Origin of the sequence: Achromobacter sp. (assembly GCF_032113835.1) — a bacterium.
Taxonomy (GTDB): domain Bacteria; phylum Pseudomonadota; class Gammaproteobacteria; order Burkholderiales; family Burkholderiaceae_B; genus Achromobacter.
On the sequence record NZ_DAMCTG010000032.1, the window covers coordinates 1 to 51,159 of the forward strand.

At 64.0% G+C, this 51,159-nt stretch carries 46 protein-coding genes and 4 tRNA genes; 26 read left to right on the forward strand and 24 right to left on the reverse strand.

All coding sequences use genetic code 11. The features are described 5' to 3' along the window. The 3 genes from RT697_RS13280 to RT697_RS13290 all read left to right on the forward strand — a co-directional run. Positions 1-648: cation transporting ATPase C-terminal domain-containing protein (locus tag RT697_RS13280; RefSeq protein WP_313699456.1), on the forward strand; the 648-nt coding region annotated here is incomplete at its 5' end. Positions 649-699: 51 nt separating this feature from the next. Further along, entirely contained in the window at positions 700-1,803 is a 1,104-nt protein-coding gene (locus RT697_RS13285; protein WP_313699458.1) for a porin, read from the forward strand. A gap of 108 nt (positions 1,804-1,911) precedes the next feature. Beyond that, on the forward strand, positions 1,912-2,784 hold the full coding sequence (locus tag RT697_RS13290) for a cytochrome c oxidase assembly protein (RefSeq protein WP_313699460.1): 873 nt from the start codon (positions 1,912-1,914) through the stop codon (positions 2,782-2,784). Between the two features lie 52 nt (positions 2,785-2,836). Here the strand turns inward: RT697_RS13290 and galU are convergent, their stop codons facing one another. Further along, the gene (galU, locus tag RT697_RS13295; RefSeq protein WP_313699461.1) at positions 2,837-3,688 is read right to left on the reverse strand and encodes a UTP--glucose-1-phosphate uridylyltransferase GalU; all 852 of its coding nucleotides are present in this window, start codon (positions 3,686-3,688) and stop codon (positions 2,837-2,839) included. A 56-nt stretch (positions 3,689-3,744) separates the two neighbouring features. On the opposite strand from galU, the gene RT697_RS13300 reads away from it, so the two are divergent. Beyond that, the gene (locus tag RT697_RS13300) at positions 3,745-5,268 is read left to right on the forward strand and encodes a M48 family metalloprotease (protein ID WP_313699463.1); all 1,524 of its coding nucleotides are present in this window, start codon (positions 3,745-3,747) and stop codon (positions 5,266-5,268) included. 197 nt (positions 5,269-5,465) lie between these two features. On the opposite strand, the gene RT697_RS13305 is transcribed toward RT697_RS13300, so the two are convergent. From RT697_RS13305 to RT697_RS13320, 4 genes are all read right to left on the reverse strand, one after another. Then, positions 5,466-6,566, reverse strand: a complete 1,101-nt coding sequence (locus tag RT697_RS13305) for a YheT family hydrolase (RefSeq protein ID WP_056568815.1) — start codon at positions 6,564-6,566, stop codon at positions 5,466-5,468. A gap of 17 nt (positions 6,567-6,583) precedes the next feature. Further along, entirely contained in the window at positions 6,584-7,006 is a 423-nt protein-coding gene (locus RT697_RS13310; RefSeq protein WP_056568813.1) for a YybH family protein, read from the reverse strand. A gap of 40 nt (positions 7,007-7,046) precedes the next feature. After that, positions 7,047-7,265, reverse strand: coding sequence for a zinc-finger domain-containing protein (locus RT697_RS13315; RefSeq protein WP_056568810.1), 219 nt, complete (start codon positions 7,263-7,265; stop codon positions 7,047-7,049). 83 nt (positions 7,266-7,348) lie between these two features. Continuing rightward, complete coding sequence (locus RT697_RS13320) at positions 7,349-8,269, reverse strand: branched-chain amino acid transaminase (protein WP_313699465.1); 921 nt, start codon at positions 8,267-8,269, stop codon at positions 7,349-7,351. 173 nt (positions 8,270-8,442) lie between these two features. Between RT697_RS13320 and RT697_RS13325 the strand changes: the two genes are divergently transcribed. The 3 genes from RT697_RS13325 to RT697_RS13335 all read left to right on the forward strand — a co-directional run bounded on the left by RT697_RS13325 (position 8,443) and on the right by RT697_RS13335 (position 11,278). After that, positions 8,443-9,192 carry an AzlC family ABC transporter permease gene (locus tag RT697_RS13325; protein WP_199778256.1) on the forward strand — a complete coding sequence of 250 codons (750 nt, stop codon included), beginning with the start codon at positions 8,443-8,445 and terminating at the stop codon, positions 9,190-9,192. Next, positions 9,189-9,524: an AzlD domain-containing protein gene (locus RT697_RS13330; protein WP_175123181.1), complete on the forward strand. Its 336-nt coding sequence runs from the start codon at positions 9,189-9,191 to the stop codon at positions 9,522-9,524. The genes RT697_RS13325 and RT697_RS13330 overlap by 4 nt, the downstream gene beginning before the upstream one ends. A 281-nt stretch (positions 9,525-9,805) precedes the next feature. Continuing rightward, on the forward strand, positions 9,806-11,278 hold the full coding sequence (locus tag RT697_RS13335; protein WP_313699467.1) for a DEAD/DEAH box helicase: 1,473 nt from the start codon (positions 9,806-9,808) through the stop codon (positions 11,276-11,278). A gap of 79 nt (positions 11,279-11,357) precedes the next feature. On the opposite strand, the gene RT697_RS13340 is transcribed toward RT697_RS13335, so the two are convergent. Further along, a complete protein-coding gene (locus tag RT697_RS13340) occupies positions 11,358-11,741 on the reverse strand; it encodes a thioredoxin family protein (RefSeq protein WP_313699468.1) in 384 nt (127 codons plus the stop codon). Between the two features lie 64 nt (positions 11,742-11,805). Here RT697_RS13340 and RT697_RS13345 point away from each other — a divergent pair, with 64 nt between their 5' ends. From RT697_RS13345 to RT697_RS13355, 3 genes are all read left to right on the forward strand, one after another. After that, positions 11,806-12,615 (forward strand): EI24 domain-containing protein, encoded by an 810-nt coding sequence (locus RT697_RS13345; protein ID WP_313699469.1) that lies wholly within the window; start codon positions 11,806-11,808, stop codon positions 12,613-12,615. 31 nt (positions 12,616-12,646) lie between these two features. Beyond that, positions 12,647-13,462, forward strand: coding sequence for a molybdopterin-binding protein (locus tag RT697_RS13350; RefSeq protein WP_313699470.1), 816 nt, complete (start codon positions 12,647-12,649; stop codon positions 13,460-13,462). Between the two features lie 147 nt (positions 13,463-13,609). Continuing rightward, the gene (locus RT697_RS13355; RefSeq protein WP_175123176.1) at positions 13,610-14,473 is read left to right on the forward strand and encodes an IclR family transcriptional regulator; all 864 of its coding nucleotides are present in this window, start codon (positions 13,610-13,612) and stop codon (positions 14,471-14,473) included. Between the two features lie 101 nt (positions 14,474-14,574). Here the strand turns inward: RT697_RS13355 and RT697_RS13360 are convergent, their stop codons facing one another. Then, positions 14,575-15,552 carry a tripartite tricarboxylate transporter substrate binding protein BugD gene (locus RT697_RS13360; RefSeq protein ID WP_312435045.1) on the reverse strand — a complete coding sequence of 326 codons (978 nt, stop codon included), beginning with the start codon at positions 15,550-15,552 and terminating at the stop codon, positions 14,575-14,577. Positions 15,553-15,937: 385 nt separating this feature from the next. Here RT697_RS13360 and phaP point away from each other — a divergent pair, with 385 nt between their 5' ends. After that, entirely contained in the window at positions 15,938-16,516 is a 579-nt protein-coding gene (phaP, locus tag RT697_RS13365) for a TIGR01841 family phasin (RefSeq protein WP_105237564.1), read from the forward strand. 129 nt (positions 16,517-16,645) lie between these two features. Here the strand turns inward: phaP and RT697_RS13370 are convergent, their stop codons facing one another. The 5 genes from RT697_RS13370 to RT697_RS13390 form a co-directional block, all read right to left on the reverse strand. After that, positions 16,646-17,689 (reverse strand): quinone-dependent dihydroorotate dehydrogenase, encoded by a 1,044-nt coding sequence (locus RT697_RS13370; RefSeq protein ID WP_313699472.1) that lies wholly within the window; start codon positions 17,687-17,689, stop codon positions 16,646-16,648. Between the two features lie 62 nt (positions 17,690-17,751). After that, complete coding sequence (locus tag RT697_RS13375) at positions 17,752-18,489, reverse strand: arginyltransferase (protein ID WP_313699474.1); 738 nt, start codon at positions 18,487-18,489, stop codon at positions 17,752-17,754. Positions 18,490-18,573: 84 nt separating this feature from the next. Next, positions 18,574-19,344: a leucyl/phenylalanyl-tRNA--protein transferase gene (gene aat, locus RT697_RS13380; RefSeq protein ID WP_313699476.1), complete on the reverse strand. Its 771-nt coding sequence runs from the start codon at positions 19,342-19,344 to the stop codon at positions 18,574-18,576. Then, a complete protein-coding gene (locus RT697_RS13385; RefSeq protein ID WP_313699478.1) occupies positions 19,341-19,922 on the reverse strand; it encodes an NUDIX hydrolase in 582 nt (193 codons plus the stop codon). The genes aat and RT697_RS13385 overlap by 4 nt, the downstream gene beginning before the upstream one ends. 10 nt (positions 19,923-19,932) lie before the next feature. Next, the gene (locus tag RT697_RS13390) at positions 19,933-20,865 is read right to left on the reverse strand and encodes a LysR family transcriptional regulator (RefSeq protein ID WP_313699480.1); all 933 of its coding nucleotides are present in this window, start codon (positions 20,863-20,865) and stop codon (positions 19,933-19,935) included. Positions 20,866-20,996: 131 nt separating this feature from the next. On the opposite strand from RT697_RS13390, the gene RT697_RS13395 reads away from it, so the two are divergent. Beyond that, the gene (locus RT697_RS13395) at positions 20,997-21,398 is read left to right on the forward strand and encodes a DoxX family protein (protein WP_056569512.1); all 402 of its coding nucleotides are present in this window, start codon (positions 20,997-20,999) and stop codon (positions 21,396-21,398) included. Between the two features lie 164 nt (positions 21,399-21,562). Here RT697_RS13395 and RT697_RS13400 read toward each other — a convergent pair whose 3' ends face one another. The 5 genes from RT697_RS13400 to RT697_RS13420 all read right to left on the reverse strand — a co-directional run bounded on the left by RT697_RS13400 (position 21,563) and on the right by RT697_RS13420 (position 24,162). Continuing rightward, entirely contained in the window at positions 21,563-22,162 is a 600-nt protein-coding gene (locus RT697_RS13400; protein ID WP_313699481.1) for a DUF2946 family protein, read from the reverse strand. A gap of 4 nt (positions 22,163-22,166) precedes the next feature. Continuing rightward, positions 22,167-22,514, reverse strand: coding sequence for a hypothetical protein (locus tag RT697_RS13405; protein ID WP_313699483.1), 348 nt, complete (start codon positions 22,512-22,514; stop codon positions 22,167-22,169). Positions 22,515-22,616: 102 nt separating this feature from the next. Further along, a tRNA-Cys gene (locus tag RT697_RS13410) sits at positions 22,617-22,690 on the reverse strand. Positions 22,691-22,745: 55 nt separating this feature from the next. Beyond that, a tRNA-Gly gene (locus RT697_RS13415) sits at positions 22,746-22,821 on the reverse strand. A gap of 129 nt (positions 22,822-22,950) precedes the next feature. Further along, positions 22,951-24,162 (reverse strand): DUF2167 domain-containing protein, encoded by a 1,212-nt coding sequence (locus tag RT697_RS13420; protein ID WP_313699485.1) that lies wholly within the window; start codon positions 24,160-24,162, stop codon positions 22,951-22,953. Between the two features lie 623 nt (positions 24,163-24,785). On the opposite strand from RT697_RS13420, the gene RT697_RS13425 reads away from it, so the two are divergent. Further along, a complete protein-coding gene (locus RT697_RS13425; protein ID WP_313699487.1) occupies positions 24,786-25,895 on the forward strand; it encodes a hypothetical protein in 1,110 nt (369 codons plus the stop codon). A gap of 111 nt (positions 25,896-26,006) precedes the next feature. Here RT697_RS13425 and RT697_RS13430 read toward each other — a convergent pair. After that, positions 26,007-26,082 (reverse strand) — tRNA-Gly (locus RT697_RS13430). Positions 26,083-26,289: 207 nt separating this feature from the next. Here RT697_RS13430 and RT697_RS13435 point away from each other — a divergent pair. The 4 genes from RT697_RS13435 to RT697_RS13450 are packed head-to-tail and all read left to right on the forward strand — an operon-like array spanning position 26,290 to position 36,351. Further along, a complete protein-coding gene (locus tag RT697_RS13435; RefSeq protein WP_313699488.1) occupies positions 26,290-28,119 on the forward strand; it encodes an AAA family ATPase in 1,830 nt (609 codons plus the stop codon). Next, positions 28,116-28,769, forward strand: coding sequence for a 4Fe-4S cluster-binding domain-containing protein (locus tag RT697_RS13440; protein WP_313699490.1), 654 nt, complete (start codon positions 28,116-28,118; stop codon positions 28,767-28,769). The genes RT697_RS13435 and RT697_RS13440 overlap by 4 nt, the downstream gene beginning before the upstream one ends. Continuing rightward, positions 28,766-35,011 (forward strand): AAA domain-containing protein, encoded by a 6,246-nt coding sequence (locus tag RT697_RS13445; RefSeq protein WP_313699492.1) that lies wholly within the window; start codon positions 28,766-28,768, stop codon positions 35,009-35,011. The genes RT697_RS13440 and RT697_RS13445 overlap by 4 nt, the downstream gene beginning before the upstream one ends. After that, positions 35,008-36,351, forward strand: a complete 1,344-nt coding sequence (locus RT697_RS13450) for a hypothetical protein (protein ID WP_313699493.1) — start codon at positions 35,008-35,010, stop codon at positions 36,349-36,351. Before RT697_RS13445 ends, RT697_RS13450 begins: the two co-directional genes overlap by 4 nt. Positions 36,352-36,450: 99 nt before the next feature. Here the strand turns inward: RT697_RS13450 and RT697_RS13455 are convergent. Next, positions 36,451-36,526: transfer RNA gene (locus RT697_RS13455), tRNA-Gly, on the reverse strand. 215 nt (positions 36,527-36,741) lie between these two features. Here RT697_RS13455 and murB point away from each other — a divergent pair. Continuing rightward, positions 36,742-37,785 carry a UDP-N-acetylmuramate dehydrogenase gene (gene murB, locus RT697_RS13460; RefSeq protein ID WP_313699495.1) on the forward strand — a complete coding sequence of 348 codons (1,044 nt, stop codon included), beginning with the start codon at positions 36,742-36,744 and terminating at the stop codon, positions 37,783-37,785. A 285-nt stretch (positions 37,786-38,070) separates the two neighbouring features. Here murB and dapB read toward each other — a convergent pair whose 3' ends face one another. Further along, the gene (gene dapB, locus RT697_RS13465) at positions 38,071-38,862 is read right to left on the reverse strand and encodes a 4-hydroxy-tetrahydrodipicolinate reductase (protein WP_313699496.1); all 792 of its coding nucleotides are present in this window, start codon (positions 38,860-38,862) and stop codon (positions 38,071-38,073) included. Between the two features lie 16 nt (positions 38,863-38,878). Further along, positions 38,879-39,415 (reverse strand): outer membrane protein assembly factor BamE, encoded by a 537-nt coding sequence (locus RT697_RS13470; RefSeq protein WP_313699498.1) that lies wholly within the window; start codon positions 39,413-39,415, stop codon positions 38,879-38,881. Positions 39,416-39,569: 154 nt separating this feature from the next. Between RT697_RS13470 and fur the strand changes: the two genes are divergently transcribed. Next, the gene (gene fur, locus RT697_RS13475) at positions 39,570-39,989 is read left to right on the forward strand and encodes a ferric iron uptake transcriptional regulator (protein ID WP_175184123.1); all 420 of its coding nucleotides are present in this window, start codon (positions 39,570-39,572) and stop codon (positions 39,987-39,989) included. Positions 39,990-40,129: 140 nt separating this feature from the next. Here the strand turns inward: fur and recN are convergent, their stop codons facing one another. Next, positions 40,130-41,791, reverse strand: coding sequence for a DNA repair protein RecN (recN, locus tag RT697_RS13480; protein WP_313699500.1), 1,662 nt, complete (start codon positions 41,789-41,791; stop codon positions 40,130-40,132). Positions 41,792-41,804: 13 nt separating this feature from the next. Then, positions 41,805-42,704, reverse strand: coding sequence for an NAD kinase (locus tag RT697_RS13485; RefSeq protein ID WP_313699501.1), 900 nt, complete (start codon positions 42,702-42,704; stop codon positions 41,805-41,807). Between the two features lie 141 nt (positions 42,705-42,845). Between RT697_RS13485 and hrcA the strand changes: the two genes are divergently transcribed. The 7 genes from hrcA (at position 42,846) to dnaJ (ending at position 49,591) form a co-directional block, all read left to right on the forward strand. Beyond that, positions 42,846-43,850, forward strand: coding sequence for a heat-inducible transcriptional repressor HrcA (gene hrcA, locus RT697_RS13490; RefSeq protein ID WP_062840377.1), 1,005 nt, complete (start codon positions 42,846-42,848; stop codon positions 43,848-43,850). A gap of 45 nt (positions 43,851-43,895) precedes the next feature. Beyond that, complete coding sequence (gene hemH, locus RT697_RS13495; protein WP_313699503.1) at positions 43,896-45,011, forward strand: ferrochelatase; 1,116 nt, start codon at positions 43,896-43,898, stop codon at positions 45,009-45,011. After that, on the forward strand, positions 45,001-45,237 hold the full coding sequence (locus RT697_RS13500) for a hypothetical protein (protein ID WP_313699505.1): 237 nt from the start codon (positions 45,001-45,003) through the stop codon (positions 45,235-45,237). The genes hemH and RT697_RS13500 overlap by 11 nt, the downstream gene beginning before the upstream one ends. 127 nt (positions 45,238-45,364) lie before the next feature. Continuing rightward, on the forward strand, positions 45,365-45,922 hold the full coding sequence (gene grpE, locus RT697_RS13505; RefSeq protein ID WP_056568733.1) for a nucleotide exchange factor GrpE: 558 nt from the start codon (positions 45,365-45,367) through the stop codon (positions 45,920-45,922). 14 nt (positions 45,923-45,936) lie between these two features. Further along, complete coding sequence (locus RT697_RS13510) at positions 45,937-46,341, forward strand: thioredoxin family protein (protein WP_313699507.1); 405 nt, start codon at positions 45,937-45,939, stop codon at positions 46,339-46,341. A gap of 84 nt (positions 46,342-46,425) precedes the next feature. After that, a complete protein-coding gene (gene dnaK, locus RT697_RS13515; protein WP_313699509.1) occupies positions 46,426-48,351 on the forward strand; it encodes a molecular chaperone DnaK in 1,926 nt (641 codons plus the stop codon). Between the two features lie 109 nt (positions 48,352-48,460). Next, positions 48,461-49,591 carry a molecular chaperone DnaJ gene (gene dnaJ / locus RT697_RS13520; RefSeq protein ID WP_313699510.1) on the forward strand — a complete coding sequence of 377 codons (1,131 nt, stop codon included), beginning with the start codon at positions 48,461-48,463 and terminating at the stop codon, positions 49,589-49,591. A 126-nt stretch (positions 49,592-49,717) separates the two neighbouring features. Here dnaJ and RT697_RS13525 read toward each other — a convergent pair whose 3' ends face one another. Continuing rightward, positions 49,718-49,999: a DUF4148 domain-containing protein gene (locus RT697_RS13525; RefSeq protein WP_313699512.1), complete on the reverse strand. Its 282-nt coding sequence runs from the start codon at positions 49,997-49,999 to the stop codon at positions 49,718-49,720. Between the last annotated feature and the right edge of the window lie 1,160 nt (positions 50,000-51,159).

Genomic DNA, 51,159 nt, shown 5'->3' on the forward strand with positions numbered 1-51,159 from the left:
GGCGTGATCGAAGGCCGCAAGACCTTCTGCAACATGCTCAAGTACCTGAAGATGACGGCCAGCTCGAACTTCGGCAACGTGTTTTCCGTGCTGGTCGCGAGTGCCTTCCTGCCGTTTTTGCCGATGCTGCCCATCCATCTGCTGCTGCAGAACCTGATGTACGACATTTCGCAGACGGCAATCCCGTTCGACAACGTCGACGAGGAGCTGCTGAAGCAGCCGCAGCGCTGGGATCCGGACGGCCTGGGCCGCTTCATGGTGTTCTTCGGCCCGATCAGCTCGATCTTCGATATCGCCACGTACGCGGTCATGTGGTACGTGTTCCAGGCCAACGCGCCCGAGCACCAGACGCTCTTCCAGTCCGGCTGGTTTGTCGAGGGCCTGTTGTCGCAGACGCTGATCGTGCATATGATCCGCACGCGCCGGATTCCCTTCTTGCAAAGCCGCGCCTCGTGGCCGCTGATGGGCATGACGCTGATGGTGATCGCGCTGGGCCTCGTGCTGCCGTTCTCGCCGCTGGCGGAATACTTCCAGCTGCAGGCGCTGCCCTGGAGCTACTTTCCCTGGCTCGTCGGCATCCTTATTGGATACTGCGTGCTGACGCAGGCGCTCAAAGGTTTCTGGGTCCGCCGCTACGGCTGGCAGTAGGCTGATGCAACTGGCGGCGGGTGGCCCCCGCCGCCTACGCAAGGAAAGATCATGAGAATCAAATTTTGCGCCGCATTGGCGGCGGCCGGCCTGATTCCTCCCTGTACCGCGCTGGCCGCGGAGGCTGGGACCGGCCTGCACCTCTATGGCGTTGTGGACGCCGGCGTTGCCGTGACCCGGGTGTCGGGGCAGGGCAGCCAGAGCGGCCTGCTGGACGGTGGGCTGACGGACTCGCTGTGGGGGTTGCGGGGGACGGAAGACCTGGGCGGCGGTTGGGCCGCCAATTTCCAGCTGGAAAGCGGCTTTGACCCGTCCAGCGGCAGCGCGGCCGACGACAGCCGCCTCTTCAACTATGGCGCGTGGGTCGGCCTGGCCCATGCGGACTATGGCGACCTGCGGTTTGGCCGCCAATACACCGTCGGCCAGACCTACGGCGACGCGCTGGAGATCGCCTCCTGGAAGGACATGGGCATGGGCGCCACCTTCAAGGCGTCCGACAACTATCAGTTCAGCAACATGGTGAGCTGGTATTCGCCACAGTGGCGCGGATTCCAGGCCGGGGTTGGATACGCCTTCGACGCCGATGGGCAGGACAACTTCCGCACCAACCAGAACACTCGGGCAATCAGTGTGGGCCTGAAGTATGAGGAAGGCCCGCTGTTGGCCGTGGCGACATGGGAGCAACTGCGCCTGGCCGGTCCGCCCGCCGCAGCCGAAGGACGTCCGCAGGCGGTGCAGGTGGGCGTCTTGTATGACTTCGATGTGGCCAAGGTGTCGGTGGCGTGGTCGCGTCAGCGCAACGGCTACGTGGGACTGGACGGCGGCGACCCGGATGGATTGGGCGCCGGACTGGGGCCAGCGGCCTTCGTGCAAGGGGGCACGGTCGATGCCTGGCTGGTCGGCGTCAGCGTGCCCGCCGGGCCGGGCGCCGTGCTGGTGCAATGGTCCCTGGCCAAGCCTGACTGGCATTGGGCCAATGGCATGACGGCGCGCAAGGCGCAGGTCGCGACGCTGGGCTATACCTACGACCTGTCCCCGCGCACGACCCTCTACGCCTTCGCCGGCTACGCGTCGAACTACACGCTGGACAACCAGTTCGACCCCGGCAACGCCCACACCACGCGCATCGGCACGGGCGTGTCGCACCGCTTCTGACGCATTCCGCCGCCGGCGGCGTCCGGCAGCGGACAACGGCGGGGTCTACTACAATCGCCTGAGATCGGCGCCGGGCGCGCCGGTCCTTGTCTTCGCGTCGTTTCTCGGATGGCCCGCATGGATAGTCTCGAATGGCTCGTACCCTGGGAGTTCTCTCCCACGCTGGTGGCCTCCTTTTTGGTGGCCATCGTGCTGTTCGTACGCGGCCAGCGGGTCCACCACGTCACGCGCGCGCGAAGCATCCTTTTCTGGACGGGGATGGTCCTGCTGTACCTGTCCCTGCATACGCGCCTCGACTATTACGCCGAGCGCATGTTCTTCATCCATCGCATCCAGCATCTGGTCCTCCATCATCTCGGCCCGCTGCTCGTCATGGCCGCCTTCCCGGGGCAGGTGATGCGGGCAGGTCTGCCGATGCGGTGGCGCGTGCGGCTGCGTGATTTCCTGCGCACCGGCGCGGGCCGCGCCACGGTGGCCGTGCTGACCAACAAGATTTTCGTGCCGGCCCTCTTCGTGTTCCTGGTGCTGGTCTGGCTGATCCCGTCGGTGCAGTTCTATTCGATGCTGGATTGGCGCCTGTACAGGCTCATGAACTGGTCGGTCGTGATCAGCGGCTTCATGTACTGGAACCTGATCCTTGATCGCCGTCCTGCGCCCCCCGCAGCCATGTCGCCCGGCGGGCGGGTGATCTCGCCCGTCGCGACCATGCTGCCGCAGATGGTCGCAGGCGCCGTCATCGCCTTCACGGAAAGCGACATCTACCCGCTCTTCGAATTGTGCGGTCGCGCCATTGCGATGTCGGCCCAGACCGATCAGACGATCGGCGGCCTGACGATGTGGATACCTGCCGCGCTGGTGGAAGTGATCGGTCTGATGGTGGCGTTGGGGACGCTGATGCGTCTTTCCGCCAAGGGGCGGTTGCGCAAGGCGGACCGCGATGCGCGCGCGCGCGCCAAATCCGGCGCGGCGCTATCTTCGTAAGCCCAACCGGGAATGCAGCGCTGATTGGCGCATTCCCGTCAGGCCGTGCCGGTCATTCCGGCAGCAGGCCGTGATACTTCTTGCCCAGCGCCACGGTGGCCTGGAACATGCCCGCCTTGTTGCCGCAGTCGTAGCGCACGCCATCGAAGCGATGCGCGTAGACCTGACGCTCGCGCATCAGCGACGCGATGCCGTCGGTCAGCTGGATTTCGTTGCCCGCGCCCATCTTGGTCGAGCGCAGATGGTCGAAGATCGCGGCTTCGAGCACATAGCGGCCCACCACGGCCAGCGTCGACGGCGCGGCTTCGGGATCGGGCTTTTCGACGATGTGCGTGACGCGCTCGGTGCGGCCGTCCGCGGGTGTCTCGCCTGTGTGGGTCGCCACGATGCCGTATTTGCGCGTGTCTGCGCGCGGCACATCCTGCACGCCGAGCACGCTGGCGTTGCGCGCCACGGCCACATCCACCAGTTGCTTCATGGCGGGCGTATCGGCGTCGATCAGATCGTCGGCAAGCAGCACGGCAAAGGGCTCGTCACCCACGGCCGGCGCGGCCGACAGCACCGCGTGGCCCAGGCCCAGCGGGGCCGACTGGCGGATATAGAGGCAATTGACGTGCGCGGGTAGAATGCCCCGCACCATCGCCAGGAGTTCGTGCTTGCCCTTGCTTTCCAGGTCGGTTTCCAGCTCGGGAGCGGAATCGAAATGGTCTTCGATGGCACGCTTGTTGCGGCCCGTTACGAAGATGAGATCAGTAATGCCGGCGGCTACGGCTTCTTCCACCGCGTATTGAATCAGGGGCTTGTCGACCACGGGCAGCATTTCCTTGGGCATCGCCTTGGTGGCGGGCAGGAAGCGTGTGCCCATGCCGGCGACAGGGAAAACGGCTTTACGGACGGGACGCATTGAGACCTCGTTGAGGATTCGATGAAACATTTTAAGCTCATCGCTATCATAGGCTTATGAACAGCAGGAAAATGCCATCCATTTGCTCGATTGCGAAACGGGGCGCGATCGCAAGCCTATGCGCGGCGCTCGCCATTCCCGTTGCGCCCGTCACTGCATGGGCGCAGCCCGTCGGGTTGCCTTCGATGGGCGCCGCTTCCTCGGCCGACCTGTCGCCCATGCTTGAACGCACGCTGGGCGAAGCCATCATGGCGCAGGGCCGCCGCGACCCCACCTATATCGACGACTCCGAACTCAGCCAGTACCTCACGACGATGGGGCGCAAGCTGGCGCAGTTTGCGCCGGGCGGCGTGCCCGACGTCGAGATGTTCGGCGTGCGTGATCCCGAGATCAACGCGTTTGCGATGCCCGGCGGCTTCATCGGGATCAACACGGGTCTGATCGTGTCGTCGGCCAGCGAGTCCGAGCTTGCGGCCGTGGTCGCTCACGAAATCGGTCACGTCGTGCAGCGCCACATTGCGCGCGGCATGACCCAGCAGAATCAGAACGGCATGCTCATGCTGGCCAGCCTGGCGGGCGCGCTGCTTGCCGCGCTGGCGGGCGGCGGCGGCAACCTGACCATGGGCGTGGCCGCCTTCGGCCAGGCGGCGGCCATCAACCGGCAGTTGGGTTTTTCGCGCGACGCCGAACGCGAGGCCGATCGCGCGGGGCTGCAGATGCTGACCAAAGCTGGCTACGACGCCGAAGGCATGTCGCAGATGTTCGCGCGGCTGATGAACGCGTCGCGCCTGAACGAAGGCGCTGGCGGCGGCTCGTGGGCCAGCACCCACCCGCTGTCGATCGAGCGTATGTCCGATGTGCAGAACCGCGCCCGCGCGCTGCCGTCAACGCGCCATCTGGACAGCGACGACTTCTGGTACATCCGCGCCAAGATGCGCGTGGTGCAGGGCCGCGATACGGTCGGTCTGCGCACCGCCGGGCAGCAATTGCAGGACGAGGCGCAGGCCCTCTCGGGCGTGCGGCAGTCTGCTGCCTATTACGGGCTGTCTCTGCAGAACTATCAGCGCAACAATCTTGCGGAAGCGGAACGCTACTGGAATCTGGCTTCGGCCGATGGCCGCAGTTCGGCCCAGTTGGCGAAGCTGGGCGTGGACATCGCGCTGGCGCGCAAGGATTACCCGCAGGCGCTGTCGCTCGCGCAGGCGGGCACCAAGCGTTATCCGGAACATCGGGCGCTGGGCGTCGCGTACGCCCAGGCGCTGCAGGGCAATGGCCGGCACGCCGAGGCGCAGGACTACCTGCGCGCCAAGATCAAACAGTGGGGCAGCGACGAGCCCGGCCTCTACCAGATGCTGGCGCAAAGCGAAGAGCGCAACGGCAAGCCCGTGCAGGCGCGCCGCGACCTGGCGCGCTACTACGTCATGACGGGCGCGTATGCCGCCGCGGAATCGCAGCTGCAACAGGCGCGCGGCCTGTCCAAGGACTTCTACGAACAGTCGCAGATCGACGTGCAGATCAAGGAAGTGAAGGACAAGCTGGCCGAAGAGCGCCGGCTGCTCGAGCGCTTCAAGTCGGGTTGAGCTTGCATGTTCGCAGGTGTCTGACACCCTTGAGATAGCGTGGCTAGCCCGCGGCCGTCTCCCCAGGGTGTCAGACATCTGGTCTGGGGAGTTGCCGCAGGTGTCTGACACCCTTGAGACAGCGCAGCTGGCCCGCGGCCGTCTCTCCAGGGTGTCAGACACCGTTGGAAAAGCCGCGGCGCATCCTGGCCGCGCTCTTACAGCCCCGTTTCGAAGAATCTTCCCAGCCGCTGCGGCAGCCAGTTCAGATGCCCTGGAAAGCTGCCCGTCGGAAAGCCCGCGTGCCCGCCATCGGAGGGCTGGTGCAGCAAAATGCCCGGCGCACACTCGTCAGGTTTGGGCAGCGAGGCGGCGGGGATGAACGGATCGTTGCGCGCGTTCAGCACCAGTGTCGGTACGGCGATCTTCGGCAGCCACGGCTTGCTGGACGCGCGCGTCCAGTAGTCCAGCGCATTGCGAAAGCCGTGCATCGGCGCGGTGTAGGTGTCGTCGAACTCGCGCAGGTCGTGTGCGTGCGCGATCCGCATGACGTCGATGGAACCCGGAAAGCGATGGGCCTTTTCCAGGACCTTGTGCTTGAGCGTCTTCAGGAAGTGCGCCGTATACACGCGCCGGTTGAAGATGCCGGTGGATAGCGTCTTGCCGCAGGCGACCAGGTCCAGCGGCGCCGACACGCCGGCGCAGGCGGTCAACCACGTGGTGTCTTCCTGGTGTTCCCCCAGGTACTTCAGCAGCGCGTTGCCGCCCAGGGATACGCCGACGGCGTGCCAGCGCGCGTGCGGGATGCGCTGGCGCACGGTGTTCAGCAGGAAACCGACCTCTGCCGAGTCGCCGGAGTAATACGCGCGGGCCAGCCGGTTGGGCACGCCCGAGCAACCGCGGAAGTGTGCGATGACGACGATCCAGCCGCGCGCCCGGAAGTAATGCGCGACGGACTGCGCATAGCGGCTGTTGCTGCCGCCTTCCAGGCCGTGGAACAGGATCAGGGCAGGGGTGTCGGGCGTTTGCGGCAGCGACTTCCAGTCGGCGTCCGTCATCCAGCGTGCCGCGGCGGTCTTGCCATTGCCGACCGGACGTTGGCCGCTTACCGGCGCGCCGTCGGCGGCCTTGTGCGGAAACAGTCCGGGGCCGGTCCAGTCGAAGTCGACGAAGTCCGTATCGGGCGTGTCGACGCGATCGCGCACGAACGCGATGCGGTGATACTGCGCGAACAGGGCGGCGTAAACCGTCTGGCTGTCGCCCCCGGGAAGCCAGGGAGGGACGGGGCAGGGCGTTGTATCAAGACGAGCAGCGGCCAACTGGAAATCCGCCCGGGTCAATGAAGCATGTCGGGCACGTCGTGCAGGTCGAGCACCCCGGCTTCGGAGGGCGCCTGCGAGGCGTGGTGCATGACCATGCGCCAGCCGGTGGGGCCCTTGTGGTAGATATTGGTCGCGTAGCAATTGGCGAACTGCGTACCCTCACGTGTGCGCACCGCCACCTGTTCGACCAGCACGTGCACCGCGCACATCATGCTGAGCATGACGAGCGGGCGCAGCGGGCGCACATGCAGCGGACCGTTGGACAGCACCTGTTGCCAGGACTCGTGCACCGCGGAGTGGCCAACGATGCGCAGGCCTCCCGGATGGATGCATACGACTTCCTCGTCGTCGGCCCAGACCTGCATCAGGCGGACAGCGTCCGCCTGCTCAAGGGCTTCGTAGAACGCGTGTTCTGCTTCTTCGGGCGTGGCGAACATGGCTGCTGAAACGGTTAAGCGTGTTGTGGGGCGGTGTGGCTCAGTGGTGGCCGTGCAGCACCGTGCCGGCTTTCAGGCGGTACTCGGCGCCACAGTAAGCGCAGCTTGCGGAACCGGTGCGAGCCACGTCCAGGAAAACACGGGGGTGCATGCTCCAGAGCGGGGCCTTGGGGCCGGGACAGAACACGGGCAGGTCTTCGGCGCCGACCTCGATGACTTCGTTAGCGCGGGAGACGGCGGCCGGGGCAGCAGCGGTCATGGATATTCCTGAAAAAAGAACCGATATACGGCAGGTTGAAACAATGATGCAGTCTTGCTGGGCAAAACCGCGCGAATCAGACTTCAGACTTTGCTTAGCCAGTGATGGTACTTCGGGTTGCGGCCATTCACCACGTCAAAAAACGCCTTCTGCAGCAGTTCGGTGACCGGACCGCGCCGGCCCGAGCCGATCTGGCGGTTGTCGACCTCGCGAATCGGCGTGACTTCGGCGGCCGTGCCGGTGAAGAAGGCTTCGTCCGCGATGTAGACGTCGTCGCGCGTGAGCCGCTTGGTGACCACGCGCAGGCCGAGGTCGGCCGCCAGGGCGTGAATGGTCGAGCGGGTAATGCCGGTCAGCGCGGAAGCAATCTCGGGCTCGCAGAGCACCCCGTCCTTGACCAGAAAAAGATTTTCGCCGGAGCCTTCGGCCACGAAGCCGTCGGTGTCCAGCAGCAGGGCCTCGTCGTAGCCGTCCTGCAGGGCCTCGGTGTTGGCCAGAATGGAATTGGCGTAGGTGGTCGCGACCTTGGCGCGCGGCATCGTGACGTTCACGTGCTGTCGCGCAAACGACGACACCTTCACGCGGATGCCGTCAGAAAGCGCTTCTTCGCCCAGATAAGCGCCCCACGGCCACGCCGCGATGGCCACGTGTACCCGCGCGCCCTTGGGCGACACGCCCATTTTTTCGGGGCCGTAGAACACGAGGGGGCGCAGGTAGCCGGATTCCAACTGGTTTTCACGCACGACCAGCCGCTGGGCTTCGTTGATCGTGTCGCGATCGAACGGCATGGGGATCTGGTAGATGTGCGCCGAATTGAAGAGCCGGTTGGTGTGGTCTTCAAGGCGGAAAATGGCGGTGCCGAGGGTGGAGTTGTAGGCGCGCACGCCTTCGAAGACGGACAGCCCGTAGTGCAGCGAATGCGTCAGGACATGCGTCGTCGCGTCTCGCCATGGAACGAGCTTGCCGTCATACCAGATGAAACCGTCGCGGTCAGCCATCGACATGGTCTTCTCCACACAGTGCGCGCCAGACCTGCCGCCGCGCGCCAGGCCATGGGGGCCAAGAATCTTGAGGGCGCTATTGTATCAAGCAGCGAGGTTACAATACGGGCCTATTCGCGCAGTTCATTCCCATCGAGTATCCATGTCGTCCTGCCTGAATCTTCAGGGGCCAGCCGTTGTCCTCTGAATCCGCGCTTCCCGAATCCGAAGATCCAGTCCTGGTCCGCCAGGAACGCGTGACCGCCTTTCGTGCCGGCGTCCACGCTATCGTGCCCGCCCTGATCGCGACCGCGACCTGGGGCCTGGTGACTGGTGTGGCGATGGTCAAGTCCGGTCTGACCGAATCCATGGCGCTCGCCATGACGCTGCTGCTGTACGCCGGCTCGGCCCAGCTCACCTCGTTGCCCCTCATTGCCGCCGGCGCGCCACTTTGGCTGATCTTTGCCGCCGGTTGCGTCGTGAACCTGCGCTTCATCATCTTCGGCGCGGCCCTGCAGCCGTACTTCCGCCACCTGTCCTGGCCCAAGCGGCTTGGGCTTGGCTATTTCACGACCGACATGGGCTTCGTGCTGTTCATGCCCCGTTTTGGCGATTCGGTCGAACGCGGCACCCGCGAGCAGCTCTGGTTCTTTCTGGGCTCCATCGTGCCGGGCTGGCTGGTGTGGCAGTCCTCGTCGATCGTGGGCATTTACCTGGGCGCGCAGGTTCCCACTGACTGGTCCCTGGATTTTGCCGCCGTGCTGGCGCTCCTGGCCATCACGGTGCCGCTGGCCAGTTCCAAACCGATGCTGGTGTCCATGCTGGCGGCCGGCGTCGTCGCATGGGTGGGGCAGGCCATGCCCTTGCGCCTCGGCCTGGCTGCAGCGGTCATCTCCGGCGTCATTGCGGGCATGTGGGCCGAACGCTTCTTCAAGGCGCGTCCATGACGAACTGGTCCTGGGAACTCTACGTCTATTCCGCCATCCTCCTGCTTGCGCTTTGCAGCGTATTGACGCGCGCGGGGTTCATGCTGTTTGGCGACTACATTCCGCTGTCCGACAATGTGCGCCGCGCGTTGCGGTACGCGCCCGCAGCGGCGCTCACGGCCATCGTGGTCCCCGATCTTCTTCCCTGGAAAGCCGGGCTCGGTCCGGTCTTCGACTACAAGCTGGTCGCCGGGCTGGTCGCCATTCTGGTGTTCCTGCGCACCCGCAGCGCGGTGCTCGTGATCGTGGTCGGCATGCTGGTGTTGTGGGGACTACGCTGGCTGGCCAGCTGACGGCCGCAATTAGTGTGCGATTTGTCCATCTGGTGGACGCTATCCGGCCTTTATTTGCCTCGAAACGCGCGCCGTCCGAGCGGTTGACCGGTCCCCAAACGGACCATTTGACCGTGTGGTAAGGCGGCTGCGCTAAAATTCATCAATCCACAGCAATCCGGGCCTGGTACTGCCCACATAAGTATCGAATCAGCATGGTTGCTCCGATGCTTATGTAGTGCAGTGCGTGCAGCACTCTCGTTTTGTTCTTTTTCACTGGTCCCGGTACTTGCCTAACCCTGATGACTGAATCCATTCAAACCGTAGCACCCACCGCTGACGCGCCCGCGCCGACGTTCGACGATTTCGGATTGCACCCCCTGTTGTTGCAGTCCATCGCCGAAACCGGCTACACCACCCCCACGCCCATCCAGGCGCAAGCCATTCCCGTGGTGGTGTCGGGCCGTGACGTCATGGGCGCCGCCCAGACCGGCACCGGCAAGACGGCGGCGTTCACGGTGCCGATCCTGCATCGCCTGATGCCGCTGGCCAATACCAGCGCCTCGCCCGCCCGGCATCCGGTGCGCGCGCTGATCCTGGCGCCCACGCGTGAACTGGCGGACCAGGTCTTCGAGAGCGTCAAGCGCTACAGCAAGAAAACGCCGCTGCGTTCGGCTGTCGTGTTCGGTGGTGTGGATATCGGTCCGCAGAAAGAAGCGCTGCGCCGCGGCTGCGAGGTGCTGGTCGCCACGCCGGGCCGCCTGCTCGACCACGTCGAACAAAAGAACGTGAACCTCAGCCAGGTCGGCATCCTGGTGCTGGACGAAGCGGACCGCATGCTCGACATGGGTTTCCTGCCGGACCTGGAACGCATCATCCGGCTGCTGCCCGCGCAGCGCCAGGGCCTGCTGTTCTCGGCCACGTTCAGCAACGAAATCCGCAAGCTGGGCCGTTCGTACCTGAACCATCCCGTCGAAATCGAAGTGGCGGCGCGCAACGCCACCGCCACGACCATCACCCAGATCGCCTACAAGATGACCAGCGACGCCAAGCGCGCCGCCGTCGTGCATCTGGTGAAGTCCCGCGGCCTGAACCAGGTCATCGTCTTCTCGAACACCAAGATCGGCACCGCCCGTCTGGCGCGCGATCTGGAACGCGACGGCGTCAAGGCCGAATCGATCCACGGCGACAAGACCCAGGCCGACCGCATGAAGGCCCTGGAAGCCTTCAAGGCGGGCGAGCTCGAAGTGCTTGTCGCCACCGACGTGGCCGCACGCGGGCTCGACGTGGCGGGTGTGCCTTGCGTCATCAATTACGACCTGCCGTACAACGCCGAAGACTACGTGCACCGCATCGGCCGCACGGGCCGCGCGGGTGCGTCGGGCGAAGCCATTGCCCTGTTCACCGCCGATGAAGAGCGCTTCCTGCTCGACATCGAAAAGCTCATCAAGCGCGAAGTGCCGCGTGGCACGCTCGACGTGCCGGCCGATCTGATCGCCCGCAGCCATCGCCGCAGCGACGGCGGTTCGCATTCGCGCGAAGGGCGCGAGGGCGGCCGCGAAAGCCGCGGCGACCGTGGTCGTTCTTCGGACCGCCGTTCCAGCCACCATTCCGGCGGCTCGCGTCAACCGGTGGACGACTTCTTCCTGAAGCCCTACGAGCCCTCGGCGCCTGCCGCGCCGGCCGAAGAACAGGATTCGCGCAGCAATGCCGCGCCGTCGTCGGCGCCCAAGCGCCAACTGGCCGTCCTGCTCGGCGGCAGCCGCAAGCCCTGATCGCTCCCTGCGTCGATCCCAACAAAAACCCGCAAGGCCTTCACAGGCGTTGCGGGTTTTTGTTGAGCACGCGGCGTTGTCAGGCGGCCAGCATTCGCGGCAGATCGGGCAGGGCGGTGTTCACGGCCGCGCTGTCTTCGTTCAGGCTTTCCAGCAGGCGCTCGAGGTGGCCGATATGCGGCAGCATGGGGCCGTAGAAGACGACGCGATCGCCGATTTGCACCAGCAGCGTGGGGAAATTCTCGACGTCCACATCGCCCAGCAATTCGGCATGATCCTCGATGTCGACCCAAGCGAAGACATGTTGCGGCAATGCGCTGGCCAGGGCCTGCAATTTGGGTTTGTATTCTTCGCAGGTGTCGCACCAGGCGGCGCAGAAACAGGCGATGAGCCAGGTGTTGGGCGTGGCGCCCAGCCGCGCGCGCAGCGGGGCAAGATCGGGACCGGGGGTAAGCAGTGACATGTGAGCGGATCGGGGCGTGTTTGACTATCATACCCGGGTCGTTCATCCCCTGACTTTGATTGCCATGACCGTTCTGCGTACTGATCCTCCCACCCCCGGCAATGGCCGCCTGTCCGGCGCCGGCGCGGGCGCCGTAAGCGTGGGGCAGGCGTTCAAGCGCGCGCTCGTGTCGCAGTGCCACCCGACCATGCTGTTCGCGGTGCTGCTGCCTTTTCTCATTGCGCTCGTTGGCGCCATTCTGTTGCTCTGGTTTTTCTGGACGCCGCTGAACGATTGGCTGCGTGCCGAGGTGTCGCAATGGGACGTCGTCAATCGCGTCGACCAGTGGTTCGTCGCGGTCGGCATTTTTTCGCTCAAGATCTGGCTGATTCCGATCATTGCCGCGGCCATCCTGCTGCCGGTGTCCGGCATCCTGGGGCTCGCCATCGCCGCCGTCTTCGTCATGCCGCTGGTGCTGCGCCACGTCGGCCAGCGCGAATACGCCACCGTGGGCCGGCGCGGCAAGTTCTCCACCGCGGTCAGCGTCTGGAACGCGGTGTGGGTGTCCGCCGCGTTTGCCGCGGGCTGGCTGCTGACGCTGCCCCTGTGGCTCGTGCCGCCCATGGCCGTCGTGTTGTCGATCTTCTGGTGGGCCTTCGCGTTTTCGCGAATGATGCGCGTCGACGCCATCGTCGAACACGCCAGCCCCGACGAACGCAAGCTGATCCTCGAACGGAACAATGGCGGCTTCTGGACCATCGGTCTGATTTGCTCGTTGTTGAACCTGTTGCCGCCCGCGTGGATTATCCTGCCGGTGTTTTCCGCGCTGGTCTACGCGCACTACGGCCTGGAAGCCCTCAAGCGCCTGCGGCAGGACCGCGTCATCGACGTCTGACCGGCGTCTTCTCATATCAATGGAATTGGACATGGCTGCAGAATCCACCGCCCGCCGTATTGGCCTCATCATCGTCGGCGATGAAATCCTTTCGGGCCGGCGCCAGGACAAGCATTTTTCCAAGATCGTCGAGATGCTGGGCGCACGCGGCATGCATCTGAGCTGGGCCGAATTCCTGCCTGATGAACGCGACCGCCTAGTGGACGCCTACAAGCGCAGCTTCGCGACGGGCGACGTGGTGTTCTCTTGCGGCGGCATCGGCGGCACCCCCGACGACCATACCCGTCAGGCCGCGGCCGCCGCGCTGGGCCTGCCGCTGGCGCTGCATCCCGAAGCCCAGGAGGCCATCGCGCTGCGCACGCGCGAAATGGCGGAAAAGGGGCAAGGCACCGCCGACATGAGCGCGCCGGAAAACCAGCAGCGGCTGCAGATGGGCATGTTCCCCGAAGGCTGCGAGATCGTCCCCAATCCGTACAACCGCATTCCCGGCTTCTTCATTAAGGACCACACCTTCGTGCCGGGCTTTCCCGTCATGGCGTGGCCCATGCTGGAATGGACACTCGATACCCGCTATCGTGCGCTGCAGCATGTGCGCGCCCATGTCGAGCATTCCTTCCTGGTTTTCAGCATGCCGGAATCGCGCATCACGCCGTCAATGGTCACCGTGGAAAGCCGTTGGCCCGACGTGCGCGCGTTCAGTCTGCCCAGCGTGGGCGAGGCGGGCGGCACACCCCATATCGAGCTCGGCGTGAAGGGCGAACCCGAGGCAGCCGCAGCGGCGCTGGAGTTTCTGCGGGCTGAAGTCCTGCGCTTGGGCGGCAAGCTGGCGCCGCCGGCGGCTGCTTGATTCGTGCGTGGCGGACCGCCCCCGGTTCCGCTTGCCGCGCAAATTCTGATTGCCAAACCCGTCCGTAAATTTCACAATACGGGATAAGAACTGTTTGCTGCATTGCCGCAACGCGTGTCTTGCGTGGCGGCGCCAGCCCAAAATTCCATGGCCCGTCTTCCCACCCCTCGCAATCCGCTGGACGCCGAAACCGAAGGCGCTTCCGCCCATCCGATCGCCATTCAGGTCATCGAACGCGCGATGCGCCTGCTCGACGCCCTGGCCGCGCAACCGGATCCCGTGACGCTCAAAGAGCTTTCGGCCACCACCGGTTTGCACGCTTCCACCGCCCACCGCATCCTGAACGATCTGGTCGTCGGCCGCTATGTCGAGCGGGTCGACAACGGGCTGTATCAACTCGGGATGCGCCTGCTGGAGTTGGGATCGCTGGTCAAGGGGCGCCTGAACGTGCGCGAGGCCGCCATTCCCGCCATGCGGTCGCTACACAAGCTGACGGGGCAGACCATCAATCTTTCCGTCCAGCAGGGCGACGAGATCGTCTACATCGACCGCGCCTGGAGCGAACGCTCCGGCATGCAGGTGGTGCGGGCCATCGGCGGCCGCGCGCCGCTGCACCTGACGTCAACCGGCAAGCTGTTTCTGTCCACGGGCGACACGCGCCAGGTGCGCGCCTACGCGCTGCGCACGGGGCTGGCCGGCCATACGCGCAACAGCCTGACCGATCTGGACAAACTGGAACGCGAACTGGCCCTGGTGCGCCGCCACGGCTACGCCCGCGATAACGAAGAGCTGGAGTTGGGCGTACGCTGCATCGCCGCCGGCATCTTCGACGACACCGGCAAGCTGGTGGCGGGGCTGTCGATCTCGGCGCCGGCCGAGCGGCTGCAGGACGACTGGATCAAGGCGCTGGTAGAAACCGCCGCCAGCATTTCGGAAGCGCTGGGCTACGAACCCTCCGTGTCCTCGGGCTTCAACGGCCTGGGCCTGGCGGCCGAAGCCATGCGGCCGTAGCCGCGGTCCTCGCCACAACAGAAAGCCCCCGTGAGGGGGCTTCTTTTTTGGGCCGTTGCCCCAAAAGGCGCCGCCGGAGCGGGCGGCCTCTTGAAACGGACTTATTGCTTTTCGATGCCGGCCTTCTTGAACAGCTCGGCCCACTGCGGGACCTGCTGCTTGACCTTGGCGGTCAGCGCGTCGGGGTTGGCTTCCGAGGTCAGCACGGTTGCGCCGAGCTGCTTCATGCGCTCTTGGAACTTGGGATCGGCCAGGCCGGCCTGCAGGCTCTTGACCAGCTTGTCCACGACCGGCTTGGGCGTGCCCTTCGGCACCCACATGCCATGCCAGATACCGACTTCAAAGCCCTTGTAGCCGGACTCGTCCATGGTCGGCAGCTTGGGCAGTGTGGGGACGCGCTTCAGGCTGGTCACGGCGTAGGCCTTCACCTTGCCGCCTTCGATCTGCTGCGTGGTGTTGGTGGTCTGGTCGCACATCAGGTCGACCTGCTTGCCCAGCAGGTCGTTCATGGCGGGCGCGGTGCCCTTGTACGGGATGGTCAGCAGTTGCACACCCAGGGCTTCGACCAGCATCGTGCCGCACAGGTGGCTGGCGGCGCCGATGCCGGCGTTGGCGAGCGAGACCTTGTCCTTGTTCTTTTTGACGTAGTCCGCCAGCTCGGCGATGGTGTTGGGCGGGAAGTCCGAGCGGGCGACGATGGTCATCGGCACGTCCACCACCAGGCCAACCGGCTCGAAACTCGTGAAGGGGTCATACCCCGGATTCTTGTACAGCGAGGGAGCGGTCGAGAAGCCGGCGTGCATCAGCAGGATCGAATAGCCGTCCGGCTGGGCGCGGGCGACCTGGGTGGTGCCGATGGTGCCGCCGGCGCCGCCCTTGTTTTCAACCACGACCGTCTGGCCCAGGCTGGGGCGCATGGCTTCCGCGAGGGAGCGGGCGACGTTGTCCGTCGGGCCGCCTGCCGCGAACGGCACCACCATGTTGATGGGGCGTTCCGGATATTCCGCGTTTGCGGCGCCGGCCGCAAACAGGGCACCGGCCGCGAGCAGGGCCGAAAGCGTGCGGGGGATGAAGGTCATGAAGTCTCCGATTGCAGGGTTTTGCTTGCTGCGATTAGTTATCAATCGCTGACATGTCATTGGTATTTGTCTGTCATCAGCGTGAAAACAGTGTAGAAAAGAATTGATACCGCGTCATGTCCGGTATTTCCCGAGTTCCGGGAATCTTTTGCGCAGAATCAAGCCCCGGCAGACGGGCGCGCACCGTTAAAGTGCAAACACTTGTTGCGCCGCACAAAAACTGCTTGACAAGTTTTTTACCGAGCCTAGAATGGCAATTGTGCAGTGCATCAAACGGGCCGGCGGTAGCTTGTAGTACCAGTTTCCGCGCACGTTTCTTTTATTTCGTCGCAGACAACCATCCTTACTGCCGGACAGCCTCCGGCTACCCTGAGAGGAGCATTCTATGAGCGCCATTCCGCAACAAGTTCTGGACCGTCAAAAGGCCAGCATCAACACCATCGTGGCTGCCCAGACGGCCGTCTTTGCCGGCTTCGAAAAGCTGGTCGAGCTGAACCTGAAGGTCGTGAAGGCCACCCTGGACGAAGTCGCCCAGAAGTCGCAGCAAGCCGCTGAAGTCAAGGATCCGCAGGAAGCCGCCGCTTTCGCCACGGGTCTGCTGCAACCGGGCGCCGAAAAGGCCCTGGCCTACACCAAGCATGTGTATGACATCGTTGCCGGCGTGCAAGGCAGCCTGGTCAAGCTGACCGAAGAACAGATCGCCGAAAGCCAGCAACAGCTGAGCGAAGCCGTCGACCAGTTCTCCAAGAACGCCCCGACCGGTTCCGAAAGCGCCGTCGCCCTGATCAAGTCGTCGTTGGCCACCGCGACCAGCGCCTACGATTCGATGACCAAGGCCGCCAAGCAGGCCGCTGAAGTCGCCGAGTCGAACCTGAACGCTGCCGCCAACGCGACCTTCAAGGCCGCCACGGACGCCGCCGACGCCGCCACCAAGGTGGCCGGCCGCAGCCGCCGCAGCGCCTAAGTATTTGACGCTCGGTGCTGCGCAAAGCGCAGTAATGTAGTACTGTTGAGTGACAGAGCAGAGCTGGAATTAGGGCCACCCACAGGGTGGCCCCTTTTTTTGCCCGCGTTTTTTGTCTTTTTGTGCCGGTCAGCGAGGCGCCACGGCGCGCACGCATTCGCCGACCAGTCCGGGGCCGCGGTAGATGAGGCCCGTGTAGAGCTGCACCGCGTCGGCGCCGGCTTCCATCTTTTCGCGGGCTTCCCGGCCTGACAGCACGCCGCCCACGCCGATGATGGCGAGGCTATTGCCCAGCCGTTCCTTCAGGCGGCGGATCACCGCCAGCGACAGTTGGTGCACAGGCGCGCCAGACAGGCCGCCCGCCTCTTCCGAGTGGGCTTGGCCCTTCACCGCATCGCGCGAGAGCGTGGTGTTGGTGGCGATGACGCCATCAATGCCATGCCGCGGCAGGATCTCGGCGATGGCGTCGATCTCTTCCTGCGTCAGGTCCGGCGCGATCTTCACCGCCATCGGGACCCGGCGCTGATGCTGGTCTTCCAGGGCGCGGCGCTTATCGGCCAGCTGCGCCAGCAGGGCGGAGAGCTCGTCGCCGCTTTGCAGCGCGCGCAGGTTCTTGGTGTTGGGCGACGAAATGTTCACCGTGACGTAGTCGGCATGCGGGTACACGCCATCCAGGCCGATCAGGTAGTCGTCGGCGGCCCGTTCGATGGGTGTGTCCGCGTTCTTGCCGATGTTCAGCCCCAGGATCCCGCCCTGCTTGCGCCACGTGCTGCGCTGCACGTTGGCCAGAAACGCGTCCAGTCCCTGGTTGTTGAAGCCCAGGCGGTTGATCAGCGCATTGGCGCGCGGCAGGCGGAACATGCGGGGCTTGGGATTGCCGGGCTGCGCGCGTGGCGTGACCGTGCCGACCTCGATGAAGCCAAAACCCAGGTTGCCCAGCGCGTCGATATAGGCGCCGTTCTTGTCCAGGCCGGCGGCCAGCCCGATCGGGTTGGCCATCTGCATCCCCATCAGCGTGCAGGGCGCCTTGGGCTGCGCGTGCATGAGCTTGCGCGTGGCGCCGCATTCATAAGCGCGTTGAAGGCCTGACAAGGTGACTTCGTGGGCGGTTTCCGCGTCCATGGCGAACAGCGCCGGGCGGGCCAGGGGATAGGCGTGGAAGAGGATAGACATGGGCCGGGATTGTAGAGCGATTTGATCCGTCCCCGCCGATTGCAAACGACGCCGCCGCGGATTCAGACGGGCGGGCGCTCGGGACTGTCGCGCCATTCCCCGTCGACCAGGAACTGCGCCGGACGGAAGGCGGACTTGTAGGACATCTTGCGGCTATCCGCGATCCAGTAACCGAGATAAAGCCATGGCAGGTTCAGCGCGCGGCACTGTTCGACCTGCCAGAGAATGCTGTACGTGCCCAGGCCATCGGCGATGTCCGGGTCATAGAACGTGTAGACCGAGGACAGGCCGTCGTCCAGCACGTCGATGATGGAAACCATCACCAGCACGCCCTCGGCGTTGCGGAACTCGACCAGCCGGGTGTTGACGCGGCTGGTCAGCAGGAATTGCGCGTATTGCGTGCGGCTGTCTTCGTCCATCCCGCCGCCCGGATGCCGGCCCTGCTGGTAGCGGGTATAGAGGCGGTAGTGTTCGGGCGACCACGCCAGCTCCGCCACGAACGACTGCAGATGCTGGTGGTCGCGCCACGCGCGGCGCTGGCTGCGGTTGGGGGCGAAGCCCGCCGCATCCACGCGCACGGGGATGCAGGCCTGGCAGCTGTCGCAATGGGGACGGTACGTGAAGAGACCGCTGCGGCGAAAGCCTTGTTCCACCAGTTGGGAATACGTGCACGCGTTGATCAGATGCCCGGGCGCGGCGACCTGCGACCGGGCCTGGCGACCCGGCAGATAGCTGCAAGGGTAGGGAGCGGTTGCGTAGAACTGCAGCGTGGAGAAGGGAAGTTCTTTCAGCTGGCTCATTGGAGCTGGCTCATGGGAGCTGGCGTATCGGATATCCCGCGTCAAGGCGGCAAACCCGAGACGGGAGTGGCTCCATATTAACGCTTAACTCGGGCTGCAATCCGTCCCCTCGGGTGTATCCGGATGCAGCATCCCACGCGTGTCCAGCCGGCCCCGCGACCACGGAATGCCGGGTTGCTGAGTGGCTTGCCGGACATGCCGCAGAAAGCGTTCCCGAGGCACGGGAGCCGCGCCCATGCTGGCCAGATGCCGCGTCTGCTGCTGGCAGTCGATCCATTCCACGCCCTGCGCATCCAGGTAGCGAACCAGATGCGCCAGCGCGATCTTCGATGCGTTTGGGACGCGGGTGAACATGGACTCGCCAAAGAACATGCGGCCCAGGCTGATGCCGTACAACCCGCCCGCCAATTCGCCGTCGATCCAGGTTTCGATGCTGTGCACGACGCCGGCTTCATGCCATTGCCGGTAGGCTTCCTGCATGGCAGCGGTGATCCATGTGCCGGGCTGGCCGTCGCGCGGCGCGGCGCAGGCTGCCATGACTTGCGGAAACCCGGTGTCGACCCGGACCTGCACGCTGGGCGTGGCCTCGTATTCCCGGGCGGCGATCTGGCGGAGCAGTTTGCGCAGCGAGTGCGACGGCGCGAAGTCCTTCACAGGCAGCACCATGCGCGGATCGGGGCTCCACCAGAGCACGGGTTCGCCTTCCGAGTACCACGGAAAAATGCCGTTGGAGTAGGCCTGGGTCAGGCGTTCCGGCGACAGGTCCGCGCCCGCGGCCAGCAGGCCGTCCGGATCCGTCAACGCGAATTCGGCAGGAGGAAACGGGGTGTCGGCGGCGAGCCAGGGCAGTTTCAACGGTGCGATTCTAGGGTGTAGTGATGCGGGCCGAAGGTGCCGAGTTTGCGGTCCTCGAAGAACAGGCGCAGGGTGCTGGCGACCGTGCGGAAGGCCAGGTCGTCCCACGGAATTTCGGCTTCGTCGTACCAGCGCGCTTCCAGGCTTTCCGGGCCGGGGTCCAGTTCGGGACCCACCGCTTGCGCCAGGTAGAACACGTGCACCTGCTCGATCTGCGGCACGTCGATGATGGTGTAGATGTCGCCCAACTGGATCTTGGCGCCGGATTCCTCCAGCGTCTCCCGCGCCGCGCCTTGCGCCGTGCTCTCGCCGAGTTCCATGAAGCCGGCGGGCAAGGTCCACGTGTTGTAGCGGGGCTCGATGGCGCGGCGGCAAAGCAGAATGCGGTTTTCCCAGACGGGCACGGTGCCGACCACCAGCCGCGGGTTCTGGTAATGGATCGCCCCGCAGTGATCGCAGATGTCACGCTCGCGGTTGTCGCCTTCCGGCACGCGGCGGTTGACCGGAGAGCCGCACTGGCTGCAAAAGTGGGAACGGCGCGGGGCGGGGAAGTATTCGAGGGGCGATTTGGCGGTCATGGGTACGATTCTAACGGCTGCGGCGGGTCGTGGCGCGCCGGCCCGGCGGCGTGGGTGCGGGGCTGCCGAACCGCGCTTCCAGGTGTTCGACGAATGACCGCACCTTGGGCGACAGGAAGCGCCGGTGCGGGTAGACGGCGACCATGGAAATCGGCGTGTGGGCATAGCCGGTCAAGAGCGCGGTCAGGCGTCCGGCGCGTATGTCTTCCCCCACCAGGAATTCCGGCTGCAGGATGATGCCGTGCCCGGCCAGCGCGGCGGTGCGCAGCACGTCGCCGTTGTTGGCCCGCAGCGCCGCATTCACGCGGACCAGATGCGTCACGCCGTCTTTCTCGAAATGCCATTCGTTGCCCGTGCTGGCATAGGCGTAGTGCAGGCAGCGATGCTGCTTCAGGTCTTCCGGCACGGCGGGCGCGCCGTGACGCTTCAGGTATGAGGGCGCCGCGCAGACCAGCAGTTGCTGCGGCGCCAGGGGCCTGGCCACCAGCGACGAATCCACCAGCGGGCCGATGCGGACCGCGACGTCGTAGCCGTCCTCGACCAGATCCACGACACGGTCGTTCAGGTCCAGGTCGATCACTACGTCCGGATAACGCTGCAGAAACTCGGCGATGGCCGGACCCAGATGCAGGATGCCGAACGACACGGGCGCGCTGACCCGCAACCGTCCGCTTGGCCGCTGGCCTTCCGCCTGCAGGGACAGCTCCAGATCAGCGACTTCCGCCAGAATCGGCCGGACCCGTTCGTAGAAGGCGCGCCCGGCGTCGGTCATGCTGAGCTTGCGCGTGGTGCGATTCAGCAGCCGTACGCCGTACTTCTGCTCCAGATAGGCGATCTGCCGCGTGACCACGGATCGCGCCTGACCCATCTTGTCGGCAGCCGCCGCAAATGAGCCCAGCTCCACGACCTTGGCATAGGTCTGCATGGCGGTATGGGTGTCCAAGATTGTTTCCTATCGGGGAACAATAATTTGCAATTCTGCATGTTTATCTTTGTTTTTGGAATCGCAAGAATACGGCCCATGAAGGATCTGCTGTTCTGGTCGATTCGCTTTTCTGCACAAGGATGATTGCAATGATTGATTCCCGTACCGCGCCGTATGCCGCGTTGCTCCTGCGCGTGGCGCTGGGCGTGATGTTCCTGGCCCATGGCCTGACCAAGCTGCTGGTGTTCACGCTGCCCGGCACCGCGCAGTTCTTCGCCAAGATCGGTTTTGCGAGCTGGCTGGCCTATCCCGTCACGTTCTTCGAAGTGGCCGGCGGCATCCTGCTGATCCTGGGCGTGGTGCCGCGCTGGGTGGCTGCAATCGCCGTGGTGCAGCTTTTTGTGGCGTCGACCGTCCACTTCGGCAATGGCTGGGGCTTCGGCAATCCGGGCGGCGGCTGGGAGTATCCGATCTTCCTGACCGTGGCGGCTGCCGTGCTGGCGCTACTGGGTGACGGCAAGTTCGCGCTGGTCAAGAGCGGCCGCCGCTGAGCGCTGTCGGCGTCAACCGTCTGAGCGCTACGCGCATCAGTCTGCTGAACGTTACGCGCATCAGTCTGTTCACCGGGCCGGACGTGGCCCGTGCGAGGGTGGGGCCATGGAATGGCCTCGCCCTTTTTTACGGCAACTGGATGTTCTGAGTTTGCGCTGATCCGTCAGGCCGCGGCGGCCTGCGGGGCTGGGTCGAATGCCAGGCGCGCGGCGATGTCCGCCTGCGCGATCGCTTGCAGCGGCGCAGCCGCGTACACGCCAGGCCAGACGGCTGTCATGGAACGGCTTGGCGCCAGGTCCGCCAGCGCATCCAGCAGGGGGGCGCCGGTTTGCGTCCGCAATAGCTCCAGCAGCGGCTGCAGATCGCGGTCCAGCACGATACCGGCGCCCATCGGCGTTGATGCGTAGAGCTGGCCTTCATCATCCAGCCACCACGCGCTGACCGCTTCGACGGACGCGTCAGTGTGCGTGACGAGTCCGCGGTTGTCATCGGCAAGCCGCAACACGTAGGGCGCCGCGTCCAGACGCACGAACACCCGCTGCGGCCCGTTCTGGAAAAACCAGCGGCCGTCATCATCGTGCTCGTAGTTGCGGCTGATGAATTCCAGGATCTGCGTATTGGTGATCGGTTCGCCCGGCCCGCCGTCATTGGCCTGGCCTTGCGGATGCAAACGCCAGCGGCCGCGCGCATCCAGCGACAGCCATCCGTAAACGGCCGGCACATTCGGCCAGCGGGCGAGGGCGTCCTTTACCGATTGATCCATGGTCTCAGGGGCGGATGACGATCGTGGGCGAAATGACGATGCCAGGCTGCACCGGCATCACGGGCACCGCCACGGGTTGCGGCGCGTAGCCATAGGCATAGTCGTCACGGCATTTGCGCTTTTCGGTGTAGTCGCCGTTGCGCTTCCATTTGCGCTCGACCTTGCAGGCGCCATCCCAATACTTTTCCTTGTGCTCGCCGCCCTTGTGGCGGTGATGATGGTGCTTGTCGTGCGCCTCCGCAGCAAGCGGCGCGAGCGAAATCAACGCGGCGGCGGAAAAGGTCAGGAAAGTGGCGCGGCGGCGGACAGGGTCGGCAAGACGGCGCGGCTGCGAAACCGGGATGTTGTGCATGGACTCATCGTTCAAATGAAAACGGGGTCACCATAGCAATCATCCGGCTGACCGGGCGTAGGGATGGGTAACGAGATGCGAGGGGGGAGGGGGAAAAGATGCTGGAGGCGCAAGCCGGAATCGAACCGACGTACACGGATTTGCAATCCGCTGCATAACCACTCTGCCATTGCGCCAGCACTTGCAAGAAAAAAGGAAGCGCGGTGTGGGCCGATGCTTCCTCTTTGTATTTGGAGCGGGAGACGAGTCTCGAACTCGCGACCTCAACCTTGGCAAGGTTGCGCTCTACCAACTGAGCTACTCCCGCTTGGGTACTGCTGTTTTTGGTGATCATCACCGGAAGGTGCCGTTCACCAAAGACAGCGAGTGTACATGCTTTTTAGGGCCTTTGCAACGTGGGTGGAAGTCTTGAGGTGAAAGAACCCCATCCACACTGTCACTCCTCTTTCTGAGCCCGCGTGGCCCTCAGGATCGCGGCGAGGAGGAGAAGCAATATCGGTGAAAACCGGTACAAGTGGGGCTTGATGGACTCCCAGGTACTTGGCTGCTGAGCCAGGAGGGGTACGTATTTGAATGCCGGCCCGCCGATCAAGTCGATCATTGAAAACGCAGCCTTCGTTGTGCGCGTGTCAGCATCGGCGTAGTCCTCACCGGGCGAAAACTCGATTGCCGCTGCAACTTTCTGTGCGCGTTTGATCGGTGCTTCCGTATCTGAATCACCCGGTGAGATCACTTGGAATTCTGCCGCCCACGTCTTGCCAAGACGAACCGCGTACATGCGTGGTGACGTTGGGCGGGGCTCGGTATGCGCCCACGACACCACGTGATGTTCCTTGTCGTAATGAGGCGGATCTATCCATTCTGGTTTGGCGACGATGCCGTACTGGACGTCCATGAACCCTTTGGCGTTTCTCAGGGGGTCGGTGAACTTGTCTTGAATTCTGCGCAGGATGCTGTCGGCATTCAGCGTCAGTTGCTCGGGCGCGAAGTGCCCGGTGTCGGATACATGGATGAATGCGGCAAAGGTGTCGTCATCGTTGCTCAGCAACGCACGAAATGAGGGCGACTTGAAGTCGTGCGGCAGCATTTCAACTGCCTCCGGCGCCAGGTATTTGAATCCTTTCGGAACCTGTAAGAAGACAGGCCCCTTGAGGGCAACGCGGGCCGGCCCGTGGACCCATGGTGCTTCACGGTAAGCCTTCTCTATCGCACGCTCTTTCCGCCAGACCTCGAGCCGGGCGACGACAACCTCGGGCAGGTCTCCCGCCTTGCCCGCCTGCTGGGCCCGATCGATCACTTCCAGCAGCTTCCCGTCGCCAATGTTTCCACCGCGATCGAGGATTTTCTGGACCATGGGATTGCGCAGGATTTCCAGTTCAGCGCTGAGCGCTTCTTTAAAGGTCAGCGGCTTGGCTGGCTTCGCTCGGGCAGGCTCGGCCGGCTTTGCCCGAGTAGGCTCGGCCGCGGGCGCCGCGTAGGTCGGGGCAGCAGTACACAGAAGAAGGGCCAACAAGAACGATATGACGAAGCGAAAACCAACGTCTTGCTCTCGCTTTGTGGTTGATGCCGCATGGAGGGCTTGGTCACTGCGGGCATGGTGCAGGCGCTGGAGAAGGCGTTGGAGAAGGCGGACCAATTTCGAATGCATCCCTGTTGTTAGCTATTGGTTTATTTGCATCGGAGCCTGACATCAGCGAGCCGAACGGCGATTGCCCGGTTTATGAGCAGGACCTGTAAAAGGTGGTCTGCATCGAGGAACGGGTATCGGTTATCGACGAGCTGGATGGATTGGAGGTGAGATTCGATCGACGGATCGAGATAGCCCGATGACTGACGCCGAATGAGCTTCCGACCATCGGGCGACGCGAGAATCATTTCATGGGGTGTCTGATGGCGGAATCAGATTAATCAGAAAAGCGGCTTGGCCAGGTTTGGCCCGACCGGGCAAAACCTGGCTCGATTTTTATCTTTTGCTTTTCAACCGCTTAAAAAAAATCGGGCCAACAATGGCCCGAAATTTCGTCAGGAAAATCACTTTTAGCGATTCAGTACAGGCTGAGCACGTTAATCATCACAGGATGAGCAACATAAGCACTTGATTTAAAAATCAATAGGATCGCTCGCGCTAGAACTGGCACCGTGTTTGCGATTAGGCCTGTTCCTAAACGACCCAAGGAACGGTCCAATGCCGACTCCCCGCCCATATCAACATTCAGTGCGCGCTGAGCGTGCGGCCCAGTCAGGCGTGCAAGTGACGCCGAACGCCTGCAAATGACCCGGCCCGCCATATTTTCCGCAAAGCGCCTGGGATGGCTGCCGCTGCTGTTGGCCTGGGCAGTCGCTCCACTTCTTTTTGTCGCCTATGCCAGTCCCCCGACCATCGTCCACAATGCCGCCAGGATCAACTTCATTGGCTGGCTGGGAGCGCTGCTTTACGCGGCTATTGGCACCTGGATGTTGGCCAGGGACTATCGCGGCCTGGCCGTCAAGGATGGCACGCGCTTCAACGTCTCCGGCGTGATCTGGCTCCTGGGCATCACGACGTCAGTGCTGACGGGCGTGATGAGCATTTCCATTGCAGAGTGGATCAATAGCACAAGCCGCAATGCGACGATGCAACGCAGTCTGCTGCTGGATTACTACTCGACAGAGCATAGAGGCGCGCGGGGTAGCCGCTACACCATCACGTCCTACCTCGTACCCCATCGGGACGAGCCGCAGAGCATCGCCGTCGTCAAGGGCCTGGCGGGCGTGAGATCAGGCCACACCCTTATCCATCTGTGCATGACGGAACACGTGGGGCGGTTGGGTTGGTATTGGTATGAGAATGTCCAAGACTGTGATGTCCCGCCCGAGCAGTTCGGGCTGGCGTGGCTGCAAGGGCAACGGGTCTCGGCGCAAGCCTTCGTCGACCAGGGCGGCAAGCTCGACGCCGAATTCACGGCCATTCGGCTGATCCCGACACTCCGCTATACGGCCTTCGCGTCGGGAGAACCTTCCGGGGCGGTGGTCAAAGCCGTGGAGATCGGCCCGACCCTTGCCGACCATGAGCGTGTCGGCGCCGACCTGCTGGCCCTTGGCCGGCAGCTTCCCCTGTCTGACTTCACCAAGCATGGCGCGACCGTCAAGGCCTGGAACGACCGCTACGTCCTGGTGCTGCTGAAAAACAAGCTCCTTGTCCACGACCGCGAACACAATGCGTGGATTTACCTCAAGGCGGCCGCCGACTCGTCAGTGGACCCCTACGATGACTCGGTCTGGCTGTTTGGGCGGGATGGCCGCAGCTTGTACCAGCATCGGCGCGAATATTTTGGACGAGGGAGTTTCGAGCGATGGAATCTGGTCGATTCCCGGCCGGAGGCTGGCCGCCTGGATCCTTAACCGTAGTGCTCGTGCTGCCGCAGCGCTTATGCCGCGGAAATGAAAAAAGGGGCGAAAGCCCCTTTTTTTCAACGTCTTACAGAAATCCGTAGGAGTCTGTAGAGAATAATTTGGAGCGGGAGACGAGTCTCGAACTCGCGACCTCAACCTTGGCAAGGTTGCGCTCTACCAACTGAGCTACTCCCGCATTTTCTTGCCGTTTTTTTGCAAGAGGCGAGAGTATAACGGCTTTTTAAAAAAATGCACGCGAAGGGCTACCGCGACGAATCGGACAAGACGGTTTCGCTGGTCTTCGTGCCGCCAGAAGATGCTGCGCCTTCTCTGTGCCGCGCCGATGAACGGTAGCGGCCTATGGTAACGTTTTACGTCTATTTTCTGCAGCCCTTGCCCAAATATGTCCGCCTACGTCAAACCCAGATGGTTACGGGACACGCTAAGGTTTCTTCCGCTTAAAAGCCAGTTCGTTCTGTCCGGGAATGTGCGCGATTTGCAAGCCTGCGAGGTGGCGCCGGGATTGGTGACCGCGCAACCGCTCGTGAGCACACTCGCCGACAATTTGCGCGACGCCGGTTACGCCCAAGCAATCGTTTGGAATCCCGTGGCAGGGTTTACGGTGCCCGATAGCGCTCAGGCGCCGGCCGAACCTGCTGACGAGACCTTGCGCCGGTTGGGTCTGACGCCGGTCGACGGGGCGGCGCCAGGCGGAATCGACGCGCTTACTGCCTGCCTGGAGCGGTTGGTCGCCCTGCCTGGCAGGCCGGTTGCGCTGATCGTTGATTTTGCATCGCGCCTGGCGATTCGCAGCGAAACCCTGAGCGCGGCGGAACATGCCTTGTTCACTCGAGCCTTGGTGCTGGCGCACGGCGCGGCAGCGCGTCCCGCAGGAGATTCGCGCAAGCCGTTCTTCAATACTGTGATCTGGATCGTCGATAAGGAAGGCGACCTGCCCGATTGGCTGTTGATCGAAAATCCGCGCATCCGGCACGTTCCGGTGTCCAAGCCGGACAGTGCCGCGCGCCGTGCCTTGGCGGGCGCTTTGCTGCGTGGCGTTCCCGGCGCCAAGGACGCGCCGCCTGAAGGATTGGCCGAGGCCGAATCCGCTTTTGTAGACGGCTCCGAAGGTCTGCTGCTGGCCGATATGAACGCCATCGCCACGTTGGCACGCGTCGAAGAGGTGCCCATCGAAAATATCGCGGATGCGGTGCGGCGCTATAAGGTCGGCGTAACCGAGGATCCATGGCTGCGGCTTGATCGTGACAAAATCCGCAACGCCGAGGCGTTCATCCGCCGCCGAGTGAAAGGGCAGGCACATGCGGTGACGCATATGCTCGATCTGGTCAAACGCGCCATGACGGGTGTCGGCACCCAGCGCAAAGGCAATCGGCCGCGCGGCGTCGCCTTTCTGGCCGGGCCGACAGGCGTGGGCAAAACCGAACTCGCCAAGACGATCACCAGCCTCTTGTTCGGCGATGAAAGCGCCTACATCCGCTTTGACATGTCGGAGTTCAGCGCTGAGCACGCGGACCAGCGTCTGATCGGCGCGCCGCCGGGCTACGTCGGCTATGACGTGGGCGGCGAGTTGACGAATGCGATCCGTGAGCGGCCGTTCAGCGTCGTGCTGTTCGATGAAATCGAGAAGGCGCATCCTCGCATCCTGGACAAGTTTCTGCAGATTCTCGACGATGGCGTGCTGACTTCGGGGCGCGGCGATCGCGTGTACTTCTCGGAGGCGTTGATCGTTTTCACGTCCAACCTGGGCATCTATCGCCAGGACGAGTCGGGCCAGCGCGTGGCGAATGTCCATCCGGCCGATGGCTTCGAGGACATCCAGAAGAATGTGCTGGGCGAGATCCAGCGGCATTTCAAGCTCGTGCTCAATCGCCCTGAGATCCTGAATCGCATCGGCGAGAACATCATCGTGTTCGACTTCATTCGCCCAGAGGTCGCGATCGAGATTTTCGAGCAGATGGCGCACGCCATGCTGACGGACATTGCCGCGTTGGGTATCACTGTTGAGATCACGCCTGCTTCCAGGACGGCGCTGCAGCAGCGCTGCATCGGCGACCTCTCCAATGGCGGACGCGGCATTCGCAACCAACTCGAGGCGCATTTGCTCAATCCGCTCGCGCGGGGGTTGTTCGATCAGGACGCGCAGCCTGGCGACCGTTTCTCGATCTCGGGCATCGATGCGGGGACCTTTCATCTGGAAAAGCGCAGCCCATGAATATCCGGATCTCGCGCCTGCATTTCCCCGTGACCACACTGGGACCCGGGCGCCGAATCGGAATCTGGTTTCAGGGCTGCTCCATCCGTTGTCCCGGCTGCATTTCGATGGACACCTGGACGCCGGCAGGCGGGGAAACGCAGGTTGACGCGGTATTGGCGCAACTGCGGGGTTGGGTGCCCGATGCGGACGGCTTCACGATTTCGGGCGGTGAGCCTTTCGATCAGCCAGAGGCGCTGCTCACGCTCCTGCGTGGATTACGGCGGCTGTCGGCGGCCGACATCCTGGTCTATAGCGGCCACGCCCATGAGCGACTGACCAATGTGCTGGTCACCGCCGACGGCCTGATCGACGCCTTGATTACCGAGCCTTTCGATATGACCGCGCCACAGACGCTGACGCTGCGCGGCAGCGACAACCAGCGTCTGCATTGCCTCACGCCGCTGGGCCGCCAGCGATTTTCCGCGTTGCCCCGCCCCGCCAAGGCGCTTGACGTGATGTTCGACGACGATGGCAGCGTATGGTTCGCGGGAATCCCTTCGCGCGGCGATTTCCAGCGATTGCGCGAGCTGTTGGCCGATCAGGGCCATCACGTCCAGACCAGCGCCGCCAAGGCGCCAGACAGACAAGACAGGAATCAGCAGTCATGATGCGCTATTGCCCGAACTGCCACACCGAGCGATCGGTGGACGAGTTCTTTTGCGCCGGCACGATCCACGGTGTGGAGTGCAACTGGGATTTGTCGCAGGTGCCGATACGCGCGGAGGGGTGGCGGCCGCAGGAAGTCAGAACCATCGAGGCCGGAAAGGAAGATCCGGCGCCGCCCTCGCTGGCATGTGTCAATGGCCACTCCATGAGCGAAGGCGACCTGATGTGCCTGACGTGCGGCAGCGATGCCGCAGGCGCTGCGGACGTGGGCAGCGAGGCAGCGGCAGATCCCGACGAGACCCGGATTGACGGCTGGCGGCTGGTGCGGCAGATATCCAGCACCGATGGGGTACGCGAACGCTATCTCGCGCAGCAGCAGGATACGGGTCGCCAGGCGGTGCTGACGCTGTACCGGCCCGGCGCGGAGCCGGATCCGGCGGTCTACGACGTGTTGCACCGCCTGGCGAAAGGCCATGTGCCGGAAATCCTCGCGACAGGCCGCTGGGACGGCCGCGCGTATGAAGTTGCCGAGGAAATGAGCGGCGGCACGCTGGCCGATCTTGGCATCGCCATGCACGACGCCGCCGCCATCCGGCATATTGTCGATGAACTCGGCCAGGCGCTGCATGCCTTCTCCGAGGTCGGACTGCGGCATCGCGATCTGCGGCCGGCGACCTTGCTGGTGCGCAGCCGCGAACCGCTGGACCTGGTCATCAGTGGCTTCGGCTCGGCGCGCTTGTCGGAGTTCGACCTGGACATCGTGTCGCCGCTGGAAACGACGCGCTATATGGCGCCCGAGGCAATTGCCGGCGGTGTCGCACCGGCTTCCGATTGGTGGAGCCTGGGCATGATCCTGCTGGAGCAGTTGACGCACGGCCGCTGCTTTGAAGGGATCAATCCGCACGCCTTCCTGATTCATGTGCTGGCCAACGGAGTCGCGCTGCCGGATGACCTGGACCCCTCGCTGCATCTGCTGCTGCGCGGGCTGCTCGCCCGCGACCGGCACGCCCGCTGGCAATGGCCTCAGGTCAAGGCATGGCTGGACGGCAATCCGGTGGTGGCGCCTTCGGCAAGCCAGATCGAGGCGGACGTCGAGGAGGGCGCCACCATCTCCCTGGGCACGCGGCAATTCCGCCGGCCGGCCGTGTTCGCGCTAGCCGCTGCGGAGAGCGAAAACTGGCAGGAGGCCCGCGACCATCTCAACCGCGGTGTGGTGCTGACCTGGGCAGAGCAGGCAGACGCCAGCGCCCGGACACTGACCGGCTTACGTCAAATCATGCAGTTGGACGGCGTCGACGACGACGGCCGCCTGATGATCGCGCTGAAGCTCTTGAACGCCGACATGCCGCTGATCCTGCGCGGCGACATCGTCACGCCGGGCTGGTTGCTGCAGCATCCCCTGGAGGGTTATGACCTGGTGACAGGCCCGATACCGGATTTTCTGGAGAAGCTGGATACCGAAAGCTGGATCTCCCGGCTGCGCGCACGCGCAGAGCAGGTGCGGCAGCGCGCGGGAAATCTGGACATTGCGCTCGATGAGGACATGGTGCGGGTCGCGTTGCTGTCCACCTCGCGCGCCGCGCTGGCGGCGCAATGGGAAGAGCGCAGACAGTTGCTGCCGGACGCCGAACACGCGGGTTTGTTGTCCCTGTCCGAGCGCCGCGTCCTGAGCGAAGAAGACCTGATCGTCCTGCTCAGCGCCGCGATCTCGCAGTTCCGCTCGGTCGAAGAGATTCTCGACCAGGCGGCCGACGTGGCGCAACGCGAGAGCATTCTGCTGTTTGACCGCGACGCGGCGCGTCCGACGCTGGCGCTATCCCGCTCCGATCTGTTCCGCGCCGTCGACGACCGGATCGCGGGATTTGCCCGCACGAACAACAAGACGCTGGACGAATGGGCGGATCAGTTTCGTCTCGAGCGCCGCCTGCCACTGCATCTGGCGCTTGTCATGCTGTCGGTGCCGCCGGAGCAATGGCTGGAGCCGCAAAAGCAGCAGTACGTGGTCCAGGTGCTCGATTTCTTCGAGAAGAAGGTGGCGACCACGGTGCTGCGCGGCCCCTTGGTGCGGATGAGCATCGGCAAGACCACGGGCCGGATCGATTTGAGCGAACTGAACGGCGAACGCAGCCGCAGCGGCGCGCTGCTCGATCACCTTGTGGCGCGCAATGCGCAGCCGGTGCCGGTGGATCCCGCCGTATTCAGCGCGTCACCAATGCTGGAGAACCGCCTGCACACGCTGCACCGGCAGACCTCGCTTTACAAGCGCGATACCGGAATAGATGGCCTGTACGTGGGCTTTCCTTTCCTGCTGCATAAGGAGCGTCGCAGCGCCATCCGGCCGCGTATCGCGCCGATTCTGCTGTGGCCGATCAAGCTGCTGATGGAGTTGGGCACGCGCGGACAGGTGTCCCTGGCCTTTGACGGCGAGCGCGAAGAAATTCGCCTGAACCCGGCGCTCGAAGGTCTACTGGGCAGGGAGGAGGTCAAGGCCTGGAGGGCGGCGGCCAATGACGTGTTGCAGCGGTCGGCGCTGAAGGCGGGCGATGTCGTCGATGCGTTCGGCCTGCTGGCCGACGTGGCGGGGCGGCAGCTCGGCGCGTTGCCGCCGCTCGCGATCGATATGCCCGCCGGCAGCGCCCGGATCGTCAGCGCGGCGGTTTTGTTTCATGTGGATTTCGCGGGTCAGGCCATCGGCGAGGACTTGCGGCAGCTCAAGCAATTGTCGCCTTCCGGCACCGCGCTTGAATCCATGTTGCGGCTCAAGGACAAATCGGCCTTTGACGCGACAGCGGCGGGGTCCGCCGAGATCGACCGCTACCTGACTGTGGCGAGCGATCCTTCGCAGGAAGCGGCAATCCAGCAGGCGCGGCAGGAACCGGGCCTGCTCGTCGAAGGCCCGCCTGGCACGGGCAAGAGCCAGACCATCGTCAATATGGTCGCCGACTCGATCGGGCGCGGTAAGAGCCTTCTGATCATCTGTCAGAAGCATGCTGCGCTGGAAGTGGTGCACAAGCGGCTGGTTGCGGAAGGCCTGGGTGATCGCGTCGTGATGGTCAACGATGTGAACAAGGACAGAGAGCCGACGATACGCGCCGTGCGTGAACAGTTGGAATCCATTCTGCGCGGAACATCGTTCGATCATGGTTGGATTCGGCAACGCGAACGTATGGCAGCCCGGATCGAAGCCCTGGAGGGCGAGCTCGACCGGCAGCACGTGGCGCTGCATCAGGTCGACGAACTGACGGGCCTGAGCTTTCGAAACCTGCTCGGCGAGCTCATCCGTCTGGAGGCGGGCACGCCGCCCATCAGCGTGCCGCAGCTGCGCAGCAGGCTCGCGGCGTTGGATATCTCGGCGCTGACGACATTGGAAGAGCAGTGCGCGCCACTGGCACGATATTGGCTGCCGGCGAAATACGAAGGCAGCGCCCTGGCGCAGCTCCTGCCATTCGCGACGGACGCGGCCACGCTGGAAGGCTTCAATGTGATGTTTGCCGGATTTCGCGAGGCCGAACGGGTTCGCGTCGACACGCTGGCCGCGCATCCGGCACGCTTCGACATCGACGACCCTGAGCCATATCGGGCCTGGCTGGACATCAACGCGAGCCGTCTCGTTGCCCTGGACGAGACGCAGCGCAAGCGTCTGGCGCAATGGCTGCCCTTGTTCCGGCCTGCCGGCAATCCAGACGGCGAGGGGCAGCGCCTGTGCGCTGCGTTGGCCGGGCTGCACCGCGAGCTGCTGGCACGTGGAATCGCCGATCATGACCCCGTGGTGTCACCCGCCGTCGCACGTCTGAACGATCAGGAACTGGATCGCCTGGAAGCCAAGGCGGCGCTGGCGACGCGCCCGCCCAGCTTCTGGACCCGTCTGAATCCATTTGCCTATGTGCGCCGTGCCAATCTGATGGCCTTCATCAAATCGGCCGGTGCGGTCCAGGACGATGACGGCTTGCGCAAGCTTCTGGCGGCCAGCCGGCTGGAGCAGGGTTTGAGACCGCTGCGCGCCCGGCTGAACCGCATGAGCCGCGAGCTTGGGCTGGTGGAGGTCGCGCCGGCCGAAGTGCTGGGGCTGTCCGACGCCTGCCTCACGCGTCTGCGCCAGCTTGAAGAGGTACGCGAGCTTGCGGAGCATCTCGCGGTTGCGCCGCGCGGCGACGAGTTCGAGTCAGCCGTCATGACTGGCGACCGCGGACCAGTCGAGCAACTGCTCGACGGCTTCGAGGCGGCGTTTGTGCGGCATAACGTCCGCCTGCACAGTCTTGAGGCCTTGGCGCCGCTTGAAGAATCGCTGTCGCCTGAGTTGGTGGCGGCCTGCCGCAAGGCCATCGCGCAGAATGTCAGCTATCTGGCGCCGTTGAACCGGTTTGGCGACGCCTTGCCCACGCTCGCTGCCTATCAGCAATTCAGGGCCAGGGCGCGTCACCTCAGCCCCGACGCAATGGCGGCGTTCGCGATCATGCGCGGCGCTGAGGAGGCGCTGGTTGCGCTGCAGCCGGGCGATCTGGACGCTGCGGTTCGGCGGTTGATCAATCGTGAAGCCAGGCTGGGCTGGAAGCGCCGCATGGAACAGGACAATCCGGAATTGCTGCTCGATCAGACGGAGACTGCGTCCAAGATTCGATCCCTGGCCGAAGCCGACCAGCGGATGCGCGAGCTCAACCGCGAAGTGTTGCGCAACGGAATAGACCGATCCCGGCTCGGATCCGCGCGGTCCTGGGAGGACGTGACGCGCCTGACAGGCCGCCGATCGCGGCGTCTGCGCGAATTCATCGAGCTGGGCTCAGACCTGGGCTTGATGGCTGTTCGGCCCGTGTGGCTCATGAACCCTGACGTGGCCAGCCGTGTGCTGCCGCTAAAGCCTGGCCTGTTCGATACGGTCGTCTATGACGAAGCCTCGCAGATGCCGGTGGAATATGCCATTCCGACGTTGTTCCGGGGCAATCTGTCGATTGTCAGCGGCGATGAGAAGCAGATGCCGCCGACGGCGTTTTTTTCGGGCCGGGTGGAAAGCGACGAGGCCGAGGTCTATGACGGCGAGCTGCCGGACGACGCCGCGACCGAGGACGAGCGTGAGCGGTTCGAAGACACCTGGAACCGGCGCGAGATCAAGGATTGTCCGGACCTGCTGCAATTGGCGCGCAGTGCCTTGCCGGTTTCGACTTTGCAGATCCACTATCGATCGGCGTATCGCGAACTGATCGGCTATTCAAACGCAGCCTTTTACGACAACAACCTGAGCGTTCCGGTACGGCATCCCGATTCCACGGTGCGCGAAGTCAGGCCGCTGGAGTTGATTCAGGTGGACGGCCAGTATGAACAGCAGACCAACGGCGCGGAAGCGGACCGCGTGGTGGACTACCTGGCCGAAGTCTGGAAACAGGGGGCCGGGCAGCGTCCTTCGCTGGGCGTCGTCACCTTCAACCGCAAGCAGGCTGATCTGATTCAGGAGCGCCTGGAGCTGCGCGCCGAGTCCGACGAGGCTTTCAGGAACGCCTACCGCGAAGAGCTGGAGCGGGTGGACCGCGGTGAGGACATGGCCGTCTTCGTCAAGAACGTCGAGAACGTGCAAGGTGATGAGCGTGACGTCATCGTGTTCTCGACCACCTTCGGGCGCAACGGTCAGGGCACCTTCCGGCGCCTTTTTGGCGTGCTCGGACAGCGGGGGGGCGAGCGGCGGCTGAACGTGGCGGTGACGCGAGCGCGTCAGAAGGTGGTGTTGGTCACGTCCATGCCGATACGCGAGATCTCCGACATGCTGACCACGCAGCGCCGGCCATCCGCGCCGCGAGACTATCTGCAGGGTTATATGGAATACGCCCGCGCCATGTCGAATGGCGAATTGGCTGCGGGGCGCGCATTGATGGGAAGAATGAGCAGCGAGCGGGCCCACGCCAAATTGCGTCAGGTCGACGCCGCCGATGGTTTTGCGGCCGATGTGTTTGCGTATCTGAATACGCTGGGTGTTTCGGCGGTGCCGGCTCAAGAGGGCGATGCCTTCGGCCTGGATTTTGCGATCGCCGATCCGGAAACCGGGCTGTATGCGATCGGCATCGAGTGCGATGCGCCGCGCCATCCGCTGTTGATGCGTGCCAGGGCTCGGGAAATCTGGCGTCCTTCGGTGCTGGGCCGCGCGATCCCGAAACTGCACCGTGTGTCCTCGCAAGCTTGGTATCAGGAGCCCGAGGCCGAGAAGGCGCGTTTGAAGGAAGCGGTGGAACTTGCCATGGCTCAGGAGGTGGCGGCATGAGTGGTCCGAAAGTTGTAGTGCTGGTTACGCGCGAGCAGATGCTGGCGATGGCCGATGGCTTGTTGAACCGGCTGGACCAGGCCATTGCGTCATGGGCTGCCGAGGGGCAGCGCTGCGGCATGTTGTCTGACGAAGAGATTGCCGCGACCCGGAGGCGCCGCGCGTCGCTCGCGGCCCTGATGGAAACCGACGATCTGGTGCAGTTGCAGAAGCAGGTGCCGGACGAGATCGCCTTCCTGAAGGCCGATGTTTCCAGGCGGCAGCAGGCGGCCGCCGAAAGGGCGGAGCAGGTGGCCAGACGCCAGCGCCACTCGCGCCATGGCGCGGCAACGGTGCTGCGCGCGCTCGAAGCGAAGGGCGTCGCGATTCCGGCCGAGTTGAAAGAATCGCTGGCGCGGATGCGTGCAGGCAAGTCGCTGGACAATGCCGAGGCCGTGCTGGCCCATGCCTTTGCTTTGTTGGCGCCCGCCTCTCCCGCGACGCTCAGCGCGGCGCAGCAAGCTCTGGCCCAAGGGCTGCGTTCCTCCTCCGGTACTGACATGGATGTCCAGGCCTGGAAGGCAGCCAACGCGGCGCTGGACCGCGATCCGGCCATCGCGAGGCTGGATCGGCACATCGGTGAGGCCGCCGTCCACCTGGGGCAGGTCGAGGCGGCCGAGTTTGCCGCCCGACTGCTGGTGGTGGAGCAGCAAGCGGATGAAGCGCGCGGCCGGCTCCTCATGGACAGCCTGATTCTGGACCTGGCCGGCGCGATCGACACGGCTCGCAAGCGACGCGCAGCGCGCGAGACGCTGCAAGAACTGGGTGCCGAGATAAGGGCCTATTCCGCTTCCGAAGCGGCGACCTTTGCCGAGCGAGCCAGCCAGCTCGGTGTCGGCGCGTCAATCGCTGCCATGGATGTCTTGATCGAATCGGGACAGGCGCTGGTCGCGCAAGCCCAGCAGCAACAGGCGGCAGAGGCCAGGCGCCACGCGGTTCTGGGCGGCCTGGCGAAACTTGGCTATGAGGTCCACGATGGCATGGAAACCGCATGGGCCAACGATGGCCGCGTGGTGGTCAGGAAACCGTCGGTGCCTGGTTACGGTGTGGAGGTGGGGGGGCAGGCCGCTCGGATGCAGGTCCGGGTCGTCACCACGGATGCCGAGCGCGACGTGTCGCGCGATAGGGACGTGGAAATTATGTGGTGCGGCGAGTTCGGTCAATTGCAGGAGCTGCTGGCAAGCCGGGGCGACGAGATGCTGATCGAGCGCGCGTTGGGCGTCGGTGAAGTGCCGCTCAAGGTGGTCTCCAATGCGCAAGAGACCCAACGCGGGGCAACGCAAAACCGCAGCATGTCGTAGGCGGTCTTCTGATCGCTGGACGAAAAAAAAGCCGAAACATGAAGTTTTCGGCTTTTTTTCAATCGTTCGTGGACAGAAGGTGTCCATGAACAAAAATTCTGGAGCGGGAGACGAGTCTCGAACTCGCGACCTCAACCTTGGCAAGGTTGCGCTCTACCAACTGAGCTACTCCCGCATTGGTTCCGCAAACTGCTCAGAACCGCTTTTCTTATTCACTCTGATCAACTTGGTTATCGATCAGAAGGCGCGCAGTCTAGCACGATTTTTTGAGCTTGTCCTGAGCCGCTGTGGCTGCGCCGTGGCTGTTTCGATTTGAACTTCAAATCGGGTCAAGCACTCAATCAAGTAAACTGAGCGAAGACAGAAACTATAGCACACCACGTAGCACCCATGTCAAATTCCTTCGCCGGACCAGCGCCCGATTCGTTGTTTCCAGCCATGCAGGACCTTACTCGCCTGAACACGCTGGGACTCGCATCCCGGGCCGACGCGTTCGTCGCGCTGCGCGATCCGGCGCAATTGCCTGCTTTGTCGGCGCTCGCGCAAGCAGCGCCATCGCTGCTGGTGCTGGGCGGCGGCAGCAACGTGGTGTTGCCTGAGCGTGTGCCGGGCCTGGTCGCGCACGTGGTTTTCCCGGGCGTGCGCCTCGTGGAAGCGAGGCCGGACGCATGGATCGTCGAAGCCGCGGGCGGCGAGAGCTGGCACGGTTTCGTGTCGGCGTGCGTGGCGCAGGGATGGGACGGCCTGGAGAACCTGGCGTTGATCCCCGGTACCGTGGGCGCCTCGCCCGTGCAGAACATTGGAGCCTATGGCGTCGAGCTGCAAGAGCGCTTTCATAGCCTGACGGCGTGGGATGTGCGCAAGGCGCGCTTCGTGGAAATGCATGCGGCCGATTGCCGGTTTTCGTACCGCGACAGCGCGTTCAAGCACGATGAGCCCGGCAGCTGGATCATCGTAAGCGTGCGCTTCGCGTTGCCGCGCCCCTGGAGGCCGGTGCTGGAATATCCGGATCTGCAACGCCATGAGCGCCTGTCGAACGGATCACCCAGCGCGCGCGACGTGTTCGAGGCGGTCTGCGAGATCCGGCGAGCCAAGCTGCCCGACCCCGCCGTCACGGGCAATGCCGGCAGCTTCTTCAAGAATCCGATCGTGCCGGCTGCGCAGCGCGATGCGCTGGCGGCGCGCTTTCCCGGCCTGGTGTCGTATCCGCAGCCCGATGGCCGCTACAAGCTGGCCGCCGGCTGGCTGATCGATCAATGCGGCTGGAAGGGCAAGGCGCTGGGCGCGGCTGGCGTGCACGATCGCCAGGCCCTCGTGCTGATCAACCGCGGCGGCGCCAAGGCCGCGGACATCATGGGCCTGGCACGGGCGGTGCAGGACGCCGTGGCTGACCGTTATGGCGTGCGGCTGGAACCCGAGCCTGTCGTGGTGTGACCCGGCGGGCCAACAGGCAGAGATGGCGCAGACGGTGTCAGACACCCGGTGGAGAGGGGCGTCAGCACGCTACAGCAGTTCAGCGGGTGTCAGACACCTGGGGCGGCCTCCACTTCAGCGGGTGTCAGGCACCGGGGGCGGTCTCCACTTCAAGGTGTCTGACACCCGTCGGAATAGACCGCCAAGCTGATCAGGCGTCGCTAGGGTGTCTGACACCCCTGCCAAACCGAGCCGAGCATGAAAAAAGGACCCCGAGGGGTCCTTTTATTTGCGCTGGGGATCGGATCAGAGGCCCAGCACCGACTGCATATCGTAGAGACCGTTGGTCTTGCCGTCGAGGAAGCGCGCGGCGCGCAGCGCGCCTTCCGCGTAGGTGGCGCGGCTGGACGAGCGATGGGTGATCTCGATGCGTTCGCCGATGCCGCAGAACGACACGGTGTGATCGCCGACGATGTCGCCGCCGCGCAGCACCGAAAAACCGATGGTGCCGGGTTTGCGCACGCCGGTGTCGCCGTGGCGGCTCCAGGTGGCGACGTCGGGCAGCGCCACGTCCCACGCGGACGCAATCGTTTCGCCCATCTTCAGCGCCGTGCCCGACGGTGCATCAACTTTGTTGCGGTGATGCGCTTCGAACACTTCGACGTCATAGCCGGCGTTCAGGATGCGGGCCGCCATGTCCAGCAGCTTGAGCGTGGCGTTGACGCCCACGCTCATGTTCGGGGCGAACACGATGGCGGTCTTTTGCGCGGCGACTTCGATCGCGGCGCGGCCATTGTCGTCAAAGCCGGTGGTGCCGATGACGGCCTTCACGCCGTGCTTGACGCAGGCTTCCAGGTGCTTGAGCGTGCCTTCGGGACGGGTGAAGTCGATCAGGCAATCGGCGCCGGCAAGGGCATCCAGATCGTCAGTGGTGGCAACGCCCGTCTGCTTGCCCAGCGTGGCGCCGGCATCGCGGCCCAGCGAGGGAGAGCCCGGGACGTCCAGCGCAACGGCCAGTTCCAGGCCGTCGGCCTTCAGGATGGCGTCGATCAGCATCTGGCCCATGCGGCCGTTGGCGCCGGCGATAGCAATACGCATAAAAAAGTCCTTCGGTTTAGAGCAGGGGCTCGGGCGCGTTGCCCGGCTGGCCCGGATACTGGTTGAGCGGGCTGACGGGCGCATCGGCGTCGCGCTTGCGTTCACCCTGCTCTTCCTCGGTGCGGGCTTCGTCCCGGTCCAGGCGCTTGTCGGTCTTTTCGTCGGCAATGGCGCTCGGCGTGTTGATCTGGTAAGGCTGCAGGTCAGGCTGCTTGTCGCCTTCCCAGCGCACGAGGCGGTCGTTTTCGAACCAGACGGTGAACTTGCGCTCTTGCGGATCGCCGTAACCGGGCTTGAAGTAGTACGGGTAGTCCCAGCGGTTGGCGTGCAGCACGCTGGTCAGCGTGGGGCTGCCGAGCGCGAAGCGGACCTGTTCGCGGGTCATGCCGGGCTGGAGCAGTGCTACCTGTTCCTGCGTGATCCAGTTACCCTGCTGGACCGGAGCCTTGTATGGAAAGCCCCATTTGTTCGAGGTGCAGCCCGCCAAGGCGACGGCCAGGGCGGCGACGGCCAAACCGGTCTTCAGAGAGCGGGAGGGAATACGTGCAAACATGGACACTACGCGCCCCTATTATTTGGAAGCAAGCAAAACCGTTATCATAAAGGTTTCATCAGGATAGTTCCGCGTGGCGGCATGAATTCGGCGAGCCGGCTTGCGGTGACCCCAGTCCTTGCCCATGCCAACGCGGACGGAGAGCGATTACACCATGAGCGACCAAAGCGAACTGAAAAACATGGGTTTGAAGGCGACTTTTCCTCGCCTGAAGATCCTTGATATTTTCCGCAAATCGGGTGAACGGCACTTGAGCGCCGAAGACGTCTACCGCGCCCTCATCGGCGAAAACGTCGAAATCGGCCTGGCTACCGTCTATCGCGTGCTGACCCAGTTCGAGCAGGCCGGCATTCTGGCGCGCAGCCAGTTCGACAGCGGCAAGGCCGTTTTCGAGCTGAACGACGGCGACCACCACGACCACCTGATCTGCACCAATTGCGGAAAGGTTGTCGAGTTCTCGGATCCCGAGATCGAAAAGCGCCAGCAGAAGATCGCCAAGGACAATGCCTTCGCGCTGGAAAGCCACGCGATGGTGCTGTACGGCGTCTGCGGTAGCTGCCTCAAGGGCCGTTAAGCCCGGCTTGGCAGGCGAGCAGCCGGCCCGTCCGGCTGCTTAGCCGAAAAATAAAGCCCCTTCAACGTGAAGGGGCTTTATGCATTTTTGCGTTTGCATTTGCGCTTCGGCCAGCGGATGCGCCGGTGCGGCACCGGAAATCAGGGCGCGGTCTGTCCGAAGCCTTCCAGCATTTCGCGCGCGTGTTCGCGGGTGGTCGCGGTGAGCTTCATGCCGCCCAGCATCCGCGCGATTTCCTCGACGCGGGCCGAGGAATCCAGCGGTTCGATGCTGGAGCGCGTGGTGCCGCGCGATTCGGCCTTGCTGACCAGGAACTGGTTATTGGCGCAGGCGGCGACCTGGGGCAGGTGGGTGACGCACAGCACCTGATGGCGTTCGCCCAGCTCGCGCAGCAGCTTGCCGACGGATTCGGCGACAGCGCCGCCCACGCCGCTGTCGACTTCATCGAAGATCAGCGTGGGGACGCGCGCCGCGCGGCTGGCGATGACCGACAGCGCCAGCGAGATGCGGGACAGCTCGCCGCCCGATGCCACCTTGGCCAGCGGGCGAGGCGTGGTGCCGGCGTGGCCGGCCACCAGGAATTCGACCTGTTCGCTGCCGTGCGCCGACGGCGCTGACGGCGCTAGCGTCGGTTCGAAGCGGCCGCCCTGCATCGCGAGCGTCTGCATGGCCTGTGTGACCTGCTTGCCCAGATCCTTGGCGACCTTGCGGCGCGCGGTCGTGAGCTTGGCGGCGGCCGCGTCGTATTGCGTTTGGGCTGCGGCGGCCTGGGCGCGCAGCGCGTCGATGTCGCCGGCGGCCTGCAGGGCCGCCAGCTCCGAATGCAGCGATTCCCGCAATTCGCACAACGCATCGGGTTCAACGCGGAACTTGCGCGCGGTCTCGAACACCAGGCCAAGACGTGCTTCCACGTCCGCGAGCCGCTTGGGATCAAGTTCGACCCGGCTGACGTAGTTGTTCAGGTCCGACACGGCCTCGCTGATGGCGATGCGGGCCGATTCCAGTTCGTCGTGGACGCCCTTCAGGCCCGGATCGTGCCGCAGCATCTGCTGCAGGCGCTGGTTCGCGGCCGTCAACCGGTGATGTGCCGAGTCGCCTTCGCCGTCCAGCGTTTCAAGGATCTGCGAGGCGCCATCCAGCAGCGATTGCGAATGCGACAGTCGCGTGTGCTCGGATTGCAGGGCTTCCCATTCGTCCGGCCCGAGATTGAGCTGGTCGAGCTCATTGACCCGCCATTGCAGGCTTTCGCGTTCCGATGCCAGGCTTTCCGCGTCTTTTTCGGCGGATTCCAGTTGGCGCGCCAGGGCGCGCCACTGCTTCCAGGCTTGGCCGACCGCCTGGCGGAGATCGCCATGGCCGCCGTGCGCGTCCAGAAGATCGCGCTGGGCGTCGGGACGCATCAGGCTTTGGTGCGCGTGCTGGCCGTGGATGTCGACCAGGCTGTCGCCGAGTTCGCGCAGTTGCGCCACGGTGGCCGGCGTGCCGTTGATGTAGGCGCGGCTGCGGCCTTGGGCGTCGATGACCCGCCGCAGCGAGAGTTCGTCGTCGGCGTCGATTTCGCGTTCAACCAGCCACGCGTGCAGGGCCTTGGGGGTGTCGAAAACGGCGGTGATGTCGGCGCGGGTCGCGCCTTCGCGCAGCATGCTGGCGTCGCCGCGCTCGCCAAGGGTGAGGGCCAGCGCATCGACCAGGATGGATTTGCCGGCGCCGGTCTCGCCGGAAAAGACGGTGAAGCCGGGCCCGAAATGGATCTCGGTCTGTTCGACGATGACGAAGTCGCGGATGTGCAGGGTGCGCAGCATGTGGGGGCGCTAACTACTCTACGTTGTCGGAGGCTTCGGGCATCAGGTTCCAGTGCAGCTTGCGGCGCAGGGTGGAGAAGAAGCTATAGCCTTCGGGATGCACGAATCGGATGGTGTACGGCGCGCGCTGCACGACGATGCGGTCGCCCGGTTGCAGGTCGGACCAGGTCTGCATGTCGAAGTGCACGCTGGCGCCGACTTCGACGCGGCCCATGGCCGTGAGCGTCATGTTGAGCACGCCGGTGTCCGGGATGACGATGGGGCGGTTCGACAGGGTCTGCGGCGCCACGGGCACCAGCACCAGCGCGTTCATGCCGGGGTGCAGGATCGGGCCGTTGGCCGACAGCGCATAGGCGGTAGACCCGGTGGGGGTGGCGATGATCAGGCCGTCGGCGCGCTGCGTGTACATGAAGGCGCCGTCCAGTTCGACCCGGACCTCGATCATGCCGCCGCGGCCCGCGCGGTTCAGGACCACGTCGTTCAGCGCCGACGCGGAATACATCTTTTGATCGCCACGCCACACGCTGCCTTCGAGCAGCATGCGGTCTTCGATCTGGAAGCTGCCCTCAAGCACCCGCGCCAGCGCGGCGTGCGCGTCCTGCAGGGCGATGTCGGTGATGAAACCCAGGCGTCCGTGGTTGATGCCGATCAGGGGCATGCCGTAGGGCGCAAGATGCCGGCTGGCGCCCAGCACCGTGCCGTCGCCGCCCATGACCACGGCCAGCGAGGCGGTCTTGCCGATTTCCTCGAGGGTGGCGATGGGGTATTCGGTCAGCCCGGTATTGCGCGCCGTGTCCGCGTCGATCAGCACATGCCGGCCCGCTTGCGTCAGCGCGTGCGCAAGGGCTCTCAGCGGTGTGTCCAGGCCGGTGTCCTGGTATCTGCCGATCAGGGCGACTGTAGGAAAATGCATGGCAGCGTACAAATAAAAAAGGGCAAAACCGCAAAGCTGAATGCGCCCAGGATGGGTCAATTAGCCGATTATATGGGGCCGTATATCGGGTTGCGGGACAAAAATCGCCCCAACCTAAAAAGATTCCCTAAAATAGCCGCCATGGATGACCGCGCACGCGCATTACTGAAAGCGTTGATAGAACGCTACATCGCCGATGGGCAGCCAGTCGGCTCGCGGACGCTATCTAAAGTGTTTGATTTGTCCCCGGCCACCATCCGCAACGTCATGGCGGACCTGGAAGAGCTGGGGCTGATCCACAGTCCGCATACCTCCGCCGGCCGTGTACCCACGCCGCGCGGTTACCGCATGTTCGTCGATTCGCTGTTGTCGGTACAGTCGTACCAGCTTCAGCCGCACAACATGGGCGAAATGCTCTCTGCCGCCGAACCCACCCGCGCCGTCAACGCGGCCGCCGCGTTGCTGTCGAACCTGACGCAATTCGCGGGCGTGGTGCTCACGCCCAAGCGGGCCCAGGTGTTCCGCCAGATCGAATTCATCCGCCTGTCCGACAAGCGCGTCCTGCTGATCATCGTGACGCCCGATGGCGACGTCCAGAACCGCATTCTCTTCGTCCAGCGGGATTACGCCGAATCTGAGCTGCTGGAAGCCGGCAATTTCTTCAACATGCACTTCGCCGGCAAGTCGTTCAATGCCGTGCGGCAGACGCTGTCGACCGAGCTGGCCCAGTTGCGCGAAGACATCTCGCGCCTCATGCAGGCTGCCGTCGAGGCCAGCGCCGAAGCCGCCGAGGACGGCGATGCGGTGGTCATTTCCGGCGAGCGCAAGCTGCTGGACGTGACCGACATCGCGTCCGACATGGACCGGCTGCGCAAGATGTTTTCGTTGTTCGAGAAAAAGACCGACCTGCTGCAATTGCTGGATGTCTCCAGCCGGGCGCAGGGCGTGCAGATCTACATCGGTGGCGATTCGCAACTGGTGCCCCTTGAAGACGTTTCCGTCATCACCGCGCCGTACGGTGTGGATGGCAAAGTGGTGGGCACCCTGGGCGTCATCGGTCCGACCCGCATGGCCTACGAGCGCGTCATACCCATTGTGGACATCACGGCGCGCCTGCTGTCCAACGCCCTCAGCCACAACCAGTAGTCCCATTCAAAGCTACATCCTCCTTGCGGAGGAAGGGGAGTTTTTGTGTTTCTTCGCCTGTTCAAGTATCTCTGGCCTGAGCGCTACCTTCCTGAACCCGAGCAAGAAGACCCCTTCAACGAAGATCCGCCGCCGCGCCTGCCGGGCAAGGTCGGCGTGCTGCTGGTGAACCTGGGCACGCCCGACACGCCGACGGCGAAGGGCATCCGCAAGTACCTGGGCGAATTCCTGTCCGACCCCCGCGTCATCGAGATCCCGCGCTACCTCTGGAAGCCCATCCTGCACGGCATGGTGCTCACGCGCCGCCCCAAGCGGCTTGAGCCGCGCTATGCCGGCATCTGGATGAAGGAAGGCTCGCCCCTGATGGTCTACAGCCAGCGGCAGGCCGATGGTGTGCGCGCCGCCCTGCAGGCGGCCGGAGTGGATGCCGCGGTCGAACTGGGCATGCGCTACGGCAATCCCTCCATCCCGCACGCCATCTCGAACCTGCGCAAGCAGGGCTGCGAGCGCATCCTGACGGTGCCCCTGTATCCGCAGTACGCCGCCAGCACCACCGCCACCGTGGTCGACGCGGTCACCCGCTACATGGGCAAGTTGCGCGACCAGCCGGAGATGCGCTTCATCAAGCGTTTCCACGATGATCCCGCCTACCTGGACCCGCTGGCCGCGCGCATCGAACGGTACTGGAGCGAACACGGCAAGCCCCAGAAGCTGGTCATGAGCTTTCATGGCCTGCCGCGCTACTCCATCGAGCTGGGCGATCCCTACTACCGCGACTGCATGGAAACGGCCCGGCTCCTGGCGCAGCGGCTTTCGCTTCCCCGCGACCAGATCGAAGTGACCTTCCAGAGCCGGTTCGGCACCGCCCGCTGGCTGGAGCCCTACACCGAGCCGACCCTCAAGGCGCTAGCCGCATCGGGCGTCACCGAGGTCGATGTGGTGTGCCCGGGATTTGTGGCAGACTGTCTCGAAACCCTGGAAGAAATCAGCCTGGAATGCCGCGACGCCTTTCTCGAGGCGGGCGGCAAGCAGTTCCGTTACATTCCCGCCATCAATGACGATCCAGCCTGGATCGCGGGGTTGTCGGGTCTGGTGGAACGATACTTGCAGGGGTGGGTTCCAGACACCACGGACTTGAAGGAGAAGGCGCATGCACCATGATCCCAAGACTGGCGACACGGTCAAGAAGGGCAAAGTCAGCACTCCGGTCGACGAGGACCGCGTCGAACATGACCTGGATGAGGCCTTGGCCGATACTTTCCCGGCCAGCGACCCGGTCGCGATTCCTTCCGATCCGGATGCCGACGACAAGCGCGTCGACCGCGCGCTGAAGGAAAGTTTCCCCGCCAGCGACCCCGTGGCGCCCGCGCAGCCGAGCAAAAAGTAGCCAAACCGCCGCCGGGAGTCCGGTCGCGGCGCCGGGTCCTGGGGAATTATTCGCTTAACCGGGCTTGAATTAGGGGTATTGGTCCCCATTCATGTCTGCGAAAGCCATTCTTTTTGGAGGATTCCCCATGACGGCACCCCACGAGCCTGCTGACCAGGCGCCCGAAGTCGGCCAGAACGCCGATGCGGCACCCGCCGCCCAGGACGCCGCGCAGGCCGAGCTGAACGAGTTGCGCGCCCAATTGGACGCCGCCCAGGCTACCGTCAACGAGCAGCACGACCAGCTTCTGCGTGTGCAAGCCGAAGCCGAGAACGTGCGCCGCCGCGCCCAGGAAGAAGTGTCCAAGGCGCGCAAATTCGGCATCGAATCGTTCGCCGAAAGCCTGGTTCCGGTCAAGGACAGCCTGGAAGCTGCCCTGGCCCAGCCCGATCAGACGGTCGAAACCCTTCGCGAAGGCGTCGAAGTCACCCTCAAGCAGTTGGCCGCCGCGTTCGAGCGCAATCTGCTCAAGGAAATCGCGCCGGCGCAGGGCGACAAGTTCGATCCGCACCAGCACCAGGCCATTTCGTCCATTCCCCACGAGCAGCCCGCCAACACGGTGGTGCAACTGCTGCAGAAGGGTTATGTGATCGCCGACCGCACCCTGCGCCCCGCGCTGGTGATCGTCTCGGCCGGCCAAGGCTGAACCGTCTTCCCGCCATGACCGACCCGCGCTTCGAACCGGCCCAGGTATTCCAGGTGTTCGGCATGCGCCATGTCGACACCGCGGGATTCGACGCGGCCGTGGTGCAGGCGCCCGGCGCGGACCTGCGCTGCGTCTTCCTGTGGGGCCAGGATTGCTACAACTGCAACCTGTTCAAGCAGGCGGCGCTGCTGCATCAGGAAACCCTGCTGGGACTGGGCCTTGCGTGGTTCGAAGCCGATGTCTACGCGGACGAACCGCTGGGCCGCCGTTTTTCATTGCATGGCGTCCCCACTTTTGTGCTGTACCGGTCCGGCAAGCGCCTCGGGCGCATCACCGGCTGGCCCGGATTGCCCCAGTTCACCGCGGCAATCCACCGCCTGCAGGACCCGGACCCGGAAATTTCCAGCCCGGCGTCTTGAAAAACCCCACGGGCAGCCCCAGTTATGGGGAGACAAGCAGTTTTCCCCAAATTTTCATAGATTTAATAATCAAGGTAACCCACCATGAGCAAGATTATTGGCATTGACCTGGGAACGACCAACAGCTGCGTGGCTGTCATGGACGGCGGGCAGGTCAAGATCATCGAAAACGCGGAAGGTGCTCGCACCACCCCCTCCATCGTTGCCTACATGGATGACGGCGAGACCCTGGTCGGCGCGCCTGCCAAGCGCCAGGCCGTGACCAACCCGCGCAACACGCTGTACGCCGTGAAGCGCCTGATCGGCCGCAAGTTCGAAGAAAAGGCCGTGCAAAAGGACATCAACCTGATGCCCTATGCCATCGTCAAGGCCGACAACGGCGACGCCTGGGTTGAAGTGCGCGGCAAGAAGATGGCGCCTCCCCAAGTCTCGGCCGACGTGCTGCGCAAGATGAAGAAGACCGCCGAGGACTACCTGGGCGAAGAAGTGACCGAGGCCGTCATCACCGTGCCCGCCTACTTCAACGACAGCCAGCGCCAGGCCACCAAGGACGCCGGCCGCATCGCGGGCCTGGAAGTCAAGCGCATCATCAACGAACCCACCGCCGCGGCGCTGGCGTTCGGCTTGGACAAGACCGAAAAGGGTGACCGCAAGATCGCCGTCTATGACCTGGGCGGTGGCACGTTCGACGTGTCCATCATCGAAATCGCCGACGTGGATGGCGAAAAGCAGTTCGAAGTGCTGTCGACCAACGGCGACACCTTCCTGGGCGGCGAAGACTTCGACCAGCGCATCATCGACTACATCATTGCCGAGTTCAAGAAGGAACAAGGCGTTGACCTGTCCAAGGACGTGCTGGCCCTGCAGCGCCTGAAGGAAGCTGCCGAAAAGGCCAAGATCGAACTGTCGTCCACGCAGCAGACCGAAATCAACCTGCCGTACATCACGGCCGACGCTTCCGGTCCCAAGCACTTGAACCTGAAGGTCACGCGCGCCAAGCTGGAAGCGCTGGTCGAAGAACTGATCGAACGCACGATCGAGCCCTGCCGCGTCGCCATCAAGGACGCCGGCGTCAAGGTTTCCGACATCGACGACGTGATCCTGGTCGGCGGCATGACCCGCATGCCCAAGGTTCAGGAAAAGGTGAAGGAATTCTTCGGCAAGGATCCGCGCAAGGACGTGAACCCGGATGAAGCCGTCGCCGCTGGCGCCGCCATCCAGGGCTCCGTGCTGTCGGGCGAACGCAAGGACGTGCTGCTGCTGGACGTCACGCCGTTGTCCCTGGGTATCGAAACCCTGGGCGGCGTCATGACCAAGATGATCCAGAAGAACACCACGATCCCGACCCGGTTCTCGCAGACGTTCTCGACCGCCGACGACAACCAGCCGGCCGTGACGATCAAGGTGTTCCAGGGCGAGCGCGAAATCGCCGCGGGCAACAAGGGCCTGGGCGAGTTCAACCTTGAAGGGATCCCGCCGTCGCCGCGCGGCATGCCGCAGATCGAAGTCACGTTCGACATCGACGCCAACGGCATCCTGCACGTGTCCGCCAAGGACAAGGGCACCGGCAAGGAAAACAAGATCACCATCAAGGCCAACTCGGGTCTGTCGGAAGACGAGATCCAGCGCATGGTCAAGGATGCCGAGGCCAACGCCGAGGAAGATCACCGTATTGCCGAGCTTGCCCAGTCGCGCAACCAGGCCGATGCGCTGGTGCACGCCACCCGCAAGTCGTTGACCGAATACGGCGACAAGCTCGAAGCCGCTGAAAAGGAAAGCATCGAGGCCGCCATCAAGGACCTGGAAGACACGCTGAAGGAAGGCGACAAGGCCGCGATCGACGCCAAGGTCGAAGCCCTGTCGACGGCTTCGCAGAAGCTGGGCGAAAAGATGTACGCCGACATGCAGGCGCAGCAAGCCGCCGGCCAGCAGCAAGCGGCCGACAACGCGAAGCCGGTGGACGACAACGTCGTCGACGCCGACTTCAAGGAAGTCAAGCGCGACCAATAATGGCCGGGCACTGACCTGCCTCTGCCGCCCGGTAGCCGGAGAAATCCGCCTACCGGGCGTACTCATTCTGTAGCACTGAAAAGAAGGCTCGGTTTCGAGCCCACGGATCATGGCAAAACGCGACTATTACGAAATCCTGGGCGTGGCAAAAAACGCCTCGGACGACGATCTCAAGAAGGCCTATCGAAAGCTGGCCATGAAATACCATCCGGACCGCAATCCGGACAGCAAAGAAGCCGAAGAGAAGTTCAAGGAAGCCAAGGAAGCCTACGAGGTCCTGGGCGATGACCAAAAGCGCGCCGCATACGACCGCTACGGTCACGCCGGCGTCGACCCCAACGCCGCCGGCATGGGCGGCGCGGGCATGGGCGGCGGTTTTGCCGACGCGTTCGGCGACATCTTCGGCGAGATTTTCGGCGGCGCCGGCGGTGGCCGTCGCGGCGGCGGTCCCCAGGTCTACCGCGGCGCCGACCTCAAGTACGCGCTGGAAATCTCCCTGGAACAGGCGGCCGCCGGTTTCGACACCGAAATCCGCGTTCCCAGCTGGGAAAACTGCGACACCTGCCACGGTTCCGGCGCCAAGCCCGGCACCTCGCCCAAGACCTGCCGCACCTGCGGCGGCTCGGGCGCCGTCCGCATGCAGCAGGGCTTCTTCAGCGTCCAGCAGACCTGCCCGACCTGCCACGGCAACGGCAAGGAAATCACGGATCCGTGCGCGTCCTGCGACGGCGTCGGCCGCATCCGCCGCAACAAGACCCTCCAGGTCAAGATTCCGGCCGGCATCGACGACGGCATGCGCATCCGCTCCAGCGGCAATGGCGAACCGGGCATCAACGGCGGTCCTCCGGGCGACCTGTATGTGGAAATCCACATCAAGCAGCACAAGATCTTCCAGCGTGACGGCGACGACCTGCACTGCGAACTGACCATCCCGTTCACCACGGCGGCGTTGGGCGGCGAACTCCAGGTTCCCACGCTGGGCGGCAAGGCCGAGATCTCCATCCCCGAAGGCACCCAATCCGGCAAGACCTTCCGCCTGCGCGGCAAGGGCATCCGCGGCGTGCGCGGCAGCTACCCGGGCGATCTGTACTGCCACGTCGTTGTGGAAACGCCCGTGCGCCTGAGCGACGACCAGAAGAACATCCTGCGCCAGTTCGAGGCTTCGCTGAACGACGGTGGCGATCGCCACTCGCCGCAAAGCAAATCCTGGACGGACCGCGTGAAGGAGTTCTTCAGCTGATCACTCTTCAGTTGATCACGCTGCCGTTCAGCACAAAAAAGCCGCGACTATCGTCGCGGCTTTTTTTTGCGCCAGAAGTGCTTGGGACGTTAGGTCCGGTATTGCGACGCCAGAACGGCGAGCCGCTTAACGGGCGGTCGGCGGGTAGTCGAGTTCGCCGAAGGTGTATTCGCCGTCGGTCTTGGCTTGCTGGAGCTGGGTGCGCACGTCCTGTTCGGTCAGATTGGAAGTGGGAGGCTGCGCCACCTGATAGTCCTGCTCGCCAAAAGTGTATTGGCCGCTGACCTTGGCTTCTTGCAGCTCGGCCGCGACCTGGGAGCGGGACTTGGAATGTTCAACGCCGGCTGCGTGCGCACCGGCGCCGGCCAGGGCCAGGGAAACAAACAGCGTCGTGGCCAGGATTTTCATGAGTGAGACCTCCAGATTGTTTTAAGTGAGACCGAGCCCGGCGGCCTTCTTTCGTGGCCTATCTTTCGAATCTGATGGCCAGATGCAGCACGCCAAAATCTCGGCATAAACCCGCACGGCATGAAACCACCTTCCAACTTTGCGAGATATCGAAAGGCTTTTAAAAATTACGCATATGCGGGAATACACAGTCAGCAGCCTATCGCAAGGACGCAACACTCACCCTTGAAGCCGCCTGCGGCAGCGCCCGAGGGACCCGAAGCAGGGGTAGTCCGGAGCGAACGCTCCGGACCGCAATCGCGGCCCTGCGCGCCGGGGGCATCGGATTTTCGTAGGGTTCATCAGATCTTCGTAGGCCGACCGACGCCGCGGTCACCGGGGAGGCGATCGCCCACGATTGCGGTCTGGAGCCTTCGCTCCGGACTGCCCCGTTGTCATCTTCGTCCGCCTTCGGCTCCCTTCAGATTCCCTCGGGCGCATCGACGGCGCTCGCGCCCACGGTGACCGCGACGCCGTGCTGCTAGGGTCTTTGGTTTGCGCGCTACAAGACCTGTGCTCAGGGCAGGAAATCTGCGGGGCCGCCGGGTTGCTGCCGCCCGGGCGGCGGCAACCCAGCATTGGGCCGGTGGGTCGTCGTGACGATGGTCGCTTGCGCGCTGGTGACGTTTAGTTTGCTAATGGCCCGCCGTCATGGAGCGAGGAGCGATGATGGGCGTCGCGGCGACGTTCAGCCAAAACGTGCCGACCCGTACGCGCCGCCCATCGGCACTGGAGTTCAAATGACGATAAATGTCGGCCGGTTTTGAACTTCCCACAAGCGTCTGCCGCTGCCGGTGTCTGACACCCTAGGGAGACGCACTTGGTATGAAGCGAATCTCACCAGGGTGTCAGACACCTCATTCCGTCTCACGAATTCGGGGGTGTCAGACACCTCATTTAGTCCTACGAATTCGGGGGTGTCAGACGCCTCAATCGGTCTTACGAATCTGCCGGTGTCTGACACCCTTGAGAGATGCTCTTGGTATGTCGCGAATCTCACCAGGGTGTCAGACACCTAGAGCAGAAGCAGCCACACGCGAAGCGGCATCGTCACGACGCAAGACAGCGCGTAAGCCCCCAAAGGCCGCCCGCGCGGCCGGCCGGGGGCGGGCACCGCAAGA

Bases quoted from the DNA above. Each gene is read 5' to 3' on its own strand.
- RT697_RS13435 (WP_313699488.1), top strand. From the start codon at position 26,290: ATGTCCGCCTACGTCAAACCCAGATGGTTACGGGACACGCTAAGGTTT.
- dnaJ (WP_313699510.1), top strand. From the start codon at position 48,461: ATGGCAAAACGCGACTATTACGAAATCCTGGGCGTGGCAAAAAACGCC.
- RT697_RS13360 (WP_312435045.1), bottom strand. From the start codon at position 15,552: ATGACCTTCATCCCCCGCACGCTTTCGGCCCTGCTCGCGGCCGGTGCC.
- murB (WP_313699495.1), top strand. From the start codon at position 36,742: ATGTCAAATTCCTTCGCCGGACCAGCGCCCGATTCGTTGTTTCCAGCC.
- RT697_RS13450 (WP_313699493.1), top strand. From the start codon at position 35,008: ATGAGTGGTCCGAAAGTTGTAGTGCTGGTTACGCGCGAGCAGATGCTG.
- RT697_RS13300 (WP_313699463.1), top strand. From the start codon at position 3,745: ATGAACAGCAGGAAAATGCCATCCATTTGCTCGATTGCGAAACGGGGC.
- RT697_RS13500 (WP_313699505.1), top strand. From the start codon at position 45,001: ATGCACCATGATCCCAAGACTGGCGACACGGTCAAGAAGGGCAAAGTC.
- RT697_RS13335 (WP_313699467.1), top strand. From the start codon at position 9,806: ATGACTGAATCCATTCAAACCGTAGCACCCACCGCTGACGCGCCCGCG.
- RT697_RS13395 (WP_056569512.1), top strand. From the start codon at position 20,997: ATGATTGATTCCCGTACCGCGCCGTATGCCGCGTTGCTCCTGCGCGTG.
- RT697_RS13285 (WP_313699458.1), top strand. From the start codon at position 700: ATGAGAATCAAATTTTGCGCCGCATTGGCGGCGGCCGGCCTGATTCCT.
- RT697_RS13525 (WP_313699512.1), bottom strand. From the start codon at position 49,999: ATGAAAATCCTGGCCACGACGCTGTTTGTTTCCCTGGCCCTGGCCGGC.
- RT697_RS13330 (WP_175123181.1), top strand. From the start codon at position 9,189: ATGACGAACTGGTCCTGGGAACTCTACGTCTATTCCGCCATCCTCCTG.
- RT697_RS13310 (WP_056568813.1), bottom strand. From the start codon at position 7,006: ATGTTCGCCACGCCCGAAGAAGCAGAACACGCGTTCTACGAAGCCCTT.
- RT697_RS13375 (WP_313699474.1), bottom strand. From the start codon at position 18,489: ATGAGCCAGCTGAAAGAACTTCCCTTCTCCACGCTGCAGTTCTACGCA.
- RT697_RS13320 (WP_313699465.1), bottom strand. From the start codon at position 8,269: ATGTCGATGGCTGACCGCGACGGTTTCATCTGGTATGACGGCAAGCTC.
- RT697_RS13510 (WP_313699507.1), top strand. From the start codon at position 45,937: ATGACCGACCCGCGCTTCGAACCGGCCCAGGTATTCCAGGTGTTCGGC.
- recN (WP_313699500.1), bottom strand. From the start codon at position 41,791: ATGCTGCGCACCCTGCACATCCGCGACTTCGTCATCGTCGAACAGACC.
- RT697_RS13440 (WP_313699490.1), top strand. From the start codon at position 28,116: ATGAATATCCGGATCTCGCGCCTGCATTTCCCCGTGACCACACTGGGA.
- hrcA (WP_062840377.1), top strand. From the start codon at position 42,846: ATGGATGACCGCGCACGCGCATTACTGAAAGCGTTGATAGAACGCTAC.
- RT697_RS13470 (WP_313699498.1), bottom strand. From the start codon at position 39,415: ATGTTTGCACGTATTCCCTCCCGCTCTCTGAAGACCGGTTTGGCCGTC.
- dapB (WP_313699496.1), bottom strand. From the start codon at position 38,862: ATGCGTATTGCTATCGCCGGCGCCAACGGCCGCATGGGCCAGATGCTG.
- RT697_RS13355 (WP_175123176.1), top strand. From the start codon at position 13,610: ATGGCCCGTCTTCCCACCCCTCGCAATCCGCTGGACGCCGAAACCGAA.
- phaP (WP_105237564.1), top strand. From the start codon at position 15,938: ATGAGCGCCATTCCGCAACAAGTTCTGGACCGTCAAAAGGCCAGCATC.
- RT697_RS13340 (WP_313699468.1), bottom strand. From the start codon at position 11,741: ATGTCACTGCTTACCCCCGGTCCCGATCTTGCCCCGCTGCGCGCGCGG.
- galU (WP_313699461.1), bottom strand. From the start codon at position 3,688: ATGCGTCCCGTCCGTAAAGCCGTTTTCCCTGTCGCCGGCATGGGCACA.
- RT697_RS13315 (WP_056568810.1), bottom strand. From the start codon at position 7,265: ATGACCGCTGCTGCCCCGGCCGCCGTCTCCCGCGCTAACGAAGTCATC.
- fur (WP_175184123.1), top strand. From the start codon at position 39,570: ATGAGCGACCAAAGCGAACTGAAAAACATGGGTTTGAAGGCGACTTTT.
- RT697_RS13350 (WP_313699470.1), top strand. From the start codon at position 12,647: ATGGCTGCAGAATCCACCGCCCGCCGTATTGGCCTCATCATCGTCGGC.
- RT697_RS13345 (WP_313699469.1), top strand. From the start codon at position 11,806: ATGACCGTTCTGCGTACTGATCCTCCCACCCCCGGCAATGGCCGCCTG.
- RT697_RS13425 (WP_313699487.1), top strand. From the start codon at position 24,786: ATGACCCGGCCCGCCATATTTTCCGCAAAGCGCCTGGGATGGCTGCCG.
- RT697_RS13290 (WP_313699460.1), top strand. From the start codon at position 1,912: ATGGCCCGCATGGATAGTCTCGAATGGCTCGTACCCTGGGAGTTCTCT.
- RT697_RS13445 (WP_313699492.1), top strand. From the start codon at position 28,766: ATGATGCGCTATTGCCCGAACTGCCACACCGAGCGATCGGTGGACGAG.
- grpE (WP_056568733.1), top strand. From the start codon at position 45,365: ATGACGGCACCCCACGAGCCTGCTGACCAGGCGCCCGAAGTCGGCCAG.
- RT697_RS13420 (WP_313699485.1), bottom strand. From the start codon at position 24,162: ATGCATTCGAAATTGGTCCGCCTTCTCCAACGCCTTCTCCAGCGCCTG.
- RT697_RS13370 (WP_313699472.1), bottom strand. From the start codon at position 17,689: ATGTCTATCCTCTTCCACGCCTATCCCCTGGCCCGCCCGGCGCTGTTC.
- RT697_RS13405 (WP_313699483.1), bottom strand. From the start codon at position 22,514: ATGCACAACATCCCGGTTTCGCAGCCGCGCCGTCTTGCCGACCCTGTC.
- RT697_RS13400 (WP_313699481.1), bottom strand. From the start codon at position 22,162: ATGGATCAATCGGTAAAGGACGCCCTCGCCCGCTGGCCGAATGTGCCG.
- RT697_RS13485 (WP_313699501.1), bottom strand. From the start codon at position 42,704: ATGCATTTTCCTACAGTCGCCCTGATCGGCAGATACCAGGACACCGGC.
- dnaK (WP_313699509.1), top strand. From the start codon at position 46,426: ATGAGCAAGATTATTGGCATTGACCTGGGAACGACCAACAGCTGCGTG.
- RT697_RS13385 (WP_313699478.1), bottom strand. From the start codon at position 19,922: ATGACCGCCAAATCGCCCCTCGAATACTTCCCCGCCCCGCGCCGTTCC.